This is a genomic window from Pseudomonas svalbardensis (assembly GCF_030053115.1).
In the GTDB taxonomy this organism is placed as follows: domain Bacteria; phylum Pseudomonadota; class Gammaproteobacteria; order Pseudomonadales; family Pseudomonadaceae; genus Aquipseudomonas; species Aquipseudomonas svalbardensis.
This window is the reverse complement of sequence record NZ_CP125619.1, coordinates 4709375-4766827: the sequence shown is the minus strand read 5'-3', so window position 1 is coordinate 4766827 and position 57453 is coordinate 4709375. Positions and strand designations below refer to the sequence as shown.

Here is a 57453-nt window from a genome sequence, read left to right as displayed (position 1 = left end):
TTATGGTTAAGTGGGAAACGATGTGGGAAGGCTTAGACAGCTAGGAGGTTGGCTTAGAAGCAGCCACCCTTTAAAGAAAGCGTAATAGCTCACTAGTCGAGTCGGCCTGCGCGGAAGATGTAACGGGGCTCAAACCATACACCGAAGCTACGGGTATCACTTAGGTGATGCGGTAGAGGAGCGTTCTGTAAGCCTGTGAAGGTGAGTTGAGAAGCTTGCTGGAGGTATCAGAAGTGCGAATGCTGACATGAGTAACGACAATGGGTGTGAAAAACACCCACGCCGAAAGACCAAGGTTTCCTGCGCAACGTTAATCGACGCAGGGTTAGTCGGTCCCTAAGGCGAGGCTGAAAAGCGTAGTCGATGGAAAACAGGTTAATATTCCTGTACTTCTGGTTATTGCGATGGAGGGACGGAGAAGGCTAGGCCAGCTTGGCGTTGGTTGTCCAAGTTTAAGGTGGTAGGCTGGAATCTTAGGTAAATCCGGGATTCTAAGGCCGAGAGCTGATGACGAGTTACCCTTTGGGTGACGAAGTGGTTGATGCCATGCTTCCAAGAAAAGCTTCTAAGCTTCAGGTAACCAGGAACCGTACCCCAAACCGACACAGGTGGTTGGGTAGAGAATACCAAGGCGCTTGAGAGAACTCGGGTGAAGGAACTAGGCAAAATGGCACCGTAACTTCGGGAGAAGGTGCGCCGGTGAGGGTGAAGCATTTACTGCGTAAGCCCATGCCGGTCGAAGATACCAGGCCGCTGCGACTGTTTATTAAAAACACAGCACTCTGCAAACACGAAAGTGGACGTATAGGGTGTGACGCCTGCCCGGTGCCGGAAGGTTAATTGATGGGGTTAGCTAACGCGAAGCTCTTGATCGAAGCCCCGGTAAACGGCGGCCGTAACTATAACGGTCCTAAGGTAGCGAAATTCCTTGTCGGGTAAGTTCCGACCTGCACGAATGGCGTAACGATGGCGGCGCTGTCTCCACCCGAGACTCAGTGAAATTGAAATCGCTGTGAAGATGCAGTGTATCCGCGGCTAGACGGAAAGACCCCGTGAACCTTTACTATAGCTTTGCACTGGACTTTGAATTTGCTTGTGTAGGATAGGTGGGAGGCTTTGAAGCGTGGACGCCAGTTCGCGTGGAGCCAACCTTGAAATACCACCCTGGCAACTTTGAGGTTCTAACTCAGGTCCGTTATCCGGATCGAGGACAGTGTATGGTGGGTAGTTTGACTGGGGCGGTCTCCTCCTAAAGAGTAACGGAGGAGTACGAAGGTGCGCTCAGACCGGTCGGAAATCGGTCGTAGAGTATAAAGGCAAAAGCGCGCTTGACTGCGAGACAGACACGTCGAGCAGGTACGAAAGTAGGTCTTAGTGATCCGGTGGTTCTGTATGGAAGGGCCATCGCTCAACGGATAAAAGGTACTCCGGGGATAACAGGCTGATACCGCCCAAGAGTTCATATCGACGGCGGTGTTTGGCACCTCGATGTCGGCTCATCACATCCTGGGGCTGAAGCCGGTCCCAAGGGTATGGCTGTTCGCCATTTAAAGTGGTACGCGAGCTGGGTTTAGAACGTCGTGAGACAGTTCGGTCCCTATCTGCCGTGGACGTTTGAGATTTGAGAGGGGCTGCTCCTAGTACGAGAGGACCGGAGTGGACGAACCTCTGGTGTTCCGGTTGTCACGCCAGTGGCATTGCCGGGTAGCTATGTTCGGAATAGATAACCGCTGAAAGCATCTAAGCGGGAAACTAGCCTCAAGATGAGATCTCACTGGGACCTTGAGTCCCCTGAAGGGCCGTCGAAGACTACGACGTTGATAGGTTGGGTGTGTAAGCGCTGTGAGGCGTTGAGCTAACCAATACTAATTGCCCGTGAGGCTTGACCATATAACACCCAAGCAATTTGCTGACCTGAAGAGGCACCAGATTGCGGTGTGTGAAGACGACACAAGTCGAAAATTCGCAACGCAACACACAAATCTATCACCTGCCCATTCGCTGGAGCGTGATCCGCAAGGAGAACGACCTGGCTACCGAATTTCTTGACGACCATAGAGCATTGGAACCACCTGATCCCATCCCGAACTCAGCAGTGAAACGATGCATCGCCGATGGTAGTGTGGGGTTTCCCCATGTGAGAGTAGGTCATCGTCAAGATTAAATTCCGAAACCCCTATCTGCGTATGCAGGTAGGGGTTTTGTTTTGTCCGCAGGAAAGTAACCGTCCGGTAAGGGGCCGGCGAACACACCTTCCGAGCCAGACCGATAAGGCCTTCGCCGGTGGATGCCGCTTCACCGCGATCAGCAAGCAGTCGCGCTGCCAGCTTTCATTCCTCTGAAAGTAGAACCAAAAAAATAGAGGCCGAAGCGTTGGTGATCATTGAATGTTTGTAGTGGGGCGCTCAGCGGGCGAGGGAGATTGTCGCGGATACCCAGGAGTTCGTCGCGCCGCATCGGGTGCAGTTGGCCTTGAGTCCAGTGATTACCGATAAGCCGGAACTGGCCCTGCGGCGGATGGAAATGACCGAGCGCGAGTCTTTGAAACTCAGGTCCGACGATGCCTGGTCGGAGTACCTGGGTGCCAAGGCAGCCATGCTGGTGCTGATGCGCTCAACCAAAGTCGAACCCAGGGTCTGGGCTGATCACAAGGAGCGGCTCAGGCAGGCCATCGATCGACGAGCCTGCGTACAGCGTGCCTACCTGCGCTGACTCTGTCTCAGATCTGGGAGCGTCGCAGATTCTCAATGGTTTCGATCAAATCCTCGTAGGACACCGGTTTTCCAATGTGCTGGTCAAAACCCGATTGCCGTGATTTTTGAATGTCGCTGTGGGCGCCATAGCCCGTCAGTGCAATGGCCGGCACATCCTTGACCAGCGGCAACTGACGCAATGCGCTCATCAGCTCGTGGCCGTTCATGACCGGCATGCCCAAGTCAGAAATGATCAGGTCGAAGCGCGTGCTTTTTGCGGCATCCAAAGCCGCCACCGGACGGTCGAACGCAATCACTTGCGCGTCTTCCATTTCCAGCAACATTTTCAAGGTTTCCAGTACATCGGCATCGGCGTAGTCGTCGACCAGCAGGATCGTCAAACCACTCAGCCTGCCAGAGGATTCTTCGACCTGAGTCGGGGATTGCGGCTCACCTTTGGTGTGGGCCAAGGGCAGGTAAACCGTGAAGGTACAACCTGTTCCCGCCCCGGCAGAGTTCACCTCAACCGTTCCCCGTTGGGCCTCGGTCAACTGGCGGACCAGGGACAAACCGATCCCCAGGCCTTCACGGTTGTGGCTGACGTGCTGCTTTTCAGCCTGGCCGTACAGGTCGAACACGTGATCGAGGTTCTCGGGAGCGATGCCGGCACCGTTGTCTTTGGCGTCCAGCCGCGCCATGTTTCCAACTTGGCTGGCGATCAATTGCACGTGGCCGTTGGAGGGCGTGAATTTCAGCGCGTTATTCACCAGGTTCCAGATAATTTGCTCCAGGCGCGTCGGGTCGGCATGGACCATCAATGCGCCTGAAAGCAGGTGCAGCTCTTTGTTGATCGCCTGCATTTCTTCGTTGGAAGCCTTGAGCTCTGCGCTGGAGACTTCCGAGTGTTCGATGGAGTCCTCCAGGTGCAACTTGGTGCGTTGCAGTTCGCGCTCAAAGTTCGACAGCACCTGACTTTCGATCTGAAGCACGGTGGTGGCCGCTCGTTCGGCAGGGTCGACCTCGACTTCCTCGAAAATCACCAGGACGTATTCGCCGTCCGATTCTTCATCCTTGTAGCTTCGAAAGCCTCCCTGTCACGGGAGAAATTGGTCACGCCGATCAACATGTCGCCCAGCAGTGCCTTGGTTTCTTCGGGGTTGTTCTGCAGATACTGGTAATAGGCACTCAGGTCCGGCTGGCCGGTGACCTGCATCCGGCGTTCGATCCGGCGCAACACGGTGGCGCATATTTAGCGCGTACTAAACGGTATGACTTCTCAAGGGAACGCCCCTACTGGCCGATAACCCGAACAGTCATGGTCTTCTTCTTAAATTGCCTGGAAATCTTCGATGCTGTCGTATCACCAAAAGCGTTTTTTGATCGTCGATGATTTCTCGGATTTCCGCAGTTCCGTCAGGTCCATGCTGCGCGAGCTGGGTGTGAAGGATGTCGACACCGCCGACTCCGGTGAACAGGCGCTGCGTATGTGTTCGCAGAAGGCCTACGATTTCATCCTGCAGGACTTTCACCTGGGCGATGGCAAGAAGAACGGTCAGCAGGTGCTTGAAGACCTGATGATCGAAAAGCTGATCAGCCATGAGGCCGTGTTCGTCATGGTCACCGCCGAGACCAGTCAGGCGATGGTGCTCAGTGCGTTGGAGCACGAACCTGATGCGTACCTGACCAAACCGTTCAACCGTTCCGGCCTGTCTCAACGCCTGGAGCGGCTGGAGCAACGCAAGACCTTGCTCAAGCCGATTCTGCAGGCCCTTGACCGGGGCAAACCGGTTGAAGTGCTCAATGCCTGCATCGCATTGTGCAAACAAGACATCCGCTACTCGCCGTTGTGCCTGCGCTACCGCGCTGATGCCTTGCGCGACCTGAATCAGAACGAGGCGCTGGAGCGTCTCTATGACAGCATCATTGCTGATCGGCCTTTGCCATGGGCGTTCGCCGGGTTGGGCAAGTTGCTGTTCAAACGTGGCCAGGTCGGTCAGGCCAAAGGCGTGTATGAAAAAGCCCTGAAAGTGTTCCCGATGATGCCGGCGCTCTACGACGGCATGGCTGATGTGCTGGTCGCCGAAGGCGACACCAAGGCGGCCCAGAATGTGCTGGAAGAGGCGATCCGTTTGTCGCCGCTGGCGGTGCGCCGGCAAGCGCTGCTCGGCAAGTTGGCGATGGCCAACGAAGATTTTGAAACCGCCTCCAAAGCCTATCGTCAGGCCGTGGCGCAGGGCGCGCAGTCACGTTTCAAGGATGCGGAGAGCAACCTTGGCCTGGCCCATGCCTTGATCAGTAAAGGCAGCGAAAAAGGTCTGGATACCCGGACTCGACTGGAAATCAACACGACGCTGAGTGCGGTGGCCAAGGAAAACCCTTCCGACCCGGGTTTGCAGATTCGTGCGCGATTGATGAAAGCCACCAGTCTGCTGCTCAACGATGCCGAAACCGCCGAGAAGCTCACCGAGCAGGCGATGATGCGCCTCGATGGCATGGAACAGTTCATGAGCGCCGAAGCGGCGCTGCTGGTGGCCAAGCAACTGCAGATGCTCGGCCAGGCCAGCGCCGGTGCCTCGATGTTGAAAAACTGCGCGGAAATCTACGGCGACGACCCGACGGTGATGAAGGGCATCGCCAAGTTGACCGACGATCCGACCATTCTCAACTCCGGCAACGCCGCTGCGGAACTCAACCGTCAGGGCGTGCGGGTGTACAAGACCGGCAACCTGGTGGAGGCGCGGCAGGTGTTTCGCAAAGCCCTGGCGCTGCAACCCAAGAACATCAGTATCGCGCTGAACATGGCGCAGTCGCTGCTGCACGGCACCGACACCAGTGTGCCTTCGGCGGAGCTGGAGGAATGTCGGGCCTGCCTGAAAATGGTCGGCCTGATGCCTGACACCGATGCGCGTTATTCCCGTTATCAGAAGCTGCGAAGCAAGGCGTTTGGCGAATGAACGACAGCGAACAGGCACTCGATTTTTCCACGGTGATTGCCTCCACCGTGCACGACATGAAGAACTCCCTGGCGATGCTGATGCAGGCCCACAGCCAATGGCTGACGCGCTTGCCGGATCCGCAGCAGCACACCCCGGAGCAGGGCGTCATCGACTTCGAGTTCGCGCATCTCAATGGCATGCTGGTGCAGTTGCTGGGGCTGTACAAACTCGGCGTCAACCAGATGCCATTGCAGCCGGCCTACCATGAGCTGGATGACTTCATCGAAGCGCAATTGGCAGCGCACCAAGAAGTGTTCGCCAGTCGCGGCATTATGGCGACCTATGAAGTGGACCCGTTGAGCCCGCTGGGCTTCTTCGACCGGGAGCTGATTGCGTCGGTGCTGGCCAACAGCATCAACAACGCCATTCGTTACGCCCGCCACGCGGTGTTGATCAGCGTCAGCGATGAAGCCGGGCAATTGGTGCTGACCGTCAACGACGATGGCGAGGGTTATCCTCCCGAGATGATCGAGCGTCAGGCCGATTACGTGCAGGGCATCAACCACAGCAGCGGAAGCACTGGCCTGGGCCTGTACTTTGCCGGGCGGATTGCCGCACTTCATCAGCGCAATGGCGTGGGCGGGCGCACCGAAATCAGCAATGGCGGCCCGCTGGGTGGCGCAGTGTTCAACCTCTATCTGCCCTGACCGGTTCTTTTTGTTGGCCGCTGCTTGATATTCCGAACAGGCGGAGCCTATTTTGTACGGGTCGCCGTTCGCGGCTCGCACAACAACAAAGGATTGCGTCATGACAACCGATGGCCATCGCTCACTCGCACAGCGATTGACGGGCATTGATGAGATTGAATGTGTCACGCCGGACTTGAATGGCATACCGCGCGGCAAGGTAATGACCGCCGAAGGCTTTCTCGAAGGGCGGCGTTTGCAGATGGCACGGGGGGTGCTGCTGCAGTGCATCATGGGCGGATATCCGCCAGCGCGCTTTTATGGAAGCGATGATGGCGACCTGGCGCTGGTGCCCGATCCCGCACAGATCCATCGCTTACCCTGGAGCACACAGCCGCGAGCTTTCGCTATTTGCGATGCGGACGAACTGACTGGCGAAAGCTCGTCTCTGTCCACCCGTGGTCAACTCAAGGCCGTGATCGCGCGTTACGCGGCCCTCGGCCTGGCGCCGGTAGTAGCGACCGAGCTGGAATTCTTTGTGTTTGCGCCCAACACCGACCCCACTCAACCGTTCCAGCCGCCGCTGGGCCTGGACGGTCGTCGCGAGGACGGTCAATCGGCGTTCAGTATCAGTTCCAATAATGGTTTGCGGCCGTTCTTCAGTGAAGTCTATGTATGCATGGCGGCCCTGGGCTTGCCGCGCGATACCTTCATGCATGAAATGGGCGTCAGCCAGTTTGAGATCAACCTGCTGCACGGCGACCCGCTGCTGCTGGCCGACCAGACACTCCTGTTCAAACATCTGCTTAAAGAAGTCGCGCTCAAGCATGGCCTGACCGTGGTTTGCATGGCCAAGCCGCTGGCGCACACGGCGGGCAGTTCGATGCATATTCACCAGAGCATCATCGAGATCGGCAGCGGGCGTAACGTGTTCAGTGACAAGGCCGGTGAGCCGACCGCGACCTTCCGTCATTTCATCGCGGGTCAGCAGGCCGGCATGGCGGATTTCACGGCGTTGTTCGCACCGAACGTGAACTCGTATCAGCGCTTGTGCCATCCCTTCGCATCACCGAATAATGCCTGCTGGTCCCACGACAACCGTGCGGCCGGATTGCGTATTCCTGCGAGTTCGCCCGCCGCTCGTCGGGTCGAGAACCGCTTGCCGGGGGCTGATGTAAATCCTTACCTGGCGATCGCCGCCAGCCTTGCCGCAGGGTTGTATGGCATTGAACACAAACTGGAGCCGAGCGAGCCGATCCAGGGTGAATTCGAAGTGCCGGACAATCTTTCGTTGCCGTGTACCTTGCATGCTGCTCTTGAGCGTCTGAAACGTAGCCAATTGGCGAAGGAACTGTTTGGCAAGGAATTCATCGAAGGCTACATCGCCTCGAAGACCATGGAGTTGACCAGCTTCTTTGATGAAATTACTCCCTGGGAGCGCCGTGTCCTGGCAGCCCAGGCCTGACGATCCATCGTCTTCGGGCTATCTTTTCGGGTAGCCCGATTCTCACTGCAAGGAGCCGCTCGGAACGCCGATGCGCCAAATCTGGAAACCCTTTCGAGCGCTTTATTTTGCCTCGCTGATGATGTTGATCGGCTCTGGCCTGTTGAGTACTTACCTGGCCTTGCGCCTGGCCGCCGACCACGTCGACAGCCTGTGGGTCGGTGCGTTGATGGCGGCCAACTATTTCGGCCTGGTGCTGGGTGGCAAGATCGGCCATCGGCTGATTGCCCGGGTCGGGCATATTCGCGCCTATTCAGCCTGCGCCGGGATTGTCGGCGCGGCGGTGCTGGGCCATGGCCTGGTGGACTGGTTGCCTGCCTGGATATTCCTGCGGGTCATCGTCGGCCTCGGCATGATGTGCCAGTACATGGTCATCGAAAGCTGGCTCAATGAGCAGGCCGAAGCCTCGCAGCGCGGAACGGTGTTCAGCGGCTACATGATCGCCTCGTACCTGGGGTTGGTGCTGGGTCAGTTGATTCTGGTCATGCACCCGAGCCTGGGCCTTGAACTGCTGATGCTGGTCGCCTTGTGCTTCGCGCTGTGCCTGGTGCCGGTGGCCCTGACCCGGCGGATTCACCCGGCACCGTTGCACCCGGCACCGATGGAGCCGCGGTTCTTCATCAAGCGCGTGCCGCAGTCGTTGAGCACGGTGCTGGGGGCGGGGCTGATCATCGGTTCGTTCTACGGTCTGGCACCGCTGTATGCCTCGCAGCAGGGGTTGTCCACGGAGCAGGTCGGTCTGTTCATGGGTAGCTGTATTTTTGCGGGCTTGCTGGTGCAATGGCCGTTAGGCTGGCTGTCCGACCGTTATGACCGGGCGCTGTTGATCCGCTGTTTTGCGCTGGCCCTGGCGCTTACCGCGTTGCCGCTGGCAATCATGCAACAGGTACCGCTGGAGATTTTGTTTATCACCGGGTTCTGCTGTTCGCTGGTGATGTTCTGCCTGTATCCGCTGGCGGTGGCATTCTCCAACGACCACGTCGAGGGTGATCGCCGGGTGTCCCTGACAGCGATGCTGTTGGTGACCTACGGTGTCGGCGCCAGTATCGGGCCGCTGGTGGCGGGGGTGCTCATGAAGCTGTTCGGCAGCCACATGCTCTATGCCTTCTTCAGTTTCTTCGCGTTGGTGCTGGTGTGGCGGATTCGCCCGAAAGCGGTGACCAACCTGCATCAGGTCGACGATGCGCCGCTGCATCACGTCGCCATGCCGGACAGTATGTCGAGTTCGCCGTTGGTCGCTTGCCTTGACCCGCGTGTCGATGAGCAGGTGGTGCAAGACCAGATGCAGAACCCGATCAACCCTGAGCCGGAACCTGAATCAGAGCCCGAAACCGATCCGTCGCCCGAAGACCCTGATGCACCTCGCGAGCAAAGTTTTACCGAGGCCAGGCCTTAAATTCCATGCATAAAAAAACGGGCAGTCACCGCAAGGGACTGCCCGTTTTCTATTGAAGCGTCGTATTACATGTCGTCTTTGTCGAAGCGCCGCGCTTCGCGCTGAAGCTGATAGACGAACCGCTCGACCTGTCGCTGCACCAGTCCGCTCATGTTGTGAAAGCGTACGCCGGCGAAGGTGGTGGAGATCCTTTCTTCGAAGTGCAGGTAACGCAGCTCGACGGGTGCCGTCATATTGCCAAAGGGCAGGGCGGCGATGAAGCGGTCATAGACCTGGCCCAGTTGCAGGCTGCCCGTGATGTCGCCTTCGAAGCGCAACTTGCAGCCGGTGGCGGAGATGTCCAATAGCTTGCCGCTGATCGGCGACTTGAGTTTTTCACCACCCAGATCGACATTGACCAGTTGTGCCAGCTTCAATGCTGCGCGGAATGCATTACGACGCTGGTGGTAAACCACCTCGGCGGGCAGGGCGCCACGGTAGCAGCGACCGTCACCGGATTCGTCGATGGTCAACGGGCCGTTGCTTTCCCAGGCAATACGCACGCCGTCATGAAAGCCTTCGACCTTGAACGGTTCGCCGGCGAGCAGGAAGCGCTCACCATCGCGGGGAATCATTTCGTCCAGGGCCATCATGTTGCTGTCACGGTCAATGTCCACCAGATAACTCTGGAAGCGCTGGCTGCGCTCATGGAACGTGATGATCAGCGGATCATGGCTGTCTTGCAGCTGGCGCAGGTTGCCGGAGATCTCCAACGGCGTGGTGAGCACCTTGGGTGGCTGCGGAGCATCTTCCGCGCTTAAGGCATTGAACACGGTTCATCAATCTCCAGACAAAATATGACTACGACTGGCCAGCATATTGCCAGCATGTTACGCGTCTTGATAGTGCGCGCTTCTCAGCAGGTTCAAGCCTGACTGAGCGGGCGTGGCTTCGCAAGCATGGAGGTTGATCCGCGTGCATCATAGAGCGCTGGCGGCTCGCCGCCGTTGAGGATTTTCAGCTGATTGGCCGTCGCGGCCTGTTGCACCAGGATCGACTGGCCATTCTTGACGTTGGCCGCCTGGCACTGAGCCAGAAGATCGGTCAATACATCGCTCTGCTCCAACAGCTGATCGCCAATGCTCGAATGGCTGGCAAGTTGCTCCAGACCGTTGCGATTGGTCGGCAGGTTGAGGCTGGCGAGGATTTCACTGCGCTTGCGGCCATGCTGATCGAGCAAAATGATCAATGCCTGTTTCTGCGCCAGAATCTCTTCGAGCAGTGGCATGTCGCGACCGTGCAAGGCGAGGGACTCGGTTTGCAGTAACTCCAGCAAGTGCTGTGCTGGAGCGAAATCGTCGGTGATCAGTTGCAGTAAATTAGTGTCGTGCATGGCTGGCCTTGGGTTTTAAGCGTCCAAAAGCCTGGCGCAGGCCTTGGCCTAGCGCTGGGCTTCGAAGTTGAGCAGTTTGCTGGCTACACGGTTGCTGTCGACTTTGTAGCTGCCATCGGCAATCGCTGCTTTCAACTCGGCCACGCGGGCGTTGTCGACGGCAGGCTGATCGCGCAGCTTGTCAGTGACCTTCTGCAACTGTTGAGCCTCATTGCTGAGATGTACCGATTCCCCGCTTTTGACGGTACTGGCCTGTTCGGCCGGGGTATCCAGCGGCGCGGATTTGCCGGTTTCGGCGGTTTCCTTCGCGGTGCTGGTACGTGTGCTACCGGTAAGTGACGAGGAACTGTTCAAACGGCTGAAATCGATGACCATGACAAAAAACCTCTGGGTATTTGGACGCTTGCCATGTTTTCGGCCATACCCGGAAAAACTTTAGGCCCATTTATCAATGAGCTTGCGCGCGTCAGCGCTTGCCCTGCATAGGGCACAGTCTAGGGAACAGTCGAGCGGCGCGCCAGTGTTCTACATGGCCACTTCCACCTGGCCGGGCGCGGTGACTTGCGCCTTGATGACCCGCTGGGAGTTGAGGTTTTTCACCCGAATCTGTTCGCGCAAGCCGCCGTTGGACAGCGCTTCACCCGGCATGCGCACGCTGAGCGTTCCACTGCGGGCGGTAATCACCACCTGGTCGCCCTTGCTGATGACTTCTGCCTGTTCCATGTGCACCAAGGTCATGACCTGGTCGGCGACCATTGGTCGGGTAAGTTTCTGCCCGATCGCCTGGTCGACGGAAGTCAGGTAACCCTGGTTGATCAGACTGATGTCACGCTCGCGCAGGGTCACATCCTGGGGCTCGACGATACCGGCGCGTCGCAGCGGGCGGGTGGTGGTTACAATGTCGCGAAACAGCCGCACTTGAGCGGGTACGAAGACCGTCCAGGGCGACGCGCCCTCGCAGCGCACCTTGACCGTAACGCGCCCCAGCGGCGTGGCCGGGCTCTCCAGGGACGCTGTCAATTCCTTGTCGCACATGGGCATGCGCAGCCGCGGATCGAGCTGCTTGACCTCGATCTCGTAGCGGCCTTCCGTTTGACTGGTCGCCAGATAGTCTTCTACGGTGAATTCAAGAAAGCCCTGAGTGACGCCGATAAGCATGTCAGGCAAGGTAACCGCGTCAGCAAGGGCAGGGCAGCCAGCGTTGAACAGGCAGACGGCCGACACCGCGCAAAGCAATTTGCGTGCGTTTGATGTCAGGCGTCGGAAAAATGTCGGTTCTGTGTTCATAAGAGTTAAAAAGCAAGCGCCGTGCCGTTTAGTGATGAACGCGCGTCGCAACACACTTAAGCGTTGGTGTAGGAGTCTGTGCATGGCTGGGGTAATGGATGCGGTAAACCAGCGCACGCAACTGGTAGGGCAGAATCGCCTTGAGCTGTTGTTGTTCCGTCTCGACGGCCAGCAGCTGTATGGGATCAACGTGTTCAAGGTTCGGGAGGTGCTGCAATGCCCCAAACTGACGCTGATGCCAAAATCCAGTCCTGTCGTGTGCGGTGTGGCGAGTATTCGGGGGGCGACCATTCCGATTCTTGATCTGGCGATGGCGACCGGTTCCGGTGCGCTGAAAGATCAAAGCAATCCCTTCGTGATCATCACGGAGTACAACACCAAGACCCAGGGTTTCCTGGTGCGGTCAGTGGAACGCATCGTCAACATGAATTGGGAGGAGATTCATCCGCCACCCAAGGGCACGGGACGCGATCATTACCTGACGGCTGTGACTCGGGTCGACAATCAGTTAGTCGAAATCATCGACGTCGAGAAAGTGCTGGCAGAAGTGGCGCCGACCCCGGAAGCGATTTCCGTTGGCGTGGTGGATGTCGAAACCCAGCACAAGGCGCTGTCTTTGCGAGTACTGACGGTCGATGACTCGTCGGTGGCGCGCAAGCAGGTGACCCGTTGCCTGCAGACGGTCGGTGTCGAAGTGGTGGCGTTGAACGACGGTCGGCAAGCGCTGGATTACCTGCGCAAGCTGGTCGACGAGGGCAAGAAGCCGGAAGAAGAGTTCCTGATGATGATTTCCGACATCGAGATGCCGGAGATGGACGGGTACACCCTCACGGCCGCGATCCGCAGCGACCCTCGCATGCAAAAGCTTCACATCATCCTGCATACTTCGTTGTCGGGTGTATTCAATCAGGCGATGGTCAAGAAAGTCGGTGCCGATGACTTCCTTGCCAAATTCCGTCCTGATGACCTGGCATCCCGGGTAGTCAACCGGATCAAAGCAGCAGACATCAGCTAGGGGCCTTTTGCCCCTAACGGTTAATACGATTTAAGAGGCGGCATCTTTGTCTACGGGTAATTTGGATTTCGAACAGTTCCGGGTCTTCCTGGAAAAAGCCTGTGGCATTTTGCTCGGTGAAAACAAGCAGTACCTGGTCTCGAGCCGTCTCAACAAACTGATGGAACAGCAAGGCATCAAGTCTTTGGGTGAGCTGGTCCAGCGCATCCAGACTCAGCCGCGCAGCGGTTTGCGCGAGATGGTGGTGGATGCCATGACCACCAACGAAACCCTGTGGTTTCGTGACACCTATCCGTTTGAAGTCTTGAAGAACAAGGTGTTGCCGGCAGCGATCAAGGCCGCCCCTGGCCAGCGTCTGCGGATCTGGTCTGCGGCCTGTTCGTCGGGTCAGGAACCGTATTCGCTGTCGATGTCGATCGATGAGTTCGAGCGCGTGAACATGGGCCAGTTGAAGATGGGCGTGCAGATCGTTGCCACCGACCTGTCCGGCACCATGCTGACCAACTGCAAGACCGGCGAGTACGACAGCCTGGCCATCGGCCGTGGCCTGTCACCCGAGCGCCTTCAACGTTACTTCGACCCGAAAGGGCCGGGGCGCTGGGCAATCAAGGCACCGATCAAGAGCCGGGTGGAGTTTCGCTCGTTCAACCTGCTGGACAGCTACGCGAGCCTCGGCAAGTTCGACATCGTGTTCTGCCGCAACGTGCTGATCTACTTCTCCGCCGAGGTGAAGAAGGACATCCTGTTGCGCATTCACAGCACGTTGAAGCCAGGCGGTTATCTGTTCCTCGGTGCTTCCGAGGCGCTGAACGGTTTGCCGGATCATTACCAGATGGTCCAGTGCAGCCCGGGGATCATTTACCAGGCGAAGTGATTCGTTGGCGTGATCAAAAAAACGGGAGTCCTCAGGGGCTCCCGTTTTTTTATGCCTGCTCAATCCCACCGCCCATCCCCTGTGGGAGCGAGCTTGCTCGCTCCCACAGGGTCAGGTGGTGTGCTCCAGATCGTGTGAAGCGGCAGAAAAGCGGCAGGCGGCGGAAATCGGTTGCCGCTTTTCTGGCATTGCCACGTTGCCACTGCCCGCAAAGCCCCGGTTTACGGGATTTTTTCAATTGGCACGACGCTTGCTATGTCCATGTTACGAAAAATCAGGTCACCCGAAGGTTTCCGACATGAGCATCAGCTTCGATAAAGCGCTCGGTATCCACGAACAAGCCCTGGGCTTCCGCGCTCAGCGTGCCGAAGTCCTGGCCAACAACATCGCCAACGCCGACACCCCAAACTACAAGGCTCGGGATCTGGACTTCTCGAAAGTGCTCGCCGCACAGAACGAGAAGACCAAGAGCGGATCTTTCGCCTTGAACATGACCAACAGCCGTCATATCGAAGCCGAAGGCCTGGGTAATGGCGACGAGTCGCTGCTGTATCGCACGCCGATGCAACCGTCGATCGACCAGAACACCGTGGACGCTCAGCTGGAACAGTCGAACTACGCGGAAAACGCGGTCAACTTCCAGGCCAGCTTCACCCTGCTCAACAGCAAATTCAAAGGGCTGGTGTCAGCCCTTCGTGGAGAGTAAGTCATGTCTCTAGCCAGTGTTTTCAACATTGCCGGTAGCGGCATGAGTGCCCAGACCACTCGCTTGAACACCGTCGCCAGTAACATCGCCAACGCCGAGACCGTCTCGTCGAGCATCGACCAGACCTACCGTGCACGGCACCCGGTGTTCGCCACCATGTTCCAGGGCGGCCAGAGCGGCGGCAGCGACTCGCTGTTTCAGAACCAGGATGCGGCCGGTCAAGGCGTGCAAGTGCTGGGCGTGGTCGAAGACCAGAGCAACCTTGACGCGCGCTACGAGCCGAACCATCCGGCGGCCGACGCCAAGGGCTACGTCTACTACCCGAACGTCAACGTGGTGGAAGAAATGGCTGACATGATTTCCGCGAGCCGTTCGTTCCAGACCAACGCCGAAATGATGAACACCGCCAAAACCATGATGCAGAAGGTCCTGACCCTCGGTCAGTGATAAGGGGCGACTCAGATGAGTGTTACCGATACCACCAGTGGCATTAGCCTCAAGGACATCCTGGCCAACTCCTCGATCAAGACCAACACCAGTGCCGACGGCCTGGCGGCGGCAACGAACAGCGCCACCGGCAAAAAGGCCCTGGGCAAGGATGCGTTCATGCAGTTGCTGGTAACGCAGCTGAAAAACCAGAATCCGCTGGAACCGCAGGACAACGGCGAGTTCGTCGCCCAGTTGGCCCAGTTCAGTAGCCTGGAAGGCATCACCACGCTCAACGACACCGTCAGTGGCCTGGCGAGTAATTACAACTCGTCCCAGGCGTTGCAGGCGTCGTCGCTGGTCGGGCGCTCGGTTATTGCACCGGCCGACAAGTCGGTGGTCGATACCTCCAAGAGTTTCACCGGCACCATGGCCGTACCGGCGTCGGTGGACCCGGTCAAGGTCAAGATCACCGATGCCGATGGCAAGGTTGTCCGCACCATCGATCTGGGCAGCCAGAAAGCCGGTACTTCCACTTTCATCTGGGACGGCAAAAACGACGCAGGCGAAGTGGCCAAGGCGGGTACCTATACCTTCGGCGCTACGGCGACCTACGACGGCAAGGCGACCTCGCTGGTGACGTACCTGCCGGCAACGGTCAACAGCGTGACCATCAGCCAGACCGGCGGTGAGTTGATGCTCAACCTGGCCGGGCTGGGCAGCATCGCCCTGTCCAAAGTGCAAACCATTGGTATGTAGAGCCGACTAACACGGCACAAAGGAGTGGAATATGTCTTTCAATATCGGCCTTAGCGGTCTCTATGCAGCCAACAAACAACTGGACGTGACCGGCAACAACATCGCCAACGTCGCGACCACCGGTTTCAAATCGTCCCGTGCGGAATTCGAAGACGTGTACTCGGCTACCAAGCTGGGTTCCGGCAGCAAAACCATCGGTAACGGCGTGCGCCTGGCCAACGTTTCCCAGCAGTTCACCCAGGGCGACGTCAACAACACCGGCAACGTGCTGGACATGGGCATCAACGGTTCCGGCTTCTTCGTGCTGAGCGAGAATGGTTCGATGTCCTACACCCGTGCCGGTACGTTCAAGGTCGACAAGGACGGTTACGTCACCAATAGCGATGGCTCTGCGCGTCTGCAGGGTTATGGCGTGGATGCCAATGGCAAGATCCTCAATGGCGTGTTGACTGACCTGCGCGTCGATACTTCGAACCTGGCGCCAAAAAACACCTCCACGGTTTCGTCGACGATCAACCTGAACTCCACAGCTCCCATCATCAACCAGACTACCAATCCGTTTGACCCGTCCAAGGAAGCGTCCTTCACCAAGCAGTTCAGTACCCCCATTTACGATACCCAGGGTAACAAGCACGTCATGGACCAATACATGGTCAAGACGGGTGACAACACCTGGAAGACCTACACCCTGATCGAGGGTCGCAACCCGGATGGCAGCGATCCTACTCTTGCCGCTTCCCTTCCGGTCGCTTCGACCATGGCGTTCGATTCGTCAGGCAAACTGGTTTCCGTCACCACTCCTGCCACCCCTACGCCGATTGTCAGTCCTGACCTGAAGGTTACGGGCTGGATTCCGGGTACCGTGACCAATGGCGTGTGGACAGCCAACGGCGCTGCCTCCGGCGTCGTTACGGTCTCCATGGACAAAACCACGCAGTACAACGCTGACACCGCGCGTTCGATTCCTTCGCAGAACGGCTACGCCACCGGCCAGATCACCAACCTGACCATCGACACCAGCGGTATCATGCTGGCCAACTTCAGCAACAGCCAGACCAAGGCCATCGGCCAGATCTCGCTCGCCAGCTTCACCAACGAACAAGGTTTGCAACCGGTAGGCGGCACCAGTTGGAAAGAAACCTATTCGTCGGGTATCCCGGGCTACGATGCGCCGAACACCGGTACCTTGGGCGAGATCCACTCCAACTCTCTGGAAGAGTCCAACGTCAACCTGACCAATGAACTGGTCGACCTGATCAAGGCGCAGAGCAACTACCAGGCGAACGCCAAGACCATTTCCACCCAAAGCACCATCATGCAGACCATCATTCAGATGACCTGATGCGGGTTAGCTGAAAGCGCTGCACAAAGAGCCCCTCAATCGAGCAATGCTGTTCACTTAAGCGGAGCAGCCTTGCGGTTAACCGGATACCGGGTTTTTGACATCTTCACCGCCCTAGGCCTCGCAGGCCTGGGGCGTTTTGCTATGAAGAGCACACCAATGCTGCCGCGAAGCTCGTCCAGGCGTCTTGGCGTGTGTGAGGGCGAGACCGCTCCGGCCATGACCACCAGATGGCTGGCGATGTGCTGACAGGCAAACTTGAAACTCACCTCGCTGGGAGCCCGCTTATGAGCTACAGCCGCCTGACTGGCTTCTCGACGCACTACGTTATAAGCCAGTAACAGCCCCCATAATTCTTGATACACCAGGTCTACAGTCTTGCTGCGAAGGGTCAAGGCATTGTCTTGCATTGAGCTTTTGATATCCCTGAAACCCAGTTCGATTTCCCATCGCTCGTGATAAAGGGTGGCGACCTGCTCAGCGCTAAAGTGCGAGGCTGGCAGGGAGGTGAAGACGGTTTTTTCTTTCCCGGCGACCTCGTAGGTGACCGCCCGTACTTGCCAGTACTCAGGCAACAGTGGGTTCTTTTTACGCGCTTGCTGCGAGACCTTCATCTGGACTAGGTAATCACCATCGCCGTAGTGTTCAATTTCCGTGCGAACAGTACCCTTACGCTCCGGGATCATCCAATGCCGGTTTTTTTCAGTACTTTGGATACTCAACAATAGGTCCGCACTGAAAAACCCTTTGTCCAGCAGGGTCACTGAGTGGTTGGGTATGCTCTCGATGAAGTCCTTGGCCAGCGGGATCTCCCCTTTGCGGTAAGGGCTGATGGCCGCGTTGGCGATGATATGAGAACGGGCGTTCATCAACGCAACAAGGCGCAGCACCGGATAAGGGGTTTGACGATCGGAGGAGGTATTGCCGGAGCCAAAATGGTCCCGCAATGACGACGTTTCCGGGGTTCGAAACAAGGCACCGTCGACGGCAAAGACTTGAAGACCGTGCCAGTCATCTTGCGGGTAGCGCTCGTATCCCCAGACATTGGCGCACTGTTGAAATAACCAAGCGACAGGCTGATTCCCCAGACGCTGGCGCGCCTGCGACAACCCGCTTTTGGCTAACAGCACCTCATTAGCAAGACCGTCGGCACAAATATTCAGTCGGCGAGCGACCTCGACTATTGGCTCACCTCTGAAAAGTGCCATCCCGACTACCAGCCAAAGGACTATGTCCGAAGGCAAGCGCCGACGTCGGATCGTGGCTTTATCCGCCAGAGCGGCCGCTGCGGTGATCCAATCATGAGGAATATGATCGGTGAACACCTCAAGGCGAGAGAGCGGTTGCTTAGCAAAATCCAAAACCGCGCTTAAATCCTGAGCAACAGACATAAAAAATCCGGAATCCTTATCAGATTCCGGATTTTCCGGCTGCCTGAGGATTAGTCAACAATCCTTAAGTGAACAGCATTGCCCTCAATCGAGGGGCTTTTTTGTGGGCGGGATAAAGATCAAAAGATCGCTGCCTCGTTTCACTCGACAGCTCCTACAGGTGAACGCGGTTTTATGTAGGAGCTGTCGAGTGAAACGAGGCAGCGATCTTTTGACCTTAAAGGCAGGCAAAAGAAAACCCCCGACAAACCAGAGGCCTGTCGGGGGTTTTGAGTAAGCGCCTTGCGGCGCCTACCGGCTCAGCTTATTGGCAAGCTTCGCAATCCGGCTCGTCGATGGCGCAAGCCTTCGGCACTGGAGCAGGACCTGCTGGAGCTGCCAGGACCGAATCTTCACCGTGGTTGCCGCCGCTGGAAACAGCGTTCAGCTTGCCGGTGTTGATGGTCGACTTCTCGGTGCTGGTCGCGGCCAGGGCACGGAGGTAGTAAGTGGTTTTCAGACCACGGTACCAGGCCATGCGGTAGGTCACGTCCAGCTTCTTGCCCGATGCGCCAGCGATGTACAGGTTCAGCGATTGAGCCTGGTCGATCCACTTCTGACGACGGCTTGCCGCGTCAACGATCCACTTGGTGTCCACTTCGAAGGCGGTCGCGTAGAGCTCTTTGAGTTCTTGCGGGATGCGCTCGATCTGTTGCACCGAACCGTCGTAGTACTTCAGGTCGTTGATCATGACCGAGTCCCACAGGCCGCGAGCCTTCAGGTCGCGAACCAGGTACGGGTTGATCACGGTGAATTCGCCCGACAGGTTCGATTTCACGTAGAGGTTCTGGTAGGTCGGTTCGATCGACTGCGAGACGCCAGTGATGTTGGCGATGGTCGCGGTCGGTGCGATGGCCATGATGTTGGAGTTACGAATGCCTTTTTGTACACGGGCACGAACCGGTGCCCAGTCCAGGGATTCGTTCAGGTCAACGTCGATGTACTTCTGGCCGCGTTGCTCGATCAGGATCTGTTGCGAATCCAGCGGCAGGATGCCTTTGGACCACAACGAACCCTGGAACGTCTCGTAGGCACCGCGCTCATCGGCCAGGTCGCAGGAGGCCTGGATCGCGTAGTAGCTGACCGCTTCCATCGACTTGTCGGCGAACTCGACGGCAGCATCGGAACCGTAAGGAATGTGCTGCAGGTACAAAGCATCCTGGAAGCCCATGATGCCCAGACCGACCGGACGGTGCTTGAAGTTGGAGTTCTTCGCTTGTGGCACCGAGTAGTAGTTGATGTCGATAACGTTATCGAGCATGCGAACGGCGGTGTTCACGGTGCGCTCCAGCTTGGCGGTATCGAGCTTGCCGTTGGTGATGTGGTTCGGCAGGTTGATCGAGCCCAAGTTGCAAACGGCGATCTCGTCCTTGTTGGTGTTCAAGGTGATCTCGGTGCACAGGTTCGAGCTGTGAACCACGCCGACGTGCTGCTGCGGGCTGCGCAGGTTGCACGGGTCTTTGAAGGTCAGCCATGGGTGGCCGGTTTCAAACAGCATGGACAGCATTTTGCGCCACAGGTCTTTGGCCTGGATGGTCTTGAACAGCTTGATCTTGCCTGGGTACTGGGACAGGGCTTCGTAGTACTCGTAACGCTCTTCGAAGGCCTTGCCGGTCAGGTCGTGCAGATCTGGAACTTCGGACGGCGAGAACAGCGTCCACGGGCCGTCATCGAAGACGCGCTTCATGAACAGGTCAGGGATCCAGTTGGCGGTGTTCATGTCGTGGGTACGACGACGATCATCACCGGTGTTCTTGCGCAGCTCGATGAACTCTTCAATGTCCATGTGCCAGGTTTCCAGGTAGGCACAGACAGCGCCTTTGCGCTTGCCACCCTGGTTAACGGCAACGGCAGTGTCGTTCACCACTTTCAGGAACGGAACAACGCCCTGGGATTTGCCGTTGGTGCCCTTGATGTACGAACCGAGCGCGCGAACCGGCGTCCAGTCGTTGCCCAGGCCGCCTGCGAATTTCGACAACATGGCGTTGTCGTGGATCGCGTGGTAGATGCCCGACAGGTCATCCGGCACGGTGGTCAGGTAGCAGCTCGACAGCTGTGGACGCAGGGTGCCGGCGTTGAACAGGGTCGGGGTCGACGACATGTAGTCGAAGGACGACAACAGGTTGTAGAACTCGATGGCGCGGTCTTCTTTGTGCTTCTCTTCGATCGCCAGGCCCATGGCCACGCGCATGAAGAAGATTTGCGGCAGTTCGAAGCGGATACCGTCCTTGTGGATGAAGTAACGGTCGTACAGGGTTTGCAGGCCCAGGTACGTGAACTGCTGATCGCGCTCGTGGTTGATCGCCTTGCCGAGTTTTTCCAGGTCGAAAGTGGCCAGGATCGGGTTCAGCAATTCGAATTGGATACCCTTGGCGATGTACGAAGGCAGCGCCTTGGCGTACAGGTCGACCATTTCGTGGTGGGTCGCGCTTTCGGCAACTTCCAGGAAGCTCAAGCCTTCGGCACGCAGGGTGTCCATCAACAGGCGAGCGGTCACGAACGAGTAGTTCGGCTCACGCTCGACCAGGGTACGGGCGGTCATCACCAACGCGGTGTTGACGTCGGTCAGTGCCACGCCGTCGTACAGGTTTTTCAGGGTTTCGCGCTGGATCAGGTCGCCGTCGACTTCTGCAAGGCCTTCGCACGCTTCGGTGACGATGGTGTTCAGGCGGCCCATGTCCAGAGGCGCAAAGGTGCCGTCGGCGCGGGTGATGCGGATCGACGGGTGAGCGTTGACCGCTTCCTCGGCCGGCGCGTGGGCGGCGCGTTCTTTCGAACGACCGTCGCGGTAGATCACGTAGTCGCGCGCCACTTTCTGCTCGCCGGCACGCATCAGGGCCAGTTCGACCTGGTCCTGGATTTCTTCGATGTGGATCGTGCCGCCCGATGGCATGCGACGCTTGAAGGTCGCGGTGACTTGTTCGGTCAGACGGGCAACGGTGTCGTGGATTCGCGACGAAGCGGCAGCGGTGCCGCCCTCAACTGCAAGAAACGCTTTGGTGATGGCGACGGTAATCTTGTCATCGGTGTAAGGAACGACAGTGCCGTTACGCTTGATCACGCGCAGTTGGCCAGGCGCGGTGGCGGACAGATCCGAAGTCGAATCTGCGGCCTGCGGCAAGGCGCCCTGCGGGTTCTCGCGAGTTGTGTCGGTTTGCATGGGGGGTTGTCTCCACATTCTCTATGTTTGTTTGGGCACCATCACGGTGCCCACCGTTCCGTCCTGAAGCACTACAACCGGCGAGGGGCCGGGCATACCAACTTCGGGACAGATCAGGAAGGGGCAATTGGGGCGCCGCTTCCATGCCGAAGTCTTTGGTCCCAGGCCTTGAACCTGAAACCGGGATCCTTTTGGGTGACAGTAATTGACTGCAACACCCGTACCGTTAACGCCGTTTTCGGCTCAAAAACAGTAGCCATCCGCACGCGCGGTTTGGTCTTTCAAAAATACGTTTGGTTCAACCGGAAAGAGGCAATAAAAGCGCTTGAAATCGGTGTCCGGTTTGTGTTTGGTTTTTGGCGTAAAACCCTACATGTAGGGTTTTTTTCGCGACGAGGTACAAGATAATGCGTTTTGGAGGGTGTTGCAACGTACTACCTGTGGATAAACCTGTGCGTAAATTGTGTGTGAAACGTAGAACGAGCGTGTAGGCCGCGACCTAGCTGGAGCGGACCGTTTTTCACTGATTTTCAATGATTGAAAACGGTCATTTGGATTTTTAAGGGCGCGAACCCTATCACAAAAAGCCGCGTTGTCCGAACGCATTTACCGGCTTGTGTTCTTGGCGAGCGGCGTTTATACAATCGGCCAGTGCGTACGCATTCTTATCCTCCCCAATCATTACAAAAAGACGGGCGGATCCTTCCTTATTAAGTGTTGTTGGCAAGCAGAGGTCATCGTGGAGCAAGAAGCCTGGCAGGTATTGATTGTCGAGGACGACCAGCGTCTGGCCGAACTGACCCGCGACTACCTGGAAGCCAATGGTCTGCGCGTATCGATCGAGGGCAACGGCGCCTTGGCCGCGGCACGGATCATCAAGGAGAAACCGGACCTGGTGATCCTCGACCTGATGTTGCCGGGCGAAGATGGCCTGAGCATCTGCCGCAAGGTCCGCGACAAGTATGACGGCCCGATCCTGATGCTCACCGCCCGCACCGACGACACCGATCAGATTCTTGGCCTGGACCTGGGTGCTGACGACTACGTGTGCAAACCGGTTCGCCCACGTCTGCTGCTGGCGCGTATCCAGGCCTTGTTGCGACGCAGTGAAACGCCTGAAGTGGCGCCGGAAAAACAACGGCGCCTGCAGTTCGGTCCGTTGGTGGTCGACAACGCATTGCGCGAAGCCTGGCTGAACGACAACGGCATCGAGTTGACCAGCGCCGAGTTCGACCTGCTCTGGCTACTGGTGGCCAACGCCGGGCGCATCCTGTCCCGGGAAGAGATTTTCACCGCGCTGCGCGGTATTGGTTATGACGGCCAGGACCGTTCCATCGACGTGCGCATCTCGCGCATTCGCCCCAAAATCGGCGATGACCCGGAGCATCCGCGGCTGATCAAGACCATCCGCAGCAAAGGTTATCTGTTCGTTCCGGAAGCCTGCACGCTGTGAACTCTATCTTCCTGCGCATCTATGGCGGCATGTGCGCGGCGCTGATTCTGGTGGCGGTACTCGGCGTGCTGGCCTTGCACCTGCTTAACCAGGTGCGCGGCGAGCAATACCGCGAACGCCTGGCCCACGGCACGTTCTCGCTGATGGCCGACAACCTGAACCCGATGAACGAGACCGAGCGCCACCGTGCCTTGCTGGTGTGGGAGCGTTTGCTCGGGATTCCGTTGGCACTGAAGACCTTTGCCCAGACCGACCTCGACCTCACCCAGCGCACCCGCGTGCTGCGCGGTCAGGCGCTGGTGGAACAGACCGGCCCGCATGCGGCGAAGGTTTACCGGTTGGTCAGCGACAAGGAGCAGTTGGTGCTGACTGGCGAAGTCCAGCAGATCAGCGAGCAACTGGCCCGGGCGACTATTTACCTGCTGGCCGATGAACTGGTGCGTTACCCGGTGGCCGAGCAACCCGAGCGCCTGGCGCAGTTGAAGCGTGACAAAGGGTTTGGTTTCGACTTGAGGCTGGTGACGATCGAACAGGCGGACATGGACGAGGACCAGCGTCGCCGGGTGTCCGAGGGCGACACCGTGATGGCGCTGGGCAAGGGCGGCGATTCGATCCGGGTGTTTGCCGGCATGGTCGGTACACCGTGGGTGCTTGAAATTGGCCCGTTGTATCAGATGAATCCTTATCCGCCGGAGTGGCTGGTGCTGATCGCCGCCCTTGGTTTGAGCCTGATCGGTTTGATCGTCTATCTGCTGGTGCGGCAACTTGAGCGCCGTTTGCGTGGCCTTGAAGCGGCCGCCACGCGCATCGCCAAGGGCAGCCTGGAAACCCGCGTGCCGGCACGCGGCGCGGATTCGGTGGGACGGCTGGCTTCGGCGTTCAACGGCATGGCCGAGCACTTGCAGCAACTGTTGGCGATTCAGCGTGAGCTGGTGCGCGCCGTGTCTCATGAGCTGCGTACACCCGTGGCGCGGTTGCGTTTTGGTCTGGAAATGATCGGCTCGGCCACCACGCCGCAGGCGTTGGAAAAATACTGTGAAGGCATGGACCACGACATCGAGGATCTCGATCGCCTGGTGGACGAGATGCTCACCTACGCACGACTGGAGCAGGGTTCACCGGCGCTGAATTTTCAGCGGATCGATCTGGATGCGTTGGTCAATCAGGTGATCGAAGAACTGGCGCCGTTACGCGCCGAGGTCACGGTGCAGCGCGGTTTGTGTCTGTCTGCCGCTGACAACGACGACGCGTGGGTCGAGGCCGAGCCGCGTTACCTGCACCGGGCGTTGCAGAACCTGGTGAGCAACGCCATGCGCCACGCTCAATCACGGGTGACCGTCAGCTATCAGGTCGGGCAGCAGCGCTGTCGAGTGGATGTCGAGGATGACGGGCCGGGCGTGCCGGAAACGGCCTGGGAGAAGATTTTTACACCATTCCTGCGCCTCGATGACAGTCGCACCCGCGCCTCCGGTGGGCATGGGTTGGGGTTGTCCATCGTGCGGCGAATCATCCATTGGCATGATGGCCGGGCGTTGATCAGCAAGAGCAAAAGCCTGGGCGGGGCGTGTTTTAGCCTGAGCTGGCCGAGGAATCAGGAGAAGCGTTGAGATTGGCGCAGGACCTGTAGCAGCTGGCGAAGCCTGCGTTCGGCTGCGCAGCAGTCGTTAAACATACAACTCGGTGCTTCAGATAAACCGCGTGCGCATGCATTTACGACTGCTGCGTCCGATCGCGGCCCGAGCCGAACGCAGGCTTCGCCGGCTGCTACAGGATCGCGTTCTCAGGCCTTGATGCTGACCAGACTCAACAACTGCCCATCCACCACCCCGAACTGCGCATCCAGCTCAGTGCCATTGCGCCACTCGCTGGACAGATCTGTCAGCAACCGCAGCCGCACTTCACCGCTCTCGGCCCACTCCAGAACTTCGGCATGTTCAAAATAAAAGCGCTGCTGAACGATCGGATACAGCGCTTTGAACAGGCTTTCCTTCACCGAAAACGTCAGGGTCACCAGCATCGCCAACTGATCGCAAGGGCCAGCGGTCATGCGTTGCAACTCGGGCGGGGTGAGGATTTCCCCGGCCAGTCGCTCGGCCCGTTCAGGGTTGAGCAGGTTTTCCAGGTCCATCCCCAAGCCGCGCCAGTGGGTTTTCTTCGCGACAATCGCCGAGGCCCGGCCGGTGCTGTGGGTGATCGAGCCCGTGATGTGCGTCGGCCACACCGGAGCCCGGTCCTCGCCGATGGCCGGGATAAAGTTCAGCCCTTCCAACTGTTGCAACGCCGCCCGAGCGCAAACTCGCCCGGCGAGGAACTCAGCCTGACGCTTGGCGACCGAACGCTGGATGGTGGGCGGCGGCTCGATGGCGCTGCGCTGGAAATCATCGCTGGCCAGTTGCGAGGTATCGAAGTGAGTGCTCAACAGCACCGTATCGGGCAGCGCAAACGGCAGCGGCCAATGGGCATCGAGTGGAGTGCAGCAGACGGGTAGGGCGGGTGCGCGATTCATGTGGGGCATTTTGCCGGGTTGCTCTCAGGCTGGGTAGCCCCACAGTGATCGTTCCCACAGGGACCGTGGGAACGATCACTGTGTCAGGCAAAGATTTTTTTGAAGAACGCCTGCATGTCCGCCCAGTGATTCAGCTCAGGTTCAGAGTGCGTTCAGGGGGAGTTCAGGGCCGGGTGAGTAACCTTGCCCCGTACCCAAATAGCACATAGCGCATAAGGAACTCCCCTATGACTGGTTTCAAAAAACTGCTTCTGGCTTTCACCGTCCTGAGCGCGAGTACCGCGGCTTTCGCTTCCGACGACAATTTCGCCAGCCTTACTTTTGGACAGACCAGCGACAAGGTCAAAAAGTCCCACGCCCTCAACGACAACCTCAACAGCCCGAACGCCGATGGCGTGATCGGCAAGGACAACACCTGGGGTGTGCGTCTGGGCCAGCAAAACAGCCAGGGCCGCTACTACGCCACTTACGACAACGTGTCGGGCTCGCACAATGGCATTAAGTTGCGTCAGGAAAACCTCTTGGGCAGTTACGATCTGTTCTACCCGGTGGGCGGCAGTACCAAATTGTTCGGCGGCGCCACGGCCGGTTTGACCAAAATGACTCAGGATTCCCCAGGCTTCAGCCGCGACAGCGACATCGGTTACGCCATCGGCGGCCAGGTGGGTGTCCTGCAACAGGTTTCGCAAAACACCTCGGTGGAACTGGGTTACCGTTATCTGCGCAGCAACGCCAGCACCGAGATGAGCGAACGCGGTGGCAGCAAACAGGGTTCGCTGGACCTGACCAGCAGCGCCCAGACCTACCTGTCGGCGAACTACGCTTTCTAAACTGGTCGCGGGCAAGTGGCAATGCCCGTCAGGTAAGCAAAAAAAACCTGTGGGAGCGAGACCGGCTTGCCGGCGAAGACGGAGTATCAGTCGACATCATCGTTGCCTGAAACACCGCTTTCGCGAGCAGGCTCGCTCCCACAGGGATCTCGCTTGACTGACGGGCGTCGCCCTGTCAGGCATCGCGGTTCGAAACGGTGCTGCTGGAGATAACGATTTGCGTAGGAGAGCGTTATGAAACTGCTGGTCGTCGAAGATGAAGCGCTGTTGCGCCATCACCTGCAAACCCGCCTGACGGACAGCGGCCATGTGGTCGAGTCCGTGGCCAATGCCGAAGAGGCGCTGTACCAGACCGAGCAGTACAACCATGACCTTGCGGTGATCGACCTCGGCCTGCCGGGCATGGGCGGGCTCGACCTGATTCGTCAACTGCGCTCGCGCGGCAAGACTTTCCCGATCCTGATCCTCACCGCTCGCGGCAACTGGCAGGACAAGGTCGAAGGCCTCGCCGCCGGCGGCGACGATTACGTGGTCAAGCCGTTCCAGTTCGAAGAACTTGATGCCCGGCTGAACGCGTTGTTGCGCCGCTCCAGCGGTTTCACCCAATCGACCATCGTCGCCGGGCCGTTGCTGCTGGACCTCAATCGCAAACAGGCGTCCCTCGATGAACAACCGCTGGCGCTGACGGCGTACGAGTACCGGATTCTTGAGTACCTGATGCGACATCACCAGCAAGTGGTGGCCAAGGACCGCTTGATGGAACAACTCTACCCGGACGACGACGAGCGCGATCCGAACGTGATCGAAGTGCTGGTCGGCCGTCTGCGCCGCAAACTTGAAGGCCCGGCCGGCTTCAAACCGATCGATACCGTGCGTGGCCTCGGCTACCTGTTCAATGAGCGCTGCACTTGATTCGTTCCCTTCGCGTCCGTTTGATGCTCGCTGCCACGATCCTGGCGGTGTTGTTCATGCTGGCGTTGCTACCGGCGATGCAGGGCGCGTTCAGCCTGGCGTTGCAGGACTCGATCGAACAGCGCCTGGCGTCAGACGTCACCACGCTGATCTCCGCCGCCCGGGTGGAGAACAACCGCTTGCAGATGCCGGCGCAGTTGCCCGATGAGCGTTTCAACCTGACTGACGGCCGTTTGCTCGGCTACATCTATGACCGCGAAGGGCATCTGGTCTGGCGCTCGAAGGGCACCCAGGAAGAGCACATCAACTACAAACCGCGTTACGACGGACGCGGTAACGAGTTCGCGAGGATCAGCGAAGCCAACGGCCAGGAATTCTTCGTCTATGACGTCGAGGTCAAACTGCTCGGCGGCAAGAGCGCGGCGTTCAGCATCGTCGCGCTGCAACCGGTGCGTGAGTACGAAGCCACCCTCGAAGGCTTGCGGGAAAACCTCTACCTCGGATTCGGTGCCGCCTTGCTGGTGTTGCTTGGACTGCTGTGGATCGGCCTGACCTGGGGCTTGCAGGCATTGCGCCGGCTCAGTCAGGAACTGGACGAAATCGAAAGCGGCACCCGCGAAAGCCTCAGCGAACAACACCCGCGCGAACTGCTTCGCTTAACCGGCTCCCTCAACCGCTTGCTGCACAGCGAGCGCGAACAACGCAGCCGCTATCGCGACTCCCTCGATGACCTGGCCCACAGCCTGAAAACGCCTTTGACCGTGCTGCAAGGCGTCAGCGAAGACATGGCCCAGCGCCCGGCCGATCGTGATCAGGCCTGGGTGCTGCAAACCCAGATCGAACGCATGAGCCAACAGATCAGCTATCAACTGCAACGCGCCAGCCTGCGCAAAAGCGGTCTGGTGCGCCATCAAGTGCGTCTGCGGCCGGTGCTGCAAAGCCTCTGCGACACCCTGGACAAGGTCTACCGCGACAAACGCGTGCGGGTGGTCTTCGATCTGCCGGAGCAGTGTTACGTGCCGATCGAACAGGGCGCCTTGCTGGAAATGATGGGCAACCTGCTGGAAAACGCCTATCGCCTGTGCCTCGGTGAAGTACGCATTAGCGTGCGCGAAAGCCTTGGCGGGATTGAATTGTGTGTTGAGGATGACGGGCCGGGCGTGCCACCGGATCAGCGAGCGCGGATTCTGCAGCGGGGAGAGCGGCTGGATCGGCAGCATCCGGGACAGGGGATTGGGCTCGCGGTGGTGAAGGACATTATTGAAAGCTACAACGCGAAGCTGACGCTGGGGGATTCGCCGATGGGCGGGGCGGCGTTTCGGATTCATTTTTCGGTGGTTTAGTGATTGGCTGGGCTGGCCTCATCGCGAGCAGGCTCGCCCCCACGTTGGATTTGTGGCGTTCACAAATACCCTATTCACAGCCAATCCCTGTGGGAGCGAGCCTGCTCGCGATGAGGCAGGTTCAGCCACCACAAGGCTCATGTCAGACCGCTAAACAAGCACTGTTTAAACGACACTTCCAGATACTCTCCCAGGCTACACATCCTTGCGCCGCTGCCTACGACTACGCCAGAATCCGCCGGCTTGTGCGCCTTGGGTCTGGGGCTCTATCGTTTCCCTGTCGCTGACCATCAGCGATCGGGTTTAGCAGCTCGGGTCATCTCTAGACGTACAGCGTCCGCCGTTGATGTTATGGCGGCTTTGCGTGGGGCACTTCGGTGCGCCGGGTTCTAGAGTCCTGGTCTGCTAACCCGCGTACGGCCGCCACCCCTTTTTCGTTTAGCAGCGATGCGTAGCGGCTCCATCACTCTAGGAGCTTCAGATGTTCAAGATCACCCCAAATCCGCCAGAAGCCGACGACGTTTCCCCGCACGAAACCCCCGATTCCAAAAAACTCAACGAAGCCGCCGACCGCGCCCTCGATCATTACCTCAACCCGGCCGTCCACATCAAAGCCACCCCGCGCACACCCGGCACCATGTTCATCGTCAACCCGGAACTCGATACCGAAACCCTGCTGGCCCACGCGTGTGAGTCGTTGGCCTCGGCCAATGTCATGACCATGGATCTGGCGGATCATATGGAGGGGCCGAGTCGCAATTCGCAGTTGGGGATTGCGCAGATCATCATGCTGGGCGAGCTGGCGGTGAATCGGGCGCTGGATAATATCGATCCGCAAGACTAGCGAAGGTCTGGTGGTGAGTGGGTAAGTGTGGTGCCTGACAAGAGTCGCCTGGTTTGAGATCCAGCCCTCACCCTAACCCTCTCCCGGAGGGAGAGGGAACTGATCGGGGGATGTCCAGCCTATCCTGCGACCTGAAAGTCCTGCATCGAATCCATAATCAACGGGGTCTTTCAGGTCGCAGAATTTCTTAAAACAACTCGGTCAGTCCCCTCTCCCTCCGGGAGAGGGTTAGGGTGAGGGCTGCTCCTGCGCCCGATAAGCCCCCGGCGTCAACCCGGTCCACTTCTTGAACGCCCGGTGAAACGCCGAAGGCTCTGAAAACCCCAGTTGCTCGGCAATCTGTTGCAACGACAGGTCCGCACGCCCCAGGTGATAAATCGCAATGTCCCGCCGCAGCTGATCCTTCAACTCCTGAAAACTCGACCCTTCCTCCCGCAAATGCCGACGCAAGGTTTGCGGACTGATGTGCAGGTGTGCGGCCACCGATTCCAGATCTGGCCAGTGTGAACTGTCGCGGCTGAGCAATCGGCGCAACTGGCTGCTCAAACTGTCGCCATCATCCGGGCGCGACAACAGGTCGGCGGGGGAGCGTTCGAGGAAATGTTTGAGTGTCCGTTCGTCCTGCAACAGCGGCATGTTCAGGTAGCGACTGTGAAACAGCAGGCTGCTCTGCTCGGTGGAAAACTCCATCGGGCAGGGGAACAGCAAATCGTATTCGGCGCCGTGCTCGGGTTTCGGGTAGCTGAATGTCGCCTGTTCCAGCCGAATGCGCTGGCCGATCAGCCAGCTGCCGAGTCGATGCCACACCATCAGCTGGCTCTCGATGAGGAAGTGGTCCGGGTCGCGGAACTGCGAATCGTCGAGGCTGAGGCGGATCATGTCGTCTTCGCGGGTCAGGGTCAGACGCGGGCTGTCGGGGAATAAGCTGTAAAACAATAGGCCGCGGTGGAGTGCTTTCTCCAGATTGCGGCAGTGGATCACCGCATGGCACATCATCGCGAAGCTGCCGGGTTTGCTCGGCGCCTGTCCGAAGCCCAGGTATTCGTCGTCCAGGACCAGCCACAGCCCCTGGATCAATCGAGCGAACTGCTCGGGTGCGATTCGGGCGCGCGGCTCCTCAAGCAACTCGGGGCTGATCCCCAGTTGCTGCAACAGACTTGAATAGTCGTAGCCACGCCGACGCGCGCCACCGAGGGCGGCGCGGGCGAAATGGCTGGCGATGGTGCGTTCGCGCATAGAGGGCAGGTCCGTCCACTGAGCAATGGATGGTAGCGGTGCCCGTCGAGGATGAACAAGGCGGATATCCGCCAAATTGCAGGACGAGGTTTGGCGGGTGGGCGGAAATCCGCCACATCGTTGTAGCGGGTGAGTGACTCAAAAAAACCTGTAACCCTTGATGTCACAAGGCTGGCAGGCTTTTTTTCGAAGGTGGCACGGGGCTTGCGATACAAGCCGCAGAGGTCTGCCATCGTGCAGCTCGACAAAACAAATCCCTCCAGTGCAGGAGGGTTCGCAATTGAGGTGTCAGGGACAACAGATGGATGTTGTTACTGAGGCACTCTTGAGGAACTTTGCAATGACGACTCGTCAGCCACTGTATAAATCCCTGTACTTCCAGGTGATCGTTGCCATCGCTATCGGCATCCTGCTCGGTCACTTCTACCCGCAGACCGGTGTAGCCCTCAAGCCGCTGGGTGACGGGTTCATCAAACTGATCAAAATGGTCATCGCGCCGATCATCTTCTGTACCGTCGTCAGTGGTATCGCCGGCATGCAGAACATGAAATCGGTCGGCAAGACCGGCGGCTATGCGCTGCTGTACTTCGAAATCGTTTCCACCATTGCCTTGCTGATCGGTCTGGTCGTGGTCAACGTCGTGCAACCGGGCGCCGGCATGCACATCGACGTAACCACTCTGGATACCAGCAAAATCGCTGGCTTCATCTCGGCCGGTAAAGACCAGAGCATCATCGCTTTTGTCCTCAACGTGATCCCGAACACCATCGTCGGCGCCTTCGCCAACGGCGACATCCTGCAAGTGCTGATGTTCTCGGTGATCTTCGGCTTCGCCCTGCATCGCCTGGGTGCCTACGGCAAACCGGTGCTGGACTTCATCGATCGCTTTGCTCACGTGATGTTCAACATCATCAACATGATCATGAAGCTCGCTCCAGTCGGCGCGTTCGGTGCGATGGCCTTCACCATCGGTGCCTACGGTGTCGGTTCGCTGGTGCAACTCGGTCAGCTGATGATCTGCTTCTACATCACCTGCATCCTGTTTGTGGTTCTGGTACTGGGCGCCATCTGCCGCGCGCACGGTTTCAGCGTACTCAAGCTGATCCGCTACATCCGTGAAGAACTGCTGATCGTGCTGGGCACTTCCTCTTCGGAATCCGCGCTGCCACGCATGCTGATCAAGATGGAACGCCTGGGTGCGGATAAATCGGTAGTGGGTCTGGTGATCCCGACTGGCTACTCGTTCAACCTCGACGGTACTTCGATCTACCTGACCATGGCGGCTGTGTTTATCGCTCAGGCGACTGATACGCCGATGGACCTCACTCACCAGATCACCTTGCTGCTGGTGCTGCTGTTGTCCTCCAAAGGTGCGGCAGGTGTGACCGGTAGTGGTTTCATCGTGCTGGCAGCCACTCTGTCGGCCGTGGGTACTCTGCCGGTGGCCGGCCTGGCGCTGATCCTCGGTATCGACCGCTTCATGTCCGAAGCCCGTGCGCTGACCAACCTTGTTGGTAATGCTGTTGCGACCCTGGTCGTGGCCAAGTGGGTGAAAGAGCTGGACGAAGACAAGCTGCAAGTCGAGCTGGCTTCCGGCGGTCGCGGTATCTCCGACGAGCGTGAAGTAGACGACCTGGGCGTGGCTGAAGGCCCAACCCCGTCCAGCGTCAAGTAAGTACTCTGGCAGCATGAGAAACCCGCTTCGGCGGGTTTTTTCATGCTTGCGATTTGAGCGCAACGGTCAGCGCATCTGACGCATAAGGTGATTGCTGCAAGGGCGTTGGCTGCCTAGTCTGGAGGCATCGTTTACGGAGAACTCCCATGCTCGGTCCACTGGCATCACTCAAGGTTCTGGATTTCTCGACACTGCTGCCGGGGCCGTTCGCCTCGTTGTTGCTGGCTGACATGGGCGCCGAGGTGTTGCGCATCGAATCGCCAACGCGCATGGACCTGCTGCGGGTCTTGCCGCCTCACGATCAGGGCGTCTCCGCCAGTCACGCTTACCTCAATCGCAACAAGCGCAGCCTGGCGCTGGACCTCAAGCAGCCTCAGGCGCTGGAGGTGATCAAGCAGTTGCTGCAGGACTACGACATCGTGCTGGAGCAGTTCCGCCCCGGCGTGATGGAACGATTGGGCCTGGGTTATGAAGCCTTGAAGGCGATCAATCCGAAACTGATCTACGTGTCGATCACCGGTTACGGCCAGACCGGCCCCTACAAGGACCGCGCCGGCCACGACATCAACTACCTGGCGCTGGCGGGGCTGGCGAGCTACACCGGCCGCGCCGACAGCGGGCCGCTGCCGTTGGGCATGCAAGTGGCGGATATTGCCGGTGGCTCGTTGCACGGTGTGATCGGGCTGCTGGCGGCGGTCATCGCCCGGCAACAAACCGGGCAGGGGCAGCATCTGGATGTGAGCATGACCGACTGTGTGTTCAGCCTGAACGCCATGGCCGGCGCCGGGTATCTGGCCTGTGGCGTGGAGCCGGGAAGGGAGGATCAGATGCTCAACGGTGGCAGTTTCTACGACTATTACCGTTCCCGCGATGGGCGCTGGTTCTCGGTGGGCAGTCTGGAGCCCGCGTTCATGAAACAACTGTGTGCGGCACTGGGGCTGGAGGCGCTGGAAACCTTGGGGTTGTCGCCGGAACCGGCCTTGCAAAAGGCGCTGAAGAACGCGCTGAGGATTGAGTTCGAGACCCACGATTTCGCCGAGTTGTGCGCACTGTTTGCCACGTTGGATGCGTGTGTCGAGCCGGTGTTGAGCCTGGGCGAAGCGGTGCGGCATCCGCAGTTGAAGGCGCGGGCGCTGGTGACCGAAGTGCCGCGTGGTGACGGGACGACCCAGGCGCAGATGGCGTGTCCGTTGAAGTTTTCGCAAGGGTTGCCTGAGCCGCGGCATATCGGCGCGGCCATAGGGCAGCATACGGATCAGGTGTTGGGGGAGTTGGGGTATAGCGCTGAGCGGATCGAAGAACTGCGGCGCATCAAGGTGATTTTGTAGCGCCTGGTTAGACGCCATCGTCGGAACGCACACCACAAATCCCGCTATTCGACCCGCATCTCCCCACTAAACACCAACGTGCTCCGGCACCGCCGACACAAATAACGCCGCCCTTGCCGCACCAAACCATGGCGCTGGGCGGAAAACGGAAAGTCACTGTCCGCACACGGGCATTTGTAGATGTAGCGGGTCACGCTGCGGCGTTTGACGTCGTAGGTGTGGCATCGATTGGGCGGCAGCTCGTACACGCCGCGCATGATCAGTTGCCATTCTTCGCCATGGGGCTGGATGCGGTCGCCGAACAGTTGATGGGCGATCAGGTGCGCAACCTCGTGGGCCACGGTTTGTTTGAGGAAGTCTTCGCTGTTTTCCCGGTACAACTGAGGATTGAAGCGCAGCAGGTTCTCGTGCAAATGCGCGACACCGGCTTTTTGCCCGCGCAGCTTGAGGCTCACCACGGGGCGTTTGAAAGGTCGTTTGAAAAAGGATTCGGCTAGTTGGTAACAGTCTTCGACGCGGGTATTGAGTTGCTCGGGCATGCTTGATGGATCTCCAGAGGCGTCGAGTATGCCGCAACCCTCGGGACTTGCGAATCGCCGAGGCGCCGAATGGTCGTCACCGTTTTCCATCCTTGAGCATTAGAAGGCCGCCTTGCGGCGGCCTGTGTTGGCAGATCTTGTTTTTGGGTGATGTGTTGCTAATTGGTGTAGACCGGCCCCACGCCGAGTCCCCAGACAATTACAGTGAACGCCATGATGGCCACCAGCACCACCAGGCCTACCGCAAGCACCGAACTTGAAAACAGAAATCCCTCGTCTGATGGAATGTTCATAAAAGTGGGTAGCCCCACATACAGCAGGTACACCGTGTAGCAGATGGCCGCGGTGCCGACGATCATCCCAAGCCACATGTGTGGGTACAGCGCCGCCAGACCGCCGATAAACAGCGGTGTCGCGGTGTAGGTCGCAAAGGCAACGCAGCGTGCCAGGCTCGGGTTGGCGTCATAGGTACGAGCCATCCAGTGGATGAACGCGCCCATTACCGCCACACCGCCGAGCATCGCCAGGTACGACATGACCGTCATCCATATCGCGCTTTCCACCGTCAGCATCACCGGTGCGCGACTGCCAATGACCCAGCCGACCTGAGTGGTGCCAATAAACGCCGACACCGCGGGGATCGCCGCCAGAATCAGGGTATGAGTGAGATACATGTGGCTGATGCTTTCCTCCTGGTCGCCACGGATCTCTTTCCATTCTTGGTCAGGGTGGGTGAAGAGCCCCACTACGTGATGGATCATGCCAGTCACTCCTCTTGTATTTACCGTCGCCCCCCAGTGGAGCGCCTACGGGCCAAAGTGGCCGAGTAAGGAAAGGTCTGGATATGTGTGCGACCTTATGTCGCAGTATAGAAAGGTCTTAACGGTGCAGGTTGCAGGGCTTTAGAGCAAATTGCGCTGTAAACGGTCCTGTTAATCGCCGTAGGGTCTGTCATCAACCCAATCCCTTGTGGACTCTTCGCCGACGACGCGTTTTTGCGTAAAATGCCGGCCTTTCGTCACACCTCACGGATTTCGCGTCATGGGCACTCTTACGGTCAACCAGAACAAACTGCAAAAGCGCCTTCGCCGCCAGGCCGGTGAGGCTGTTGCCGATTTCAACATGATTGAAGACGGCGACAAGGTCATGGTCTGCCTGTCCGGTGGCAAGGACAGCTACACCATGCTCGACGTGCTGTTGCACTTGCAGAAGGTCGCCCCGATCAAGTTCGAGATCGTGGCCGTGAACATGGACCAGAAGCAGCCGGGTTTTCCTGAGCATGTGCTGCCGGCCTACCTCAAAGAACTGGGCATCGAGTACCACATCGTCGAGAAAGACACCTATTCGGTGGTCAAGGAGTTGATCCCGGAAGGCAAGACCACCTGTTCGCTGTGCTCACGCCTGCGTCGCGGCACGCTCTACACCTTCGCCGACGAAATCGGCGCGACCAAGATGGCCCTCGGTCATCACCGCGACGATATCGTCGAGACCTTTTTCCTGAACATGTTCTTCAACGGTTCGCTCAAAGCCATGCCGCCGAAGCTGCGCGCCGACGATGGCCGCAACGTGGTGATCCGTCCGCTGGCCTACTGCAACGAAAAAGACATTCAGGCCTACTCGGACTTCAAGCAATTCCCGATCATCCCGTGCAACCTCTGCGGTTCCCAGGAAAACCTGCAACGCCAGGTGGTCAAGGACATGCTTCAGGAATGGGAACGCAAGACGCCAGGCCGCACCGAAAGCATTTTTCGCAGCTTGCAGAACGTGATCCCGTCGCAGCTGGCGGACCGCAACCTGTTCGACTTCACCAACCTGCGTATCGATGAAACCGCCGCGTCGCGGTTCGTCAACGTAGTAAACCTCTGACACAAATTGTGTGGGAGCGGGCTTGCTCGCGAAGGCGGTGTTTCAGGCAACTAAGTTGTCGACTGACACTCCCTCTTCGCGAGCAAGCCCGCTCCCACAGGTTTTTCGATTACCTCAGGAGAGGGCATGCGCGATTACAAGTGGCTGCACGAATACTGTCTGAACCGCTTCGGTTCGGCAGCTGAACTGGAAGCCCATCTGCCCATTCCGAAAACCCCGGCGCAATTGCGCAAGATCAGCGACGACCGCTACCTCTCGACCATGGCGCTGCGCGTCTTCCGCGCCGGGCTCAAGCACAGTTTGGTGGACGCCAAATGGCCGACGTTCGAAGAGGTGTTCTTCAGGTTTGACCCGGAAAAAGTCGTGCTGATGAGCGCCGAACACCTTGAGCGTTTGATGCAGGACGCGCGGATCATTCGTCACCTGGGAAAACTCAAGAGCGTGCCGCGCAACGCGCAGTTCATTCTGGATGTGGCGCATGAGAAGGGCAGCTTCGGCGCGTTGATCGCCGATTGGCCGGTCACGGATATCGTTGGGTTGTGGACCTACCTGAAAAAGCGCGGTCATCAATTGGGCGGGTTGTCGGCACCGCGGTTCTTGCGGATGGTGGGCAAGGATACGTTTGTGCCGAGCTACGACGTGGTCGCGGCGTTGAATGCGCAGAAGATCGTCGACAAGGTGCCGACCAGTCTGCGGGATCTGGCCACGGTGCAGGGCGTGTTCAACCAGTGGCATGAAGAAAGTGGTGGGCGGCCGATGAGCCAGATATCGATGATGCTCGCCTACACCGTCAATCATTGAGACCGAGTCGATCCCTTCGCGAGCAGGCTCGCTCCCACAGGGTTCACGCTGCCTTGTGGGAGCGAGCCGGCTCCGGGCGGCGTTCCGACGAAAGCGGTGTATCAATTGGCGCTAATCTCGCCTTCGCCTGCAAGCTTGCGGTTCAACTGAAACCGCCACCGCACATACAACAGCGCCGAGCAGAACACCGCCAGGCTCGCGCCCATTTCCAGCAAACCAAACAGCTGCCGGTTCGGGTCATATGCCGCCAGTGCGCCCTTGATGAAATACAGGTTCACCACAAAACACATCCATGAATGCCCGCGCGCGCTGCCGATAATCATCCCCGGCGCCAGCAACAGCAGCGGCACCAGTTCGATCAGCAGAATCACCCACGGCCGTGCGCCGTGCAGGTCGGCGACCACCAGGTAGTAGGCGCACAGCAAACCCACCAAACCGAAGTAGCACAGCAGGCTGATGACGCGCATCGCCCGAACCCGCGGTTCGAGCCATTCGATGGAGGGCAAAATTTTCGGCTTTTTGGCCACGTCAGTTCCCCAGTTTCTGTGCAGTCTTCGCCAAGCGCAGGCCCAAGGCCCGACACAGCGCGACTTCATGTTCATTCAAGCCGCTTTTGCCATCGGCCCCGGCGTGATGGCTGGCGCCGTAAGGCGTGCCGCCACCACGGGTTTCCAGCAAGGCAGATTCGCTGTACGGCAGGCCGGTGATCAGCATGCCGTGGTGCAGCAACGGCAACATCATCGACAGCAGCGTGGTTTCCTGGCCGCCGTGCAGGCTCGCGGTGGAGGTGAAAACGCCAGCCGGTTTGCCCACCAGCGCACCGGTCAGCCAAAGGTTGCTGGTGCCGTCGAGGAAGTACTTGAGCGGCGCCGCCATGTTGCCGAACCGGGTCGGGCTGCCCATGGCCAGGCCCGCGCAGTTCTTCAAATCGTCGAGGCTGGCGTACAGCGCGCCTTCGTCCGGGATGTCCGGCGACACGGCTTCGCACTCGGTGGAAATCGGCGGCACCGTGCGCAGGCGCGCTTCCATCCCGGACTGCTCGACACCCCGGGCGATCTGCCGGGCCATTTCATTGGTCGAGCCGCTGCGGCTGTAATACAGGACCAGAATGTACGGCGCACTCACGGCAGCAACTCCAGCACATTCTCCGGCGGACGGCCGATGATGGCTTTGTCGCCGACTTCGAGAATCGGTCGCTCCATGAGTTTCGGGTTGGCGGCGATGGCGGCGATCAATTGCGCCTCGCTGAGGCTGTTGTCGGCCAGGTTGAGGGTTTTGTATTCGTCCTCACCGGTGCGCAGCAGTTGCCGGGCGCTGATGCGGAGCTTGGTCAGCAGGCTCTGGATTTGCGCAGCGTCCAGCGGGGTGTCCAGGTAGCGGACCACCGTCGGGGTCAGGCCACGGGCTTCGAGCAGTTCGAGCGCACCGCGGGATTTCGAGCAGCGCGGGTTGTGATAAAGCGTCAGATCGGTCATGTGCGGTTCGCATCTTGCGTAAGGTGACGGCTATTCTAACTGTGCAGCGCGTAATCCAGAACCTTGGGAGGCGATGGGTCGCAGGCGCATTCAATTTTGAACAAGGAATACGACATGACTAGGCGACTGGCAGCGGCATTGGCGATCATCGGTACGTTATTGCTGGGGGGCTGTGGTAACGACTATGGCATCGACCAGAGCGGCCAGAAAGTTGCCGCCGAACGTCTGGACAAACAATGGCTGGTGCTCAATTACTGGGCTGAATGGTGCGGGCCTTGCCGGACCGAGATCCCGGAATTGAACACCTTGGCCGATCAGCTCAAGGACAAGAAGATTGGTGTGTTCGGGGTCAACTTCGACAATGTGCAGGGTGAAGAGCTGAAAAGCGCCAGCGAGAAACTGGGCATCAAGTTCACCGTGCTGGCCGCGGATCCGGCTGAGCTTTTTGAATTGCCGCGCAGTGAGGCGTTGCCGGTGACCTACATCATCGATAACAAAGGCAAGGTAAGGGAGCAGCTGATGGGTGAGCAGACGGCGGCGGGGGTGATGGCTAAGCTGGAGGCGTTGCAGGCGAAGAATTGAAGGTGGGGAGGGGATCTGAATTCTGTGTTGGGCTTTAGAACCATCCCTCACCCCAGCCCTCTCCCCAATGGGGAGAGGGGGAGAGGGGGAAAGGGGGCCGATCGGGGCTTTTCAGTACCTGAGTTCGACTCGATTTTCCCGGTCGCAGAATATTTGAAAGCCAACTCGATCAGTCCCCTCTACCTCTGGGAGAGGGTTAGGGTGAGGGCTGGCGATCTAACTGCTCAACCCTCTTCAAGCCACCAACGCAACGGCTTCCCTTGCGCCGGCCAGAAACGCATCTGCGCCATCGGCGAGACGTCCCAACGCTGAACGTTTTCCAACGCCTGGAGGAAACGCTTTTCCTGCTCCATCAACGCCGGCGCACACAGTTTGCGGGTGCTGCCAACCTTGCCGAAGCTCAGCTTGTCGTCTTCCAGGGTGTACGGCGCGAACCAGTGGTTGCAGCCGCCGTTGCCGTAGGCTCGACCGTCTTCACCGAGGGTGACGGTCAGGTGGCTGTAGTCCATCAACGGACGTTCGCCGATCCACTCCAGAATGTAGCTGCGGTTCTGTTGCAATTGCACCGGCTCGGCGGCGCAGCCCAGCAGGCTGGCGCCAACCATAGCGGTCAGAGCGAAGCGTTTCATCACGCGGGCTCCTGGCATTTCGGGCACAGGTGCTTCTCGCCGACCGTGGTCCAGCCCAGCTCGGCAATCCGTGCAGTGGCAGCAGGCTTTTCAGCCTTGTTGCCCAGCTTGGCGTCGACCGCGAACTCGAAGTTCAGCTCTTTGGCGCAGCTGTCGCAGTTGACTTTCCAGGTGTGGATCGCCAGTTCGCCGAACACCGGACCACTGGCCACCGCGACCCATTGGCCTGGCGGATTGATCAAGTGGCGAACCGTTTCGACGGTCAGGCGCATGGACAAGTCCTTGGCGCCTTTGAGGGTCACTACCAGCACGTCGTTGTTACGAATCGAGCCGCCGTTGCCGGTGACTTGATAACGCCCCGGCACAAGGGCGCGGCATTCGGTGAGGGTGTGTTGCGGGTTCATCAGGCTATAGCGGAAATCGTGTTCGACCATGGGTCCTCCAAATATGCGCGGCATGCTAGCACGGACATCAGCGCAGCATGGCGCGGGCGTATGACCTTCGATCTGGTTCAGTCACCCTTTACCAGATTCGCAGGCGCGCCCGCCGCCCAGGCGGCGATGTTCAGCAAGGTGGTCGCGGCAATCGCGCCCAGGGCTTCGCGGGTCAGGAAGGCCTGGTGAGCGGTGATGATCACGTTCGGAAAGGTCAGCAGCCGCGCCAGCACATCGTCCTGCAGCGGCAGGTCGGAACGGTCCTCGAAGAACAGCTGTGCCTCCTCTTCATAAACATCCAGCCCCAGATAACCCAGTTGACCGTCCTTTAACGCGTCGATCAGCGCCGGTGTGTCCACCAGACCACCGCGGCCGGTGTTGATCAGCATCGCACCCGCTTGCATGTGCGACAGTGACTCGCGATTGATCAAGTGTTTGCTTTGTTCGTTGAGCGGGCAGTGCAGGCTGATGATCTGCGACTCGGCCAGCAGTTGCGGCAGGCTCAGGTAACGGGCGCCGAGGGCTTCGACTTGCGGGTTGGGGAAGGGGTCATACGCCAGCAATTGGCAGCCAAAGCCGTTCATGATTTTCGCGAAGGTCGCGCCGATCTGCCCGGTGCCGACCACGCCGACGGTCTTGCCCACCAGGTCGAAGCCGGTCAGCCCGTGCAGGCTGAAATCCCCTTCGCGCGTACGGTTGTAAGCCCGGTGCAGGCGTCGGTTGAGCGCCAGGATCAGCGCCACCGCATGTTCCGCCACCGCGTGGGGCGAGTAGGCCGGGACGCGCGCAATCGCCAGCCCCAGACGCTTTGCCACTGCCAGATCGACATGGTTGTAACCGGCCGAGCGCAGGGCGATCAGGCGCGTGCCGCCCGCGGCCAGGCGTTCGAGCACCGGCGCGCTGAGGTCATCATTAATGAAGGCACAGACCACCTCGTGATGCTCCGCCAGCGCCACCGTATCAAGGCTCAGTCGCGCCGATTGAAAGTGCAGTTCAATGCCGGCCGGTAGCTCGGCACTGAGAAAACTGTCGCGGTCGTAGGTCTGGTTGCTGAAAAGAATCGTGCGCATGCGGTCCTCCTGGAATGTACATCAGGCATTTATACGGGCATGGGCGGCCAGGCGATTGATGGCCCGGTCGAGGTCTTCCAGTGCGCTGGGGGCTTTCGAGTCCTGTTGCTTGAGCAGGGTTTCGCTGCGCTGGCAGGCGGCGCGCAGTTGCGGGACACCGCAATAACGGGTCGCGCCGTGCAGGCGATGGACGCGCTCGATCAGGGCGTTCTGGTCGTTGGTTTCCCGGGCGAAGCGAATCGCCTCGCGGTCGGCTTCCAGAGATGCCAGCAGCATTGCCAGCATGTCCGCCGCCAGATCAGCCTTGCCAGCGGCCAGGCGCAAACCTTCTTCGTGATCGAGCACCTGCAACTCATGACTGCCACCGTGGCTTTCGCTGGAGCGCTCCGGCCCATGATTGCGCAGCGCCAGGCCAGTCCACTTCAGAACCACTTGGGCCAGTTGCCGTTCGCTGATCGGTTTGGTCAGGTAGTCGTCCATGCCGCTTTGCAGCAGCGCGCGCTTTTCGTTGGCCATGGCGTGAGCGGTGAGGGCAACGATCGGCAGCGGCGTGCAATGCCGTTCACTTTCCCACTGGCGAATCGCTTCAGTGCTTTGCCGCCCATCCATGCCGGGCATCTGAACGTCCATCAGCACCAGGTCGAAGGTTTCGGTCTGCACCGCCTTGACCGCCGCGTAACCGCTTTCCACCGCGAGGACTTTGGCGCCCATGTCTTCGAGCAGGGTTTGCACCAGCAGCAGGTTGGCCGGGTTGTCGTCGACGCAAAGCACTTTTGGCGCACGGCTGGACACCGGTTCGCCGGGTTCGCTGCGTTGCTGACGCGGATTGACCAGGTCGGACAAGGCCCGCCGCAGCTTGCGGGTGCAGGCCGGTTTGGCCTGGAGCTGGCTGTGCGGATTGGGCACCGAGAGGTGGAACAGCGTCTGTTCGGTGGTCGGGCACAACACCAGCACCTTGCAGCCCAGGTGTTCTAGGTCCCAGATGTGCTGGTTGAGGCGCTCTGGTGGCATGTCGTTGCTGGTGATGCCGAGCACCGCCAGGTCGATCGCCTGATCGGTCTGATGCGCGCCGGTCACGCCATTGGTCAGGCTTTCCAATGTATTGAACGGGGTGACTTCGAGGCCACAGTCTTCCAGTTGATGCTGCAATGCCTGACGGGCCAGTTCGTGGTTTTCCAGCACTGCCACCCGACGTCCGAGCAACGGCGGACCGGGCAGGTCTTCGGCATCGTCGCGGGTTTTGGGCAGGCTCAGGCTGATCCAGAATTCCGAGCCTTCGCCGGGGGTACTGTCGACACCGATCTCGCCACCCATCTGTTCGATTAGTCGTTTGGAAATCACCAGCCCCAGACCGGTGCCGCCCGGTTGCCGGGACAGCGAATTGTCAGCCTGGCTGAAAGCCTGGAACAAGGCGCGCACGTCCTGGTTCGACAGCCCGATGCCGGTGTCCTGAATGCTGATGCGCAGTTGCACGCTGTCTTCGTGCTCTTCCTCGAGCATGGCCCGGGCGACGATGGTGCCTTCGCGGGTGAACTTGATCGCATTGCTGACCAGGTTGGTGAGGATCTGCTTGAGCCGCAGCGGGTCACCCACCAGCGACAGCGGCGTATCGCGATAAACCAGGCTCACCAGCTCCAGCTGCTTGGCGTGGGCGGCCGGAGCGAGGATGGTCAACGTGTCCTGGAGCAGGTCGCGCAAGTTGAACGGAATATTGTCGAGCACCAGTTTGCCGGCCTCGATTTTCGAGAAGTCGAGAATCTCGTTGATGATCCCCAGCAGGCTGTCGGCGGACTTTTCGATGGTGCCCAGATAGTCGAGCTGGCGCGGGGTCAGCTCGCTTTTTTGCAGCAGATGCGTGAAGCCGAGAATGCCGTTGAGCGGCGTGCGGATTTCATGGCTCATGTTGGCCAGGAACTCGGATTTGATCCGGCTGGCTTCAAGGGCTTCCTTGCGCGCCAGGTCCAGTTCGATGTTCTGGATTTCGATGGTTTCCAGGTTCTGGCGCACGTCTTCGGTGGCCTGGTCGATGCTGTGTTGCAATTCCTCCTGCGCGTTCTGCAGGGTGCCGGCCATACGGTTAATGCCGGACGCCAGCGTGTCCAGCTCCTGGCTGCCAAGGGGCGGCAGACGGGTTTCCAGATGACCGTCCTTGAGTTGCGCCACCGCTTGCTTGATCTGACTCAGCGGCCGATTGATGCTCCGACCCATGCGCAACGCCAGCAACGCCGCACCGGCCAGGCCTGCGCCGATCAGCAGCAGGCTGGCGAACAAGCTGCGATAACCGCGCAGCAGCATGCCGTTGTGGGACAGTTCAAGTTCGACCCAGCCCAACAGGCGGTCGGCTTCGTCGGGAATCAAGTCACCGGCCAGATTGCGGTGCTTGCCGAACACCGGCAGCAAGTAACGCGTCGCGTCATTACCGCTGCGGCGCAGCATCTGCGAACTGTTGCCGATCGGGGCCTGATTGAGCATGGTCGGGCCGGCATGGGCCAACAGGGAGCGGTCGGGCGCGAGGAACGTTACGGCGCGCACGTCCGGTTGTTCGAGGGATTGGGTGGCAATGCGTTCCAGCAGCTCGGTGTTCTTGTGGCCCATGGCCGGGGCCACCAAGGGCGCCAGTTGTTCGGCGATCATCTCGCCACGCTGCATGAGCTGGGTTTGCAGGTCGGATTGCTGCATCCAGGTGAAATAGCCGCCCAGAACCAAGGCCATCAGGCTGGTCGGCAACAGGGTCAGCAATAGCACGCGGCCTTTAATTCCCAGTTTCTTGAGCACGCATCTCTCCTGCATCCAGCGATTTAATGACCTGCACGTACGTCCAGCACGCGCCACCTGCGCAGTGTAGCGATTTGCAGGCGGGCAATCTTCGTAAAATTGATGTCGGCATTCGTCGGCTGGATCGCCACTTTTACCTCACGGGCAAACCTTGTGTTGCCCGCAGCGAGGCAATCTTGAATAATCGCCAACTGAGAATTATTTGCAGATAGTCATGACTCCCATCACCGCTGGCCATCCTCGTATCCTGTCTATAGAAGACGACCTCGTGCTCGGTGCTTATGTTCATGAGCACCTGGGGCGCTGCGGTTTTCAGGTGACCTGGTGCCAGAATGGTCTGGAAGGCTTGACCATCGCCCGCCAGCAAGCCTTCGATGTGGTGCTGATGGATATTCTGCTGCCGGGCCTGGACGGGCTGAACGTACTGACGCAATTACGCCAGAGCCATTCCACCCCGGTGGTGCTGATGTCGGCGCTCGGTGCCGAGGCGGATCGCATCAGTGGTTTTCGGCTGGGCGCCGATGATTACCTGCCCAAACCCTTCAGCATGGTCGAGTTGCGGGTGCGCATCGAAGCGATCCTGCGACGGGTCGCGCTCGACCGCCGGCCAGCGCCGGCACCGATTGCCCCTTCGGCGGACAGCCTGCGTTTCGACGATGAATGCTGTGATGTCTTTTATGGCGAACACGCTGCCGGCCTGACCCGCAGTGAGTACCGGTTGCTGGAAACGTTGAATCGCAATGACGATGAAGTCCTGAGCAAAGCCTTCCTTTACCAGCATGTGCTGCAGCGCGGTTACGCGCCCCATGACCGCAGCCTCGACATGCATATCAGTCAGATCCGCCGCAAGCTCAAGGCCATCGGTTACCTCGAGCGCGAAGTGCGCACGGTGTGGGGCAAGGGCTACGTATTGAGTGCTGTCGATGAAGTGGAGTGACCTGCCGGGCAGGCATTCGCTGTTCTGGAAACTGGCGTGTTTGTTGGTGGCGTTCTGTCTGCTGATGATCTGGCTCAGTTGGTCCTGGGGGCGCTACATGGAAAAGAAAAACCTGTTCCTGTCCGACGAGGCACGGGGCACGCTGATGCGCTACGCCGCCGAGGCCGAGCAGGCGTGGAATAAGCGCCAGAGTGCAGGCGTCGATGCCTGGTTGCAGAGCGTCGGCCATCGCGAGTCGACATGGGTCGGCGTGATTGGCGGCGATTTGCAGTCATTGAGCAGTTACCCGCTGACGGAAAAAGAAACCCATCGCCTGACCTTTTTACGCAGTCTGGATTCGCCGACGAGTCGCCATACCAAAGGCCTGCCGTGGTTGAGGGTGCCTTTTCCCAACGATCCGTCCGCCGGCAGTCTGGTGATCGAACTGCCCCGGCGTTTCGTGCCCGGGCACTACCGGGTGTTCTGGCGGGTGATCACCAACGGGGTGATTCCCGGACTGTTCACCTTGCTGCTGTGCGTCGGTCTGTATCGGTTGCTGGTCGTGCCTTTGAACAGTCTGCGCGAACAGGCCAATGCCTGGCGGGCCGACCAGTTGAACGTGCGGTTGTCGAGCCGCATCACCACTCGCCCTGATGAGCTGGGTGAACTGGGCCGGGCCTTTGATCACATGTCCGAGCGCCTGCAAGGCACGGTGGCCCTGCAACAACAACTGCTGCGCGACCTGTCCCACGAATTGCGCACGCCACTGAGTCGCCTGCGGGTGGCCAGCGAAAGCGAGCAGGGGTTGACGCAATTGCGCGAGCGCATTGGCCGTGAGGTCGATGGCATGCAGCGTCTGGTGGAAGACACCCTGCAACTGGCCTGGCTCGACACCGAACGCACTCGATTGCCCGACGAATCGATCCAGGTTCAGGCGCTGTGGGACATGCTCACGGAAAATGCCTGCTACGAAAGTGGCTGGCCGGCGAGCCAGTTGCAGTGCGCGGTGGATTCGTCCTGCTGGGTGCGCGGCCATCTCAATACGTTGGCTCAGGCGCTGGAAAACATCCTGCGCAATGCCATTCGTCATTCACCGCAGGGCGGCGTTGTGCGTCTGGGTGGGCAGCGCGATGGCGACTTCTGGCGTGTGTGGCTGGAGGATGAGGGTGGCGGGGTGGCTGAGGTGGATCTTGAGCGGATCTTCTGTCCGTTCATTCGGCTCGATGGCTCGCGGCCGGGGAATGGTGGATTTGGCTTGGGGTTGAGCATTGCGAGGAATGCGGTGCAGCGTCAGGGCGGGAGTCTTTGGGCTGAGAACACCGGGGCGGGTTTGCGGTTGAATATGCGGTTGGTGGCAAATGTTGGTGGCGCCAGTGCTGACGCCATGGCGAGCAAGCTCGCTCCCACAGTGGTTCTCTGCCGGCCACAAATCGTGTGATCAACTCCGCACCCTGTGGGAGCGGGCTTGCCCGCGAAGAGGCCCGTCGGGTCACCATTACGAAAAAGTCTCACCGCTGGTGAGACAGTTTTCTTGGGCCCAACAACCATCGGATCTACAAGGGCTGTCACGCTGAGGTGAAAGTCGCACCACCGGTGCGACAATTCTCTGGTCGAACAACCTGATCATTTTCTCCCAGTGCAAACCTTGTTTAAAGCTGCACTGTGCGTACGCAGCGACGTCCAGCCGGCAAAAGTGTCAGCGCTGCTGACACAAACCCGCCCCTCGGTGTGTGAGGGTTGTTCAGTTTTTGAGCAGCTGCCCAGGTCTATTCCGCGCAAACAGCTTAATACGGAAACTGCCCCTTATTCCCATAAACCATAAGCACCATACTTTGCGTGATATGGCCTGCGAAGGTTTGTCGGTATGATAGGCGCCCCCGCAGTCTGGATTGCGAATTACGCCATGACCTTGCAGTACCCAACCATCGCCGATTGCGTCGGCAACACTCCGCTGGTCCGTTTGCAGCGCCTGCCTGGCGCCACCAGCAATACCCTTTTGCTCAAGCTCGAAGGGAATAACCCGGCGGGTTCGGTCAAGGACCGTCCGGCGCTGTCGATGATCACCCGCGCCGAGTTGCGCGGGCAGATCCACGCCGGCGATACGCTGATCGAAGCGACCTCGGGTAACACCGGGATCGCCCTGGCGATGGCCGCCGCGATCAAGGGTTACAAGATGATCCTGATCATGCCGGACAACTCCAGTGCCGAACGTAAAGCCGCCATGACGGCGTATGGTGCCGAGCTGATTCTGGTCACTCAGGAAGAGGGCATGGAAGGCGCCCGCGACCTCGCCCAGCGAATGGAAGCCGAAGGCCACGGCAAGGTGCTGGATCAGTTTGCCAACGGGGACAACCCCGAAGCGCACTACACCACCACCGGCCCGGAAATCTGGCGTCAGACCGAAGGCACCATCACTCATTTCGTCAGCTCCATGGGCACCACCGGTACCATCATGGGCGTTTCGCGCTACTTGAAAGAGCAGAACGAGAGCGTGCAGATCATCGGTCTGCAACCGATGGAAGGCTCGGCGATTCCGGGCATCCGTCGCTGGCCGCAGGAATACCTGCCGAAGATCTACCAGGCCGAGCGCGTGGACCGGATCGTCGACATGGCACAAAGCGAAGCCGAAGACGTGACCCGTCGTCTGGCCCGCGAAGAAGGCATCTTCTGCGGCGTGTCCTCGGGCGGTGCGGTGGCAGCGATGCTGCGTCTGTCCAAAGAAGTTGAAAACGCGGTGATCGTCGCGATCATCTGCGACCGTGGCGACCGTTACTTGTCGACCGGCATTTTCGACGCGCCTAACTGATGGCCAAGCAAGAGAGAGGCCTGCGCTTCCAGCCCACCGGCGGCAGCAAGGCCCCGCAAATTCCGACCGGCAAAAAGCAGCGTTTGAGTATTGAGCGCCTGGCCAATGACGGTCGCGGTATCGCGTTTTTTGAAGGTCGCACCTGGTTCGTCCTCGGCGCATTGGCCGGTGAAGAAGTCGAAGCGCGCGTGTTGGGCGCCCACGGCAAAGTGGTCGAGGCGCGCACCGAACGGGTGTTCCAGGCCAGCGAACTGCGCCGCCCTGCACCGTGTCCGCATGCCGGTCGCTGTGGCGGTTGCAGCGTGCAACATCTGCCGCACAACGAACAACTCGCCCTGAAACAGCGCATGCTCGCCGAGCAATTGTCGAAGGTCGCCGGTGTCGAACCCGAAGAATGGGCCGCGCCGCTGAGCGGTCCGGAATTCGGTTACCGGCGTCGCGCCCGAGTGGCGGTGCGCTGGGACATGAAGGCGAAAAAACTCGAAGTCGGTTTCCGCGCCGCTGGCAGTCAGGACATCGTTGCGATCAACGAATGCACGGTGCTGGTACAACCCTTGCAGTCGATCATGACCCGCTTGCCGGAAATGCTTCGGCGCTTGAGCAAACCTCAGGCTCTGGGGCATGTGGAATTGTTCAGCGGTTCGTCGTTGGCGGTGTTGCTGCGGCACATGGCGCCGCTGTCCGACGCCGACATGACGATCCTCAAGGATTTCTGCGCCTTCCATGAAGCCCAATTGTGGCTGCACGGTGACGGCGAACCGCAACCGGTCGAGGCTGACCAGTCGTTGGGTTATCGGCTTGAGCAGTGGGCTTTGAACCTGGCGTACCGTCCGGGGGATTTCATCCAGGTCAACGCCGGGGTCAACGAAGCGATGATCGCCCAGGCGTTGGACTGGCTGAAGCCGACGGCGGAGGAACGAGTTCTCGATCTATTCTGTGGTTTGGGTAACTTTGCCTTGCCGTTGGCCAAGGTCGTTCGCGAAGTGGTGGCGGTGGAGGGTGTGCAGGCGATGGTCGAGCGGGCAGCTGCAAACGCTGCTAGCAATAATCTTCATAATGCGAAGTTTTTTCAGGCCGATTTATCCCAGCCTTTGGCCGATGCCGAATGGGCGCGCGAAGGCTTTTGTGCGGTACTCTTGGACCCACCGCGTGACGGTGCTTTCGAAGCAGTGCGCAAGCTGGCGTCTCTGGGCGCCAAACGGTTGGTGTATGTATCGTGCAATCCGGCAACGCTGGCGCGCGATACGGTCGAATTGATCAAGCAGGGCTACCGGTTAAAACGTGCCGGGATTCTCGATATGTTTCCTCAGACGGCACATGTCGAGGCCATGGCGTTATTTGAAGCGAGCTAGGACGGCTCGTCTGGTCCGACTGGCCTGCCCGTGCCGCGCTCGCATTAGCCCCGCGAGCGTTCACGGGTAACGAAAGGTCAGCGATTTGACGCATTGAATCTGCGTCGTAGGGAAGGTAAGCAAGATGGTACAGGTGAGAGCACACCAGCCGATCAACACCGACGGCAGTATCAATCTCGAGGCTTGGCTCGATCACGCGGCCAGTGTCGATCCGGCACTGGATCGCGAAGCCTTGAAGGAAGCGTGCGAGTTCGCTCGTGCGTCTGAACAACAGGCCAATGCAGCGAAAAATCTATGGTCCGAAGGGACCTCGAGTTTCCGCACGGGCCTTGAGATCGCCGAGATTCTCGCCGACCTCAAACTCGATCAGGATTCGTTGGTTGCCGCGATCCTGTATCGCGGCGTGCGCGAAGGCCAGATTGAGTTGCCGGCGGTCAGCCAGCGCTTCGGTCCGGTGGTCGCCAAACTCATCGACGGCGTGTTGCGCATGGCGGCGATCAGCGCCAGCCTCAGCCCCCGTCAATCCCTGGTGCTGGGCACGCAGGGCCAGGTCGAAAACCTGCGCAAAATGCTGGTCGCCATGGTCGACGACGTTCGCGTCGCGCTGATCAAACTGGCCGAACGCACCTGCGCGATCCGTGCGGTGAAAACCGCCGATGACGAAAAACGCAACCGCGTCGCCCGTGAAGTCTTCGACATCTACGCGCCTTTGGCTCACCGTCTCGGTATCGGTCACATCAAGTGGGAGCTGGAGGACTTGTCCTTCCGTTACCTTGAGCCCGACCAGTACAAGCAGATCGCCAAGTTGCTCCACGAGCGGCGACTGGATCGCGAGCGTTTCATCGCCGATGTGATGAGCCAGCTCAAGAACGAATTGCAGGCCACCGGCGTCGATGCCGACATCAGCGGCCGGGCCAAACACATCTATTCGATCTGGCGCAAAATGCAGCGCAAGGGTCTGGAATTCAGCCAGATCTACGACGTGCGCGCGGTTCGCGTGCTGGTGCCGGAAATGCGCGACTGCTACACCGCGCTCGGTATCGTCCACACCCTGTGGCGGCACATCCCGAAAGAATTCGACGACTACATCGCCAACCCTAAAGAGAACGGCTACCGCTCGCTGCACACCGCGGTGATCGGCCCCGAGGGCAAGGTGCTGGAAGTGCAGATCCGCACCCACGCCATGCACGAAGAAGCCGAGCTGGGCGTTTGCGCACACTGGCGCTACAAGGGCACCGACGTCAAATCCGGCTCCAACCACTACGAAGAGAAAATTTCCTGGCTGCGTCAGGTCCTCGAGTGGCATGAAGAGCTGGGTGACATCGGCGGCCTGGCTGAGCAACTGCGGGTCGATATCGAACCGGACCGGGTCTACATCTTCACCCCGGACGGTCATGCCATCGACTTGCCGAAGGGCGCGACGCCGCTGGACTTCGCCTACCGAGTGCACACCGAAATCGGTCACAACTGCCGTGGCGCGAAGATCAACGGGCGCATCGTGCCGCTCAACTACAGCCTGCAAACCGGTGAGCAAGTCGAGATCATCACCAGCAAGCACGGCACCCCGAGCCGCGACTGGCTGAACCCGAACCTGGGTTACATCACCACCTCGCGGGCACGGGCGAAGATCGTTCACTGGTTCAAATTGCAGGCGCGCGATCAGAACGTCGCCGCCGGTAAAACCTTGCTGGAGCGCGAACTCAACCGCCTCGGTCTGCCAGCGGTAGATTTCGACAAGCTGGCCGAAAAGGCCAACATGAAAATGGCCGAAGACATGTTCGCCGCGTTGGGCGCAGGCGATTTGCGTCTGGCACAACTGGTGAACCTGGCGCAGCAACTGGTCGAACCGGAGCGCGGCAACGAACAGCTGGAACTGATTCCACGCAAGGCCACCGGTTACAAACCGGGCAAGCGCGGCGACATCCAGATCCAGGGCGTCGGCAACCTGATGACCCAGATGGCCGGCTGCTGCCAGCCGCTGCCGGGGGATGCGATCGTCGGTTACATCACCGTGGGCCGCGGCGTGAGTATTCACCGTCAGGACTGCGCCTCGGTGCTGCAACTGGGTGGGCGCGAGCCCGAGCGGATCATCCAGGTCAGCTGGGGCCCGGTGCCGGTGCTCACCTATCCGGTGGACATCATCATCCGTGCCTACGACCGGTCCGGTCTGCTGCGTGACGTTTCGCAAGTACTGCTCAACGAGCGGATCAACGTGCTGGCGGTCAACACCCGCTCGAACAAAGAGGACAACACGGCGTTGATGTCCCTGACCATCGAGATTCCGGGGCTGGATGCACTGGGTCGGTTGCTGGGGCGGATTTCCCAGTTGCCAAACATCATCGAAACCCGCCGTAACCGGACTCCGTGAAATTGATGTACAGCCTTGAAGACTTGCTGCACCTGATGAGCCGTCTGCGCGACCCGCAGTTCGGCTGCCCGTGGGACATCAAGCAAACCTACGAAACCATCGTCCCGCACACCCTTGAGGAAGCCTACGAAGTCGCCGACGCCATCGAGCGCGGTGACTTCGATCACTTGCAGGGAGAGTTGGGGGATTTGCTGTTCCAGGTGGTTTATTACAGCCAGTTGGCCCGGGAAGAAGGGCGCTTCGAATTCGCCGGCGTCATCGACAGCATCACCCGCAAATTGATTCGCCGTCATCCGCATGTGTTTCCTACCGGTGATCTGTATGCGCCGCTGGATGTTCCGCGTCTTAATGAAGATCAGGTCAAACAGCGCTGGGAAGAGATCAAGGCTGAAGAACGGGCGGAGAAATCTTCGGCGCCCGAACAACTGTCCTTGCTCGACGACGTACCCGCAGCACTGCCGGCATTGTCCCGTTCGGCGAAGTTGCAGAAGCGCGCGGGGCAGGTCGGTTTCGACTGGCCTGACGCCTTGCCGGTGCTCGACAAAGTGCGCGAAGAGCTCGATGAAGTGCTCGAAGCCATGGCCGACAATGACTCGGCAGCGATTGCCGATGAGGTCGGTGATCTGTTGTTTTCCGTGGTCAATCTGGCGCGTCATCTCAAGGTCGATCCCGAAACTGCACTGCGTGGAGCCAACAGCAAGTTCGAAAGACGCTTCCGTTTTATCGAACAGGCATTGCGCGACACCCACCGTCCCATAGAAGATTGCACCCTCGAAGAGTTGGACGCCTTGTGGGGCGAAGCCAAACGTCAGGAAAAGAATTTGCCCAGCTGCGGTTGAGCAGTTGCCTAAGTGAGTAATAAGCACCATGAGCATTTCCCTTCGCGACCAGTTGCTCAAAGCAGGGCTGGTCAACCAGAAGCAGGCCAAACAGGTCGGCAAAGAGAAGCAGAAACAGCAGCGTCTGGCCCACAAAGGTCAGATCGAACTTGATGACTCGCAGCAGCGGGCGGCTCAGGAAGCCATGGCCGAGAAGGCCAAGCGCGACCAGGAGCTGAACCGTCAGCAGCAGGAGAAGGCCGAGGCCAAGGCTCGCGCTGCTCAGGTCAAACAGTTGATCGAAGTCTCGCGTCTGCCGAAGCTGACGACCGAGGACTACTACAACTTCGTCGACGACAAGAAGGTCAAGCGCATCTGCGTCAACACGCTGATGCGCAACAAGCTCAGCAGCGGTTCGCTGGCTATCGTGCACCACGCCGGCGGTTATGAAGTGATCCCCCGTGAGGCGGCCCTGAAGATCCAGGAGCGCGATCCACAGCGTATCGTGCAGATGAACGTGAAGACCGAAGAAGTCGCTGCCGAAGACGATCCGTACGCCGCCTATCAGATCCCGGACGATCTGATGTGGTAAGCCGTTAAAGACTGCAACAACGACAAACCCCGCTCATGGCGCAATGCTGTTCACTTAAGCGGAGCAGCCTTGCGGTTAACCGGATACCGGGTTTTTGACATCTTCACCGCCCTAGGCCTCGCAGGCCTGGGGCGTTTTGCTATGAAGAGCACACCAATGCTGCCGCGAAGCTCGTCCAGGCGTCTTGGCGTGTGTGAGGGCGAGACCGCTCCGGCCATGACCACCAGATGGCTGGCGATGTGCTGACAGGCAAACTTGAAACTCACCTCGCTGGGAGCCCGCTTATGAGCTACAGCCGCCTGACTGGCTTCTCGACGCACTACGTTATAAGCCAGTAACAGCCCCCATAATTCTTGATACACCAGGTCTACAGTCTTGCTGCGAAGGGTCAAGGCATTGTCTTGCATTGAGCTTTTGATATCCCTGAAACCCAGTTCGATTTCCCATCGCTCGTGATAAAGGGTGGCGACCTGCTCAGCGCTAAAGTGCGAGGCTGGCAGGGAGGTGAAGACGGTTTTTTCTTTCCCGGCGACCTCGTAGGTGACCGCCCGTACTTGCCAGTACTCAGGCAACAGTGGGTTCTTTTTACGCGCTTGCTGCGAGACCTTCATCTGGACTAGGTAATCACCATCGCCGTAGTGTTCAATTTCCGTGCGAACAGTACCCTTACGCTCCGGGATCATCCAATGCCGGTTTTTTTCAGTACTTTGGATACTCAACAATAGGTCCGCACTGAAAAACCCTTTGTCCAGCAGGGTCACTGAGTGGTTGGGTATGCTCTCGATGAAGTCCTTGGCCAGCGGGATCTCCCCTTTGCGGTAAGGGCTGATGGCCGCGTTGGCGATGATATGAGAACGGGCGTTCATCAACGCAACAAGGCGCAGCACCGGATAAGGGGTTTGACGATCGGAGGAGGTATTGCCGGAGCCAAAATGGTCCCGCAATGACGACGTTTCCGGGGTTCGAAACAAGGCACCGTCGACGGCAAAGACTTGAAGACCGTGCCAGTCATCTTGCGGGTAGCGCTCGTATCCCCAGACATTGGCGCACTGTTGAAATAACCAAGCGACAGGCTGATTCCCCAGACGCTGGCGCGCCTGCGACAACCCGCTTTTGGCTAACAGCACCTCATTAGCAAGACCGTCGGCACAAATATTCAGTCGGCGAGCGACCTCGACTATTGGCTCACCTCTGAAAAGTGCCATCCCGACTACCAGCCAAAGGACTATGTCCGAAGGCAAGCGCCGACGTCGGATCGTGGCTTTATCCGCCAGAGCGGCCGCTGCGGTGATCCAATCATGAGGAATATGATCGGTGAACACCTCAAGGCGAGAGAGCGGTTGCTTAGCAAAATCCAAAACCGCGCTTAAATCCTGAGCAACAGACATAAAAAATCCGGAATCCTTATCAGATTCCGGATTTTCCGGCTGCCTGAGGATTAGTCAACAATCCTTAAGTGAACAGCATTGCGCTCATGGCGGGGTTTGTCGTTTTCAATGCTGTCATTGCTTAGGCGGATTGGAGCTCTCGTTGCTGCTCCAGTTTTTCCAGTTCGGCCTTGTAGCTGTGGGCATCGGTTTCGGAGTGGAACATCCCCACCAGCATGTCTTGTTGGTGCACGTCCCAGATCCGGATACCGGCGGCTACGCCTTCGTGGGACTTATGTGAATCGTCGCGTTCAGTTACTTTTACAGTCATCTGCTAGCTCCAATCTCTGTTATCTGCAGCAAGGCGTGTGCAGGACTCCGTTATATGTTTGGTTAGCCTGCTAAGTAAACGACTGAGTTTGGTAACGGACTTTTGCAAAATCAGAGAAAATCCTGCAGCCCTTGAAACACGCGGCATTTGGTCGCAAGCCGCTGAGTTTCATGACAAAAGCTTCATGTTTGCGACGATGAAAACGGCGGATTCAAACCGGTACCTGTAGGAGCCAGGCTTGCCGGCGAAGGCGTCCTTGGGTGCGCCTTCGCCGGCAAGCCTGGCTCCTACAAAAGCAAAAGCAAAGGCACAAAAAAAACGCCCCGAACCAGTCGGGGCGTTTTTATGTGCGGCGTACGCGGGGTATTACTTACCCTGCCAGCGCTTCAGTACCAGCGTGGCATTGGTGCCACCGAAGCCGAAACTGTTGCTCATCACGGTGTTGATGGTGGCGTCTTCACGAGTCTTGGTCAGGATCGGCATGTCAGCCACTTCCGGGTCCAGTTCGTCGATGTTGGCGGAACCCGCCATGAAGTTGCCTTCCATCATCAGCATGCAGTAGATCGCTTCGTGAACGCCGGCGGCGCCCAGGGAGTGACCCGACAGGCTCTTGGTGGAGCTGATGGCCGGAGCCTTGTCGCCGAACACTTCACGCACACCTTTCATTTCCATGACGTCGCCGACCGGAGTCGACGTGCCGTGGGTATTCAGGTAGTCGATCGGAGCGTCAACGGTGGACATGGCCATCTGCATGCAGCGGATGGCGCCTTCGCCGCTTGGGGCGACCATGTCGTAGCCGTCGGAGGTCGCGCCGTAGCCAACGATTTCCGCGTAGATCTTCGCGCCGCGGGCCAGAGCATGTTCCAGCTCTTCGACCACGACCATGCCGCCACCGCCGGCGATGACGAAACCGTCACGCTTGGCGTCGTAGGCACGGGAAGCTTTTTCCGGGGTTTCGTTGTACTGGCTGGACAGTGCGCCCATGGCGTCGAACAGGAACGATTGGCTCCAGTGTTCTTCTTCACCGCCGCCGGCGAACACGATGTCCTGCTTGCCCATCTGGATCTGTTCCATGGCGGTACCGATGCAGTGAGCACTGGTGGCGCAGGCAGACGCGATGGAGTAGTTCAGGCCCTTGATCTTGAACGGCGTGGCCAGGCAAGCGGAAACGGTGCTGCTCATGGTCCGCGTGACGCGGTATGGGCCAACGCGTTTCACGCCTTTCTCGCGCAGGATGTCCAGCGCTTCCATCTGGTTCAGCGTGGAGGCGCCACCGGAGCCGGCGATCAAACCGGTACGCGGGTTGGAGACTTGCTCATCGGTCAGACCGGAGTCGGCGATGGCGTCTTTCATGGCCAGGTAGGCGTAAGCCGCCGCGTGGCCGACGAAGCGAAAGATCTTGCGATCGATCAGCTCTTCGAGGGGAAGGTCAATGGAGCCGGAAACCTGGCTACGCAGACCCATTTCGGCATATTCCGGGTTGAACCGGATGCCAGGGCGGCTTGCACGCAGGTTAGCGGAGACGGTCTCTTTGTCATTGCCCAGGCACGAAACGATGCCCAGACCAGTGATAACGACGCGGCGCATGCGGATAACCCTTAGAAGTTGTCAGTGGAGGTGAAAACGCCGACCCGAAGGCCTTCGGCGGTGTAGATCTCGCGGCCGTCGACGCTGACCGAACCATCGGCGATGGCCAGGTTCAGCTTGCCCTTCAGTACGCGCTTGATCTGAATGTTATAGGTTACTTTCTTGGCGGTCGGCAGAACCTGACCGAAGAATTTCACTTCGCCCGAACCCAGGGCGCGACCACGGCCCGGCAGACCTTGCCAGCCGAGGAAGAAGCCGACCAGTTGCCACATGGCGTCGAGGCCCAAGCAGCCTGGCATCACCGGATCACCTTCGAAGTGGCAGGCGAAGAACCACAGGTCCGGAGTGATATCCAGCTCGGCGACCAATTCACCCTTGCCGTACTTGCCACCCTCGGCGCTGATATGGGTGATGCGATCCACCATCAACATGTTCGGGGCGGGCAGTTGTGCGTTACCTGGGCCGAACAGCTCACCGCGACTGCAGCGCAGCAGGTCTTCCCGAGTAAAGGCGTTTTGTTGGGTCATGCGAGCTCCTCAATAGTCCCATGCGGCAGGTGGGGCAAATCTTCCCGGCCGATCGAAGCGTTTATGCCTCGAGTCAGCAGCCTACTCATAGACTATTGCGTTGTGGTGAAAGTCACAGCACCAAGGACATGAATGTACACTTGTGCACTGAAATTATTATTCAAGCCCCTTTTCGGGCCTGTTCGGGTGCCTAAGACTGCCGCACTTTCGCCTTTCACGCCAGTCGCAGATAGCCGAAAGGCCTGCACTACTGCACCCAGCGCTGCAGAATTTGCTGCAAATCTGTGCGTTTGAAGGGCTTGGCCAGGTAATCGTTCATTCCCGCCGATAAACAGGCTTCGCGGTCACCCTGCAAGGCGTTGGCAGTCAGTGCGATGATCGGCAAGTCTGTGCAGCCGGGTAATTGGCGAATCTGTCGGGTGGCCTCATAGCCGTCGATGATCGGTAGCCGGCAGTCCATCAAAATGGCTTCAAAAATCAGACTCTCCGCACTGCGCACTGCCTGGGCGCCATCGGTGACGACGCTGACAGTAAAGCCCAGACTGCGCAACATTGCTTCGATGACCGTCTGATTGACCGGATTGTCTTCCACCAGCAACACGTTGCGCCCTTCTCCATCACCGCTGCCGGTCGGTATGCGCGGCGCCAGCACGGGCAGCGTCTGTTTATAGAGCGCCAGCGGGATTTCCAGGGTGAACACCGAGCCGCGACCTTCCTCGCTCTGGGCGCGCAACGTGCCGCCCATGCGTTCAGCCAGTGTGCGAGCAATCGGCAGGCCCAGCCCGGTGCCACCGTATCGCCTCGAAATAGAACTGTCGGCCTGCTGGAAGGCGTTGAACATTAATTCCAGGCGTTCAGCCGAGATACCAATCCCGCTGTCGCGCACGGTGCAGGTGAACCACAGC

50 protein-coding genes, 2 rRNA genes and 3 pseudogenes (2 of these 55 only partly in view) are annotated in these 57453 nt (G+C 59.0%); 31 read left to right on the top strand and 24 right to left on the bottom strand.

Going from position 1 to position 57453, the window contains the following annotated elements:
• The 3 genes and pseudogenes from QFX16_RS22030 to QFX16_RS22020 all read left to right on the top strand — a co-directional run.
• A 23S ribosomal RNA gene (locus tag QFX16_RS22030) occupies window positions 1-1890 on the top strand; it begins 1002 nt to the left of the window's first position.
• A gap of 154 nt (window positions 1891-2044) precedes the next feature.
• Window positions 2045-2160: ribosomal RNA gene (gene rrf / locus QFX16_RS22025) — 5S ribosomal RNA — on the top strand.
• Between the two features lie 237 nt (window positions 2161-2397).
• A pseudogene (locus tag QFX16_RS22020) lies at window positions 2398-2712 on the top strand (hypothetical protein); the annotation flags it as partial.
• 7 nt (window positions 2713-2719) lie between these two features.
• Here QFX16_RS22020 and QFX16_RS22015 read toward each other — a convergent pair.
• Together QFX16_RS22015 and QFX16_RS22010 are read right to left on the bottom strand one after the other, a co-directional pair.
• Window positions 2720-3769, bottom strand: a pseudogene (locus QFX16_RS22015) (hybrid sensor histidine kinase/response regulator); the annotation flags it as partial.
• A pseudogene (locus QFX16_RS22010) lies at window positions 3769-3936 on the bottom strand (hypothetical protein); the annotation flags it as partial. The pseudogenes QFX16_RS22010 and QFX16_RS22015, both read right to left, overlap by 1 nt.
• Window positions 3937-4042: 106 nt before the next feature.
• Here QFX16_RS22010 and QFX16_RS22005 point away from each other — a divergent pair.
• The 4 genes from QFX16_RS22005 to QFX16_RS21990 all read left to right on the top strand — a co-directional run bounded on the left by QFX16_RS22005 (window position 4043) and on the right by QFX16_RS21990 (window position 9215).
• Window positions 4043-5647 (top strand): tetratricopeptide repeat-containing response regulator, encoded by a 1605-nt coding sequence (locus QFX16_RS22005; RefSeq protein WP_283181333.1) that lies wholly within the window; start codon window positions 4043-4045, stop codon window positions 5645-5647.
• Complete coding sequence (locus QFX16_RS22000; protein WP_283181332.1) at window positions 5644-6336, top strand: sensor histidine kinase; 693 nt, start codon at window positions 5644-5646, stop codon at window positions 6334-6336. Before QFX16_RS22005 ends, QFX16_RS22000 begins: the two co-directional genes overlap by 4 nt.
• Before the next feature lie 202 nt (window positions 6337-6538).
• Window positions 6539-7780 (top strand): glutamine synthetase family protein, encoded by a 1242-nt coding sequence (locus tag QFX16_RS21995; protein ID WP_283184614.1) that lies wholly within the window; start codon window positions 6539-6541, stop codon window positions 7778-7780.
• Between the two features lie 70 nt (window positions 7781-7850).
• Window positions 7851-9215: an MFS transporter gene (locus tag QFX16_RS21990; protein ID WP_283181331.1), complete on the top strand. Its 1365-nt coding sequence runs from the start codon at window positions 7851-7853 to the stop codon at window positions 9213-9215.
• 65 nt (window positions 9216-9280) lie between these two features.
• Here the strand turns inward: QFX16_RS21990 and QFX16_RS21985 are convergent, their stop codons facing one another.
• The 4 genes from QFX16_RS21985 to flgA form a co-directional block, all read right to left on the bottom strand.
• On the bottom strand, window positions 9281-10027 hold the full coding sequence (locus tag QFX16_RS21985; RefSeq protein ID WP_283181330.1) for a flagellar brake protein: 747 nt from the start codon (window positions 10025-10027) through the stop codon (window positions 9281-9283).
• A 92-nt stretch (window positions 10028-10119) separates the two neighbouring features.
• Entirely contained in the window at window positions 10120-10587 is a 468-nt protein-coding gene (locus QFX16_RS21980; protein ID WP_123368748.1) for a flagella synthesis protein FlgN, read from the bottom strand.
• Between the two features lie 48 nt (window positions 10588-10635).
• The gene (gene flgM / locus QFX16_RS21975; RefSeq protein WP_283181329.1) at window positions 10636-10962 is read right to left on the bottom strand and encodes a flagellar biosynthesis anti-sigma factor FlgM; all 327 of its coding nucleotides are present in this window, start codon (window positions 10960-10962) and stop codon (window positions 10636-10638) included.
• Between the two features lie 150 nt (window positions 10963-11112).
• On the bottom strand, window positions 11113-11874 hold the full coding sequence (flgA, locus tag QFX16_RS21970) for a flagellar basal body P-ring formation chaperone FlgA (protein ID WP_283181328.1): 762 nt from the start codon (window positions 11872-11874) through the stop codon (window positions 11113-11115).
• A gap of 82 nt (window positions 11875-11956) precedes the next feature.
• Here flgA and QFX16_RS21965 point away from each other — a divergent pair, with 82 nt between their 5' ends.
• From QFX16_RS21965 to flgE, 6 genes are all read left to right on the top strand, one after another.
• Window positions 11957-12889: a chemotaxis protein CheV gene (locus tag QFX16_RS21965; RefSeq protein ID WP_283181327.1), complete on the top strand. Its 933-nt coding sequence runs from the start codon at window positions 11957-11959 to the stop codon at window positions 12887-12889.
• Window positions 12890-12935: 46 nt separating this feature from the next.
• Window positions 12936-13763 carry a protein-glutamate O-methyltransferase CheR gene (gene cheR, locus QFX16_RS21960; protein WP_008147958.1) on the top strand — a complete coding sequence of 276 codons (828 nt, stop codon included), beginning with the start codon at window positions 12936-12938 and terminating at the stop codon, window positions 13761-13763.
• Between the two features lie 298 nt (window positions 13764-14061).
• Window positions 14062-14469: a flagellar basal body rod protein FlgB gene (flgB, locus tag QFX16_RS21955; protein ID WP_129437599.1), complete on the top strand. Its 408-nt coding sequence runs from the start codon at window positions 14062-14064 to the stop codon at window positions 14467-14469.
• A gap of 3 nt (window positions 14470-14472) precedes the next feature.
• The gene (gene flgC, locus QFX16_RS21950; RefSeq protein ID WP_074879168.1) at window positions 14473-14916 is read left to right on the top strand and encodes a flagellar basal body rod protein FlgC; all 444 of its coding nucleotides are present in this window, start codon (window positions 14473-14475) and stop codon (window positions 14914-14916) included.
• Between the two features lie 15 nt (window positions 14917-14931).
• Window positions 14932-15654 carry a flagellar hook assembly protein FlgD gene (gene flgD / locus QFX16_RS21945; RefSeq protein WP_283181326.1) on the top strand — a complete coding sequence of 241 codons (723 nt, stop codon included), beginning with the start codon at window positions 14932-14934 and terminating at the stop codon, window positions 15652-15654.
• 31 nt (window positions 15655-15685) lie between these two features.
• Complete coding sequence (flgE, locus tag QFX16_RS21940) at window positions 15686-16996, top strand: flagellar hook protein FlgE (protein WP_283181325.1); 1311 nt, start codon at window positions 15686-15688, stop codon at window positions 16994-16996.
• A 53-nt stretch (window positions 16997-17049) separates the two neighbouring features.
• On the opposite strand, the gene QFX16_RS21935 is transcribed toward flgE, so the two are convergent.
• On the bottom strand, window positions 17050-18387 hold the full coding sequence (locus tag QFX16_RS21935; RefSeq protein ID WP_283180397.1) for an IS4 family transposase: 1338 nt from the start codon (window positions 18385-18387) through the stop codon (window positions 17050-17052).
• Between the two features lie 304 nt (window positions 18388-18691).
• Entirely contained in the window at window positions 18692-21586 is a 2895-nt protein-coding gene (locus QFX16_RS21930) for a ribonucleoside-diphosphate reductase subunit alpha (protein WP_283181324.1), read from the bottom strand.
• 739 nt (window positions 21587-22325) lie between these two features.
• On the opposite strand from QFX16_RS21930, the gene QFX16_RS21925 reads away from it, so the two are divergent.
• Both QFX16_RS21925 and QFX16_RS21920 read left to right on the top strand, forming a co-directional pair.
• The gene (locus QFX16_RS21925; RefSeq protein ID WP_046046510.1) at window positions 22326-23039 is read left to right on the top strand and encodes a response regulator; all 714 of its coding nucleotides are present in this window, start codon (window positions 22326-22328) and stop codon (window positions 23037-23039) included.
• Window positions 23036-24646 carry an ATP-binding protein gene (locus QFX16_RS21920; protein WP_283181323.1) on the top strand — a complete coding sequence of 537 codons (1611 nt, stop codon included), beginning with the start codon at window positions 23036-23038 and terminating at the stop codon, window positions 24644-24646. The genes QFX16_RS21925 and QFX16_RS21920 overlap by 4 nt, the downstream gene beginning before the upstream one ends.
• A 173-nt stretch (window positions 24647-24819) precedes the next feature.
• Here the strand turns inward: QFX16_RS21920 and QFX16_RS21915 are convergent, their stop codons facing one another.
• Window positions 24820-25545, bottom strand: a complete 726-nt coding sequence (locus tag QFX16_RS21915; protein WP_283181322.1) for a 4'-phosphopantetheinyl transferase family protein — start codon at window positions 25543-25545, stop codon at window positions 24820-24822.
• 227 nt (window positions 25546-25772) lie between these two features.
• Between QFX16_RS21915 and QFX16_RS21910 the strand changes: the two genes are divergently transcribed.
• The 4 genes from QFX16_RS21910 (at window position 25773) to QFX16_RS21895 (ending at window position 29474) form a co-directional block, all read left to right on the top strand.
• Window positions 25773-26375, top strand: coding sequence for a hypothetical protein (locus tag QFX16_RS21910; RefSeq protein ID WP_283181321.1), 603 nt, complete (start codon window positions 25773-25775; stop codon window positions 26373-26375).
• 234 nt (window positions 26376-26609) lie between these two features.
• On the top strand, window positions 26610-27287 hold the full coding sequence (locus QFX16_RS21905; RefSeq protein WP_283181320.1) for a response regulator: 678 nt from the start codon (window positions 26610-26612) through the stop codon (window positions 27285-27287).
• Complete coding sequence (locus QFX16_RS21900) at window positions 27284-28630, top strand: ATP-binding protein (protein WP_283181319.1); 1347 nt, start codon at window positions 27284-27286, stop codon at window positions 28628-28630. Before QFX16_RS21905 ends, QFX16_RS21900 begins: the two co-directional genes overlap by 4 nt.
• Window positions 28631-29111: 481 nt before the next feature.
• Window positions 29112-29474 carry a DUF6124 family protein gene (locus QFX16_RS21895; RefSeq protein ID WP_283181318.1) on the top strand — a complete coding sequence of 121 codons (363 nt, stop codon included), beginning with the start codon at window positions 29112-29114 and terminating at the stop codon, window positions 29472-29474.
• Window positions 29475-29702: 228 nt separating this feature from the next.
• Here the strand turns inward: QFX16_RS21895 and QFX16_RS21890 are convergent, their stop codons facing one another.
• Window positions 29703-30710, bottom strand: coding sequence for an AraC family transcriptional regulator (locus QFX16_RS21890; RefSeq protein WP_283181317.1), 1008 nt, complete (start codon window positions 30708-30710; stop codon window positions 29703-29705).
• 340 nt (window positions 30711-31050) lie between these two features.
• Here QFX16_RS21890 and QFX16_RS21885 point away from each other — a divergent pair, with 340 nt between their 5' ends.
• Window positions 31051-32385, top strand: a complete 1335-nt coding sequence (locus QFX16_RS21885; RefSeq protein WP_283181316.1) for a dicarboxylate/amino acid:cation symporter — start codon at window positions 31051-31053, stop codon at window positions 32383-32385.
• Window positions 32386-32531: 146 nt separating this feature from the next.
• On the top strand, window positions 32532-33713 hold the full coding sequence (locus QFX16_RS21880) for a CaiB/BaiF CoA transferase family protein (protein WP_283181315.1): 1182 nt from the start codon (window positions 32532-32534) through the stop codon (window positions 33711-33713).
• A 44-nt stretch (window positions 33714-33757) separates the two neighbouring features.
• Here the strand turns inward: QFX16_RS21880 and QFX16_RS21875 are convergent, their stop codons facing one another.
• Window positions 33758-34252: a SprT family zinc-dependent metalloprotease gene (locus tag QFX16_RS21875; protein ID WP_283181314.1), complete on the bottom strand. Its 495-nt coding sequence runs from the start codon at window positions 34250-34252 to the stop codon at window positions 33758-33760.
• 158 nt (window positions 34253-34410) lie between these two features.
• Window positions 34411-35013, bottom strand: coding sequence for a Yip1 family protein (locus QFX16_RS21870; RefSeq protein ID WP_008147981.1), 603 nt, complete (start codon window positions 35011-35013; stop codon window positions 34411-34413).
• A 280-nt stretch (window positions 35014-35293) separates the two neighbouring features.
• On the opposite strand from QFX16_RS21870, the gene ttcA reads away from it, so the two are divergent.
• Together ttcA and QFX16_RS21860 are read left to right on the top strand one after the other, a co-directional pair.
• On the top strand, window positions 35294-36118 hold the full coding sequence (gene ttcA, locus QFX16_RS21865; protein ID WP_283181313.1) for a tRNA 2-thiocytidine(32) synthetase TtcA: 825 nt from the start codon (window positions 35294-35296) through the stop codon (window positions 36116-36118).
• 126 nt (window positions 36119-36244) lie between these two features.
• Window positions 36245-36919, top strand: a complete 675-nt coding sequence (locus QFX16_RS21860; RefSeq protein WP_283181312.1) for a DNA-3-methyladenine glycosylase I — start codon at window positions 36245-36247, stop codon at window positions 36917-36919.
• A gap of 101 nt (window positions 36920-37020) precedes the next feature.
• On the opposite strand, the gene QFX16_RS21855 is transcribed toward QFX16_RS21860, so the two are convergent.
• From QFX16_RS21855 to arsC, 3 genes are read right to left on the bottom strand one after another with little or no spacing between them, the layout of a single operon-like run.
• The gene (locus tag QFX16_RS21855) at window positions 37021-37446 is read right to left on the bottom strand and encodes a DUF2069 domain-containing protein (protein WP_283181311.1); all 426 of its coding nucleotides are present in this window, start codon (window positions 37444-37446) and stop codon (window positions 37021-37023) included.
• A 1-nt stretch (window position 37447) separates the two neighbouring features.
• Window positions 37448-38044: an NAD(P)H:quinone oxidoreductase gene (gene wrbA / locus QFX16_RS21850; protein ID WP_046046494.1), complete on the bottom strand. Its 597-nt coding sequence runs from the start codon at window positions 38042-38044 to the stop codon at window positions 37448-37450.
• Window positions 38041-38394, bottom strand: a complete 354-nt coding sequence (gene arsC, locus QFX16_RS21845; RefSeq protein WP_283181310.1) for an arsenate reductase (glutaredoxin) — start codon at window positions 38392-38394, stop codon at window positions 38041-38043. The genes wrbA and arsC overlap by 4 nt, the downstream gene beginning before the upstream one ends.
• Window positions 38395-38508: 114 nt before the next feature.
• Between arsC and QFX16_RS21840 the strand changes: the two genes are divergently transcribed.
• Window positions 38509-38976, top strand: a complete 468-nt coding sequence (locus QFX16_RS21840; protein ID WP_283181309.1) for a TlpA disulfide reductase family protein — start codon at window positions 38509-38511, stop codon at window positions 38974-38976.
• A 224-nt stretch (window positions 38977-39200) separates the two neighbouring features.
• Here QFX16_RS21840 and QFX16_RS21835 read toward each other — a convergent pair whose 3' ends face one another.
• The 4 genes from QFX16_RS21835 to QFX16_RS21820 all read right to left on the bottom strand — a co-directional run bounded on the left by QFX16_RS21835 (window position 39201) and on the right by QFX16_RS21820 (window position 43884).
• On the bottom strand, window positions 39201-39605 hold the full coding sequence (locus QFX16_RS21835) for an META domain-containing protein (RefSeq protein ID WP_283181308.1): 405 nt from the start codon (window positions 39603-39605) through the stop codon (window positions 39201-39203).
• Window positions 39605-40039 carry a hypothetical protein gene (locus tag QFX16_RS21830; protein WP_008147995.1) on the bottom strand — a complete coding sequence of 145 codons (435 nt, stop codon included), beginning with the start codon at window positions 40037-40039 and terminating at the stop codon, window positions 39605-39607. The genes QFX16_RS21835 and QFX16_RS21830 overlap by 1 nt, the downstream gene beginning before the upstream one ends.
• 77 nt (window positions 40040-40116) lie before the next feature.
• On the bottom strand, window positions 40117-41109 hold the full coding sequence (locus QFX16_RS21825) for a 2-hydroxyacid dehydrogenase (protein ID WP_283181307.1): 993 nt from the start codon (window positions 41107-41109) through the stop codon (window positions 40117-40119).
• Between the two features lie 21 nt (window positions 41110-41130).
• Entirely contained in the window at window positions 41131-43884 is a 2754-nt protein-coding gene (locus tag QFX16_RS21820) for a response regulator (protein ID WP_283181306.1), read from the bottom strand.
• 214 nt (window positions 43885-44098) lie between these two features.
• Here QFX16_RS21820 and QFX16_RS21815 point away from each other — a divergent pair, with 214 nt between their 5' ends.
• From QFX16_RS21815 to QFX16_RS21785, 7 genes are all read left to right on the top strand, one after another.
• A complete protein-coding gene (locus QFX16_RS21815; RefSeq protein ID WP_283181305.1) occupies window positions 44099-44821 on the top strand; it encodes a response regulator transcription factor in 723 nt (240 codons plus the stop codon).
• On the top strand, window positions 44808-46238 hold the full coding sequence (locus tag QFX16_RS21810) for a sensor histidine kinase (RefSeq protein WP_283181304.1): 1431 nt from the start codon (window positions 44808-44810) through the stop codon (window positions 46236-46238). Before QFX16_RS21815 ends, QFX16_RS21810 begins: the two co-directional genes overlap by 14 nt.
• A 465-nt stretch (window positions 46239-46703) precedes the next feature.
• Window positions 46704-47606 carry a cysteine synthase CysM gene (gene cysM, locus QFX16_RS21805; RefSeq protein ID WP_283184613.1) on the top strand — a complete coding sequence of 301 codons (903 nt, stop codon included), beginning with the start codon at window positions 46704-46706 and terminating at the stop codon, window positions 47604-47606.
• Window positions 47606-48958: a 23S rRNA (uracil(1939)-C(5))-methyltransferase RlmD gene (gene rlmD / locus QFX16_RS21800; RefSeq protein WP_283181303.1), complete on the top strand. Its 1353-nt coding sequence runs from the start codon at window positions 47606-47608 to the stop codon at window positions 48956-48958. The genes cysM and rlmD overlap by 1 nt, the downstream gene beginning before the upstream one ends.
• A 124-nt stretch (window positions 48959-49082) precedes the next feature.
• Window positions 49083-51326: a GTP diphosphokinase gene (gene relA, locus QFX16_RS21795; RefSeq protein ID WP_283181302.1), complete on the top strand. Its 2244-nt coding sequence runs from the start codon at window positions 49083-49085 to the stop codon at window positions 51324-51326.
• A 5-nt stretch (window positions 51327-51331) separates the two neighbouring features.
• On the top strand, window positions 51332-52165 hold the full coding sequence (gene mazG / locus QFX16_RS21790) for a nucleoside triphosphate pyrophosphohydrolase (RefSeq protein ID WP_149631668.1): 834 nt from the start codon (window positions 51332-51334) through the stop codon (window positions 52163-52165).
• A 28-nt stretch (window positions 52166-52193) separates the two neighbouring features.
• Window positions 52194-52736 carry a DUF2058 domain-containing protein gene (locus QFX16_RS21785; RefSeq protein WP_283181301.1) on the top strand — a complete coding sequence of 181 codons (543 nt, stop codon included), beginning with the start codon at window positions 52194-52196 and terminating at the stop codon, window positions 52734-52736.
• Between the two features lie 50 nt (window positions 52737-52786).
• On the opposite strand, the gene QFX16_RS21780 is transcribed toward QFX16_RS21785, so the two are convergent.
• From QFX16_RS21780 to QFX16_RS21760, 5 genes are all read right to left on the bottom strand, one after another.
• The gene (locus tag QFX16_RS21780; protein ID WP_283180397.1) at window positions 52787-54124 is read right to left on the bottom strand and encodes an IS4 family transposase; all 1338 of its coding nucleotides are present in this window, start codon (window positions 54122-54124) and stop codon (window positions 52787-52789) included.
• A gap of 121 nt (window positions 54125-54245) precedes the next feature.
• A complete protein-coding gene (locus tag QFX16_RS21775; protein WP_095132420.1) occupies window positions 54246-54434 on the bottom strand; it encodes a hypothetical protein in 189 nt (62 codons plus the stop codon).
• A 366-nt stretch (window positions 54435-54800) separates the two neighbouring features.
• Window positions 54801-56021, bottom strand: a complete 1221-nt coding sequence (fabB, locus tag QFX16_RS21770; RefSeq protein ID WP_283181300.1) for a beta-ketoacyl-ACP synthase I — start codon at window positions 56019-56021, stop codon at window positions 54801-54803.
• A gap of 11 nt (window positions 56022-56032) precedes the next feature.
• Entirely contained in the window at window positions 56033-56548 is a 516-nt protein-coding gene (gene fabA, locus QFX16_RS21765) for a 3-hydroxyacyl-[acyl-carrier-protein] dehydratase FabA (RefSeq protein WP_008148022.1), read from the bottom strand.
• A 247-nt stretch (window positions 56549-56795) separates the two neighbouring features.
• On the bottom strand, window positions 56796-57453 hold the final stretch of the coding sequence (locus tag QFX16_RS21760) for an ATP-binding protein (protein ID WP_283181299.1). It continues 1244 nt past the right edge of the window; only the last 658 of its 1902 coding nucleotides appear in the window; its start codon lies beyond the right edge, outside the window; the stop codon is at window positions 56796-56798.

Bases quoted from the DNA above. Each gene is read 5' to 3' on its own strand.
- QFX16_RS22005 (WP_283181333.1), top strand. From the start codon at position 4,043: ATGCTGTCGTATCACCAAAAGCGTTTTTTGATCGTCGATGATTTCTCG.
- QFX16_RS22000 (WP_283181332.1), top strand. From the start codon at position 5,644: ATGAACGACAGCGAACAGGCACTCGATTTTTCCACGGTGATTGCCTCC.
- QFX16_RS21995 (WP_283184614.1), top strand. From the start codon at position 6,539: ATGACCGCCGAAGGCTTTCTCGAAGGGCGGCGTTTGCAGATGGCACGG.
- QFX16_RS21990 (WP_283181331.1), top strand. From the start codon at position 7,851: ATGCGCCAAATCTGGAAACCCTTTCGAGCGCTTTATTTTGCCTCGCTG.
- QFX16_RS21980 (WP_123368748.1), bottom strand. From the start codon at position 10,587: ATGCACGACACTAATTTACTGCAACTGATCACCGACGATTTCGCTCCA.
- flgM (WP_283181329.1), bottom strand. From the start codon at position 10,962: ATGGTCATCGATTTCAGCCGTTTGAACAGTTCCTCGTCACTTACCGGT.
- flgA (WP_283181328.1), bottom strand. From the start codon at position 11,874: ATGAACACAGAACCGACATTTTTCCGACGCCTGACATCAAACGCACGC.
- QFX16_RS21965 (WP_283181327.1), top strand. From the start codon at position 11,957: ATGGCTGGGGTAATGGATGCGGTAAACCAGCGCACGCAACTGGTAGGG.
- flgB (WP_129437599.1), top strand. From the start codon at position 14,062: ATGAGCATCAGCTTCGATAAAGCGCTCGGTATCCACGAACAAGCCCTG.
- flgC (WP_074879168.1), top strand. From the start codon at position 14,473: ATGTCTCTAGCCAGTGTTTTCAACATTGCCGGTAGCGGCATGAGTGCC.
- flgD (WP_283181326.1), top strand. From the start codon at position 14,932: ATGAGTGTTACCGATACCACCAGTGGCATTAGCCTCAAGGACATCCTG.
- flgE (WP_283181325.1), top strand. From the start codon at position 15,686: ATGTCTTTCAATATCGGCCTTAGCGGTCTCTATGCAGCCAACAAACAA.
- QFX16_RS21935 (WP_283180397.1), bottom strand. From the start codon at position 18,387: ATGTCTGTTGCTCAGGATTTAAGCGCGGTTTTGGATTTTGCTAAGCAA.
- QFX16_RS21930 (WP_283181324.1), bottom strand. From the start codon at position 21,586: ATGCAAACCGACACAACTCGCGAGAACCCGCAGGGCGCCTTGCCGCAG.
- QFX16_RS21915 (WP_283181322.1), bottom strand. From the start codon at position 25,545: ATGAATCGCGCACCCGCCCTACCCGTCTGCTGCACTCCACTCGATGCC.
- QFX16_RS21910 (WP_283181321.1), top strand. From the start codon at position 25,773: ATGACTGGTTTCAAAAAACTGCTTCTGGCTTTCACCGTCCTGAGCGCG.
- QFX16_RS21905 (WP_283181320.1), top strand. From the start codon at position 26,610: ATGAAACTGCTGGTCGTCGAAGATGAAGCGCTGTTGCGCCATCACCTG.
- QFX16_RS21895 (WP_283181318.1), top strand. From the start codon at position 29,112: ATGTTCAAGATCACCCCAAATCCGCCAGAAGCCGACGACGTTTCCCCG.
- QFX16_RS21890 (WP_283181317.1), bottom strand. From the start codon at position 30,710: ATGCGCGAACGCACCATCGCCAGCCATTTCGCCCGCGCCGCCCTCGGT.
- QFX16_RS21885 (WP_283181316.1), top strand. From the start codon at position 31,051: ATGACGACTCGTCAGCCACTGTATAAATCCCTGTACTTCCAGGTGATC.
- QFX16_RS21880 (WP_283181315.1), top strand. From the start codon at position 32,532: ATGCTCGGTCCACTGGCATCACTCAAGGTTCTGGATTTCTCGACACTG.
- QFX16_RS21875 (WP_283181314.1), bottom strand. From the start codon at position 34,252: ATGCCCGAGCAACTCAATACCCGCGTCGAAGACTGTTACCAACTAGCC.
- QFX16_RS21870 (WP_008147981.1), bottom strand. From the start codon at position 35,013: ATGATCCATCACGTAGTGGGGCTCTTCACCCACCCTGACCAAGAATGG.
- ttcA (WP_283181313.1), top strand. From the start codon at position 35,294: ATGGGCACTCTTACGGTCAACCAGAACAAACTGCAAAAGCGCCTTCGC.
- QFX16_RS21860 (WP_283181312.1), top strand. From the start codon at position 36,245: ATGCGCGATTACAAGTGGCTGCACGAATACTGTCTGAACCGCTTCGGT.
- arsC (WP_283181310.1), bottom strand. From the start codon at position 38,394: ATGACCGATCTGACGCTTTATCACAACCCGCGCTGCTCGAAATCCCGC.
- QFX16_RS21840 (WP_283181309.1), top strand. From the start codon at position 38,509: ATGACTAGGCGACTGGCAGCGGCATTGGCGATCATCGGTACGTTATTG.
- QFX16_RS21835 (WP_283181308.1), bottom strand. From the start codon at position 39,605: ATGAAACGCTTCGCTCTGACCGCTATGGTTGGCGCCAGCCTGCTGGGC.
- QFX16_RS21830 (WP_008147995.1), bottom strand. From the start codon at position 40,039: ATGGTCGAACACGATTTCCGCTATAGCCTGATGAACCCGCAACACACC.
- QFX16_RS21825 (WP_283181307.1), bottom strand. From the start codon at position 41,109: ATGCGCACGATTCTTTTCAGCAACCAGACCTACGACCGCGACAGTTTT.
- QFX16_RS21815 (WP_283181305.1), top strand. From the start codon at position 44,099: ATGACTCCCATCACCGCTGGCCATCCTCGTATCCTGTCTATAGAAGAC.
- QFX16_RS21810 (WP_283181304.1), top strand. From the start codon at position 44,808: ATGAAGTGGAGTGACCTGCCGGGCAGGCATTCGCTGTTCTGGAAACTG.
- cysM (WP_283184613.1), top strand. From the start codon at position 46,704: ATGACCTTGCAGTACCCAACCATCGCCGATTGCGTCGGCAACACTCCG.
- rlmD (WP_283181303.1), top strand. From the start codon at position 47,606: ATGGCCAAGCAAGAGAGAGGCCTGCGCTTCCAGCCCACCGGCGGCAGC.
- relA (WP_283181302.1), top strand. From the start codon at position 49,083: ATGGTACAGGTGAGAGCACACCAGCCGATCAACACCGACGGCAGTATC.
- mazG (WP_149631668.1), top strand. From the start codon at position 51,332: ATGTACAGCCTTGAAGACTTGCTGCACCTGATGAGCCGTCTGCGCGAC.
- QFX16_RS21785 (WP_283181301.1), top strand. From the start codon at position 52,194: ATGAGCATTTCCCTTCGCGACCAGTTGCTCAAAGCAGGGCTGGTCAAC.
- QFX16_RS21780 (WP_283180397.1), bottom strand. From the start codon at position 54,124: ATGTCTGTTGCTCAGGATTTAAGCGCGGTTTTGGATTTTGCTAAGCAA.
- QFX16_RS21775 (WP_095132420.1), bottom strand. From the start codon at position 54,434: ATGACTGTAAAAGTAACTGAACGCGACGATTCACATAAGTCCCACGAA.
- fabB (WP_283181300.1), bottom strand. From the start codon at position 56,021: ATGCGCCGCGTCGTTATCACTGGTCTGGGCATCGTTTCGTGCCTGGGC.
- fabA (WP_008148022.1), bottom strand. From the start codon at position 56,548: ATGACCCAACAAAACGCCTTTACTCGGGAAGACCTGCTGCGCTGCAGT.